This is a genomic window from Glaciimonas sp. GNP009 (genome assembly GCF_054343755.1).
In genome coordinates this window covers 4149254-4206924 of the sequence record NZ_JBTGUV010000004.1, presented here as the reverse complement: position 1 = coordinate 4206924, position 57671 = coordinate 4149254, and the positions used below count along the sequence as shown (strand labels likewise).

The 57671-nt window shown below is 49.4% G+C and carries 50 protein-coding genes and 3 tRNA genes (2 of these 53 running past the window's edge); 19 read left to right on the top strand and 34 right to left on the bottom strand.

Features of this window, described 5'->3' with window-relative positions:
* Positions 1–1421 carry the 5' end (the start) of a molybdopterin oxidoreductase family protein gene (locus ACXX82_RS19470; protein ID WP_458563511.1) on the bottom strand. It extends 1489 nt beyond the left edge of the window, so the window shows 1421 of its 2910 coding nt (coding positions 1–1421); its start codon is at positions 1419–1421; its stop codon lies beyond the left edge, outside the window.
* 516 nt (positions 1422–1937) lie between these two features.
* Between ACXX82_RS19470 and ACXX82_RS19465 the strand changes: the two genes are divergently transcribed.
* The 11 genes from ACXX82_RS19465 to ACXX82_RS19415 all read left to right on the top strand — a co-directional run bounded on the left by ACXX82_RS19465 (position 1938) and on the right by ACXX82_RS19415 (position 13687).
* Positions 1938–3137 (top strand): aromatic ring-hydroxylating oxygenase subunit alpha, encoded by a 1200-nt coding sequence (locus tag ACXX82_RS19465; protein WP_323506812.1) that lies wholly within the window; start codon positions 1938–1940, stop codon positions 3135–3137.
* 48 nt (positions 3138–3185) lie between these two features.
* Positions 3186–3647, top strand: a complete 462-nt coding sequence (locus ACXX82_RS19460; protein ID WP_323506813.1) for a nuclear transport factor 2 family protein — start codon at positions 3186–3188, stop codon at positions 3645–3647.
* Positions 3648–3668: 21 nt separating this feature from the next.
* Positions 3669–4706 carry a 2Fe-2S iron-sulfur cluster-binding protein gene (locus ACXX82_RS19455; protein ID WP_323506814.1) on the top strand — a complete coding sequence of 346 codons (1038 nt, stop codon included), beginning with the start codon at positions 3669–3671 and terminating at the stop codon, positions 4704–4706.
* Between the two features lie 10 nt (positions 4707–4716).
* Positions 4717–5445, top strand: coding sequence for a cyclic nucleotide-binding domain-containing protein (locus ACXX82_RS19450; RefSeq protein WP_322237566.1), 729 nt, complete (start codon positions 4717–4719; stop codon positions 5443–5445).
* Positions 5446–5703: 258 nt separating this feature from the next.
* Positions 5704–6852, top strand: a complete 1149-nt coding sequence (locus ACXX82_RS19445; protein WP_322237564.1) for an ABC transporter substrate-binding protein — start codon at positions 5704–5706, stop codon at positions 6850–6852.
* 118 nt (positions 6853–6970) lie between these two features.
* Positions 6971–8311 carry an ABC transporter permease subunit gene (locus ACXX82_RS19440; protein ID WP_323506815.1) on the top strand — a complete coding sequence of 447 codons (1341 nt, stop codon included), beginning with the start codon at positions 6971–6973 and terminating at the stop codon, positions 8309–8311.
* Positions 8312–9187 (top strand): ABC transporter ATP-binding protein, encoded by an 876-nt coding sequence (locus tag ACXX82_RS19435; protein WP_322237558.1) that lies wholly within the window; start codon positions 8312–8314, stop codon positions 9185–9187.
* Between the two features lie 7 nt (positions 9188–9194).
* Complete coding sequence (locus ACXX82_RS19430) at positions 9195–10022, top strand: ABC transporter permease (protein WP_458563510.1); 828 nt, start codon at positions 9195–9197, stop codon at positions 10020–10022.
* Positions 10023–10032: 10 nt separating this feature from the next.
* Positions 10033–10941 (top strand): ABC transporter ATP-binding protein, encoded by a 909-nt coding sequence (locus tag ACXX82_RS19425; RefSeq protein WP_322237552.1) that lies wholly within the window; start codon positions 10033–10035, stop codon positions 10939–10941.
* Between the two features lie 67 nt (positions 10942–11008).
* Positions 11009–11860: an amidohydrolase family protein gene (locus ACXX82_RS19420; RefSeq protein WP_322237549.1), complete on the top strand. Its 852-nt coding sequence runs from the start codon at positions 11009–11011 to the stop codon at positions 11858–11860.
* Between the two features lie 78 nt (positions 11861–11938).
* The gene (locus tag ACXX82_RS19415) at positions 11939–13687 is read left to right on the top strand and encodes a ClcB-like voltage-gated chloride channel protein (RefSeq protein WP_458563509.1); all 1749 of its coding nucleotides are present in this window, start codon (positions 11939–11941) and stop codon (positions 13685–13687) included.
* A gap of 341 nt (positions 13688–14028) precedes the next feature.
* On the opposite strand, the gene ACXX82_RS19410 is transcribed toward ACXX82_RS19415, so the two are convergent.
* The 7 genes from ACXX82_RS19410 to cysS form a co-directional block, all read right to left on the bottom strand.
* On the bottom strand, positions 14029–14511 hold the full coding sequence (locus ACXX82_RS19410) for a GNAT family N-acetyltransferase (protein ID WP_323506818.1): 483 nt from the start codon (positions 14509–14511) through the stop codon (positions 14029–14031).
* 421 nt (positions 14512–14932) lie between these two features.
* Positions 14933–15026: transfer RNA gene (locus tag ACXX82_RS19405), tRNA-Ser, on the bottom strand.
* Between the two features lie 117 nt (positions 15027–15143).
* The gene (locus ACXX82_RS19400; protein ID WP_322237541.1) at positions 15144–16394 is read right to left on the bottom strand and encodes an aspartate kinase; all 1251 of its coding nucleotides are present in this window, start codon (positions 16392–16394) and stop codon (positions 15144–15146) included.
* 289 nt (positions 16395–16683) lie between these two features.
* On the bottom strand, positions 16684–18174 hold the full coding sequence (gene tilS, locus ACXX82_RS19395) for a tRNA lysidine(34) synthetase TilS (RefSeq protein WP_458563508.1): 1491 nt from the start codon (positions 18172–18174) through the stop codon (positions 16684–16686).
* Complete coding sequence (locus tag ACXX82_RS19390; protein ID WP_205323106.1) at positions 18174–19148, bottom strand: acetyl-CoA carboxylase carboxyltransferase subunit alpha; 975 nt, start codon at positions 19146–19148, stop codon at positions 18174–18176. The genes tilS and ACXX82_RS19390 overlap by 1 nt, the downstream gene beginning before the upstream one ends.
* A 190-nt stretch (positions 19149–19338) precedes the next feature.
* Positions 19339–19992, bottom strand: a complete 654-nt coding sequence (locus tag ACXX82_RS19385) for a DNA-3-methyladenine glycosylase family protein (protein WP_322237535.1) — start codon at positions 19990–19992, stop codon at positions 19339–19341.
* Positions 19993–19997: 5 nt separating this feature from the next.
* Positions 19998–21407, bottom strand: a complete 1410-nt coding sequence (gene cysS, locus ACXX82_RS19380; RefSeq protein WP_458563507.1) for a cysteine--tRNA ligase — start codon at positions 21405–21407, stop codon at positions 19998–20000.
* Positions 21408–21747: 340 nt separating this feature from the next.
* On the opposite strand from cysS, the gene ACXX82_RS19375 reads away from it, so the two are divergent.
* From ACXX82_RS19375 to ACXX82_RS19360, 4 genes are all read left to right on the top strand, one after another.
* Positions 21748–22362, top strand: a complete 615-nt coding sequence (locus tag ACXX82_RS19375; RefSeq protein ID WP_322237530.1) for a peptidylprolyl isomerase — start codon at positions 21748–21750, stop codon at positions 22360–22362.
* 254 nt (positions 22363–22616) lie between these two features.
* Positions 22617–23108 (top strand): peptidylprolyl isomerase, encoded by a 492-nt coding sequence (locus tag ACXX82_RS19370; RefSeq protein WP_458563506.1) that lies wholly within the window; start codon positions 22617–22619, stop codon positions 23106–23108.
* A 207-nt stretch (positions 23109–23315) separates the two neighbouring features.
* A complete protein-coding gene (locus ACXX82_RS19365; protein ID WP_323506820.1) occupies positions 23316–24116 on the top strand; it encodes a UDP-2,3-diacylglucosamine diphosphatase in 801 nt (266 codons plus the stop codon).
* 266 nt (positions 24117–24382) lie between these two features.
* Positions 24383–24967, top strand: a complete 585-nt coding sequence (locus ACXX82_RS19360) for a BPSL1445 family SYLF domain-containing lipoprotein (RefSeq protein WP_323506821.1) — start codon at positions 24383–24385, stop codon at positions 24965–24967.
* A 194-nt stretch (positions 24968–25161) separates the two neighbouring features.
* Here the strand turns inward: ACXX82_RS19360 and ACXX82_RS19355 are convergent, their stop codons facing one another.
* From ACXX82_RS19355 to rnr, 5 genes are all read right to left on the bottom strand, one after another.
* Positions 25162–25365, bottom strand: a complete 204-nt coding sequence (locus ACXX82_RS19355; RefSeq protein ID WP_168052175.1) for a cold-shock protein — start codon at positions 25363–25365, stop codon at positions 25162–25164.
* Positions 25366–25875: 510 nt separating this feature from the next.
* Positions 25876–26574 carry a YceH family protein gene (locus tag ACXX82_RS19350; protein WP_322237520.1) on the bottom strand — a complete coding sequence of 233 codons (699 nt, stop codon included), beginning with the start codon at positions 26572–26574 and terminating at the stop codon, positions 25876–25878.
* Positions 26575–26674: 100 nt separating this feature from the next.
* A complete protein-coding gene (cysE, locus tag ACXX82_RS19345) occupies positions 26675–27424 on the bottom strand; it encodes a serine O-acetyltransferase (protein ID WP_458563505.1) in 750 nt (249 codons plus the stop codon).
* A gap of 459 nt (positions 27425–27883) precedes the next feature.
* Complete coding sequence (gene rlmB / locus ACXX82_RS19340; RefSeq protein WP_458563504.1) at positions 27884–28627, bottom strand: 23S rRNA (guanosine(2251)-2'-O)-methyltransferase RlmB; 744 nt, start codon at positions 28625–28627, stop codon at positions 27884–27886.
* Positions 28628–28630: 3 nt separating this feature from the next.
* Positions 28631–31117, bottom strand: a complete 2487-nt coding sequence (gene rnr / locus ACXX82_RS19335) for a ribonuclease R (RefSeq protein WP_458563503.1) — start codon at positions 31115–31117, stop codon at positions 28631–28633.
* A gap of 251 nt (positions 31118–31368) precedes the next feature.
* On the opposite strand from rnr, the gene ACXX82_RS19330 reads away from it, so the two are divergent.
* Positions 31369–31453: transfer RNA gene (locus ACXX82_RS19330), tRNA-Leu, on the top strand.
* A gap of 172 nt (positions 31454–31625) precedes the next feature.
* On the opposite strand, the gene ACXX82_RS19325 is transcribed toward ACXX82_RS19330, so the two are convergent.
* Together ACXX82_RS19325 and ACXX82_RS19320 are read right to left on the bottom strand one after the other, a co-directional pair.
* Entirely contained in the window at positions 31626–32582 is a 957-nt protein-coding gene (locus ACXX82_RS19325; protein ID WP_458564029.1) for a CapA family protein, read from the bottom strand.
* Between the two features lie 38 nt (positions 32583–32620).
* Positions 32621–33073, bottom strand: coding sequence for a hypothetical protein (locus ACXX82_RS19320; RefSeq protein ID WP_458563502.1), 453 nt, complete (start codon positions 33071–33073; stop codon positions 32621–32623).
* A gap of 217 nt (positions 33074–33290) precedes the next feature.
* Here ACXX82_RS19320 and ACXX82_RS19315 point away from each other — a divergent pair.
* Positions 33291–33375, top strand: a tRNA-Leu gene (locus ACXX82_RS19315).
* A 233-nt stretch (positions 33376–33608) separates the two neighbouring features.
* Here the strand turns inward: ACXX82_RS19315 and ACXX82_RS19310 are convergent.
* From ACXX82_RS19310 to ACXX82_RS19275, 8 genes are all read right to left on the bottom strand, one after another.
* The gene (locus ACXX82_RS19310) at positions 33609–35111 is read right to left on the bottom strand and encodes a CoA-acylating methylmalonate-semialdehyde dehydrogenase (RefSeq protein WP_322237506.1); all 1503 of its coding nucleotides are present in this window, start codon (positions 35109–35111) and stop codon (positions 33609–33611) included.
* Between the two features lie 205 nt (positions 35112–35316).
* On the bottom strand, positions 35317–36111 hold the full coding sequence (gene iolB / locus ACXX82_RS19305) for a 5-deoxy-glucuronate isomerase (RefSeq protein WP_323507086.1): 795 nt from the start codon (positions 36109–36111) through the stop codon (positions 35317–35319).
* Positions 36108–37037, bottom strand: a complete 930-nt coding sequence (gene iolE, locus ACXX82_RS19300; protein WP_322237501.1) for a myo-inosose-2 dehydratase — start codon at positions 37035–37037, stop codon at positions 36108–36110. Before iolE ends, iolB begins: the two co-directional genes overlap by 4 nt.
* Before the next feature lie 12 nt (positions 37038–37049).
* Positions 37050–38939 carry a 3D-(3,5/4)-trihydroxycyclohexane-1,2-dione acylhydrolase (decyclizing) gene (iolD, locus tag ACXX82_RS19295; protein WP_322237498.1) on the bottom strand — a complete coding sequence of 630 codons (1890 nt, stop codon included), beginning with the start codon at positions 38937–38939 and terminating at the stop codon, positions 37050–37052.
* Complete coding sequence (locus ACXX82_RS19290) at positions 38936–40930, bottom strand: bifunctional 5-dehydro-2-deoxygluconokinase/5-dehydro-2-deoxyphosphogluconate aldolase (RefSeq protein WP_322237496.1); 1995 nt, start codon at positions 40928–40930, stop codon at positions 38936–38938. Before ACXX82_RS19290 ends, iolD begins: the two co-directional genes overlap by 4 nt.
* Before the next feature lie 12 nt (positions 40931–40942).
* Positions 40943–41725: an ATP-binding cassette domain-containing protein gene (locus tag ACXX82_RS19285; protein ID WP_322237493.1), complete on the bottom strand. Its 783-nt coding sequence runs from the start codon at positions 41723–41725 to the stop codon at positions 40943–40945.
* 2 nt (positions 41726–41727) lie between these two features.
* Entirely contained in the window at positions 41728–42825 is a 1098-nt protein-coding gene (locus ACXX82_RS19280) for an ABC transporter permease (protein ID WP_322240577.1), read from the bottom strand.
* Between the two features lie 260 nt (positions 42826–43085).
* Positions 43086–44090: a sugar ABC transporter substrate-binding protein gene (locus ACXX82_RS19275; RefSeq protein ID WP_416186875.1), complete on the bottom strand. Its 1005-nt coding sequence runs from the start codon at positions 44088–44090 to the stop codon at positions 43086–43088.
* A 328-nt stretch (positions 44091–44418) separates the two neighbouring features.
* Between ACXX82_RS19275 and ACXX82_RS19270 the strand changes: the two genes are divergently transcribed.
* Positions 44419–45285 (top strand): MurR/RpiR family transcriptional regulator, encoded by an 867-nt coding sequence (locus ACXX82_RS19270; RefSeq protein ID WP_322237490.1) that lies wholly within the window; start codon positions 44419–44421, stop codon positions 45283–45285.
* A 146-nt stretch (positions 45286–45431) separates the two neighbouring features.
* Here the strand turns inward: ACXX82_RS19270 and ACXX82_RS19265 are convergent, their stop codons facing one another.
* Both ACXX82_RS19265 and iolG read right to left on the bottom strand, forming a co-directional pair.
* The gene (locus tag ACXX82_RS19265; protein ID WP_458563501.1) at positions 45432–46457 is read right to left on the bottom strand and encodes a Gfo/Idh/MocA family oxidoreductase; all 1026 of its coding nucleotides are present in this window, start codon (positions 46455–46457) and stop codon (positions 45432–45434) included.
* Positions 46458–46465: 8 nt separating this feature from the next.
* Positions 46466–47458 (bottom strand): inositol 2-dehydrogenase, encoded by a 993-nt coding sequence (gene iolG, locus ACXX82_RS19260; RefSeq protein WP_458563500.1) that lies wholly within the window; start codon positions 47456–47458, stop codon positions 46466–46468.
* Between the two features lie 419 nt (positions 47459–47877).
* On the opposite strand from iolG, the gene ACXX82_RS19255 reads away from it, so the two are divergent.
* Positions 47878–48279 (top strand): hypothetical protein, encoded by a 402-nt coding sequence (locus ACXX82_RS19255; protein ID WP_323507094.1) that lies wholly within the window; start codon positions 47878–47880, stop codon positions 48277–48279.
* A gap of 109 nt (positions 48280–48388) precedes the next feature.
* On the opposite strand, the gene ACXX82_RS19250 is transcribed toward ACXX82_RS19255, so the two are convergent.
* The 9 genes from ACXX82_RS19250 to bamB form a co-directional block, all read right to left on the bottom strand.
* Positions 48389–48925 (bottom strand): phosphoribosyltransferase, encoded by a 537-nt coding sequence (locus tag ACXX82_RS19250; RefSeq protein ID WP_322237478.1) that lies wholly within the window; start codon positions 48923–48925, stop codon positions 48389–48391.
* Positions 48926–48945: 20 nt separating this feature from the next.
* Entirely contained in the window at positions 48946–50259 is a 1314-nt protein-coding gene (locus ACXX82_RS19245; RefSeq protein ID WP_323507095.1) for an adenylosuccinate synthase, read from the bottom strand.
* A 3-nt stretch (positions 50260–50262) separates the two neighbouring features.
* Positions 50263–51411, bottom strand: a complete 1149-nt coding sequence (locus ACXX82_RS19240; protein ID WP_458563499.1) for an ATP phosphoribosyltransferase regulatory subunit — start codon at positions 51409–51411, stop codon at positions 50263–50265.
* Between the two features lie 317 nt (positions 51412–51728).
* The gene (gene hflC, locus ACXX82_RS19235; protein ID WP_322237470.1) at positions 51729–52610 is read right to left on the bottom strand and encodes a protease modulator HflC; all 882 of its coding nucleotides are present in this window, start codon (positions 52608–52610) and stop codon (positions 51729–51731) included.
* The gene (gene hflK, locus ACXX82_RS19230) at positions 52610–53917 is read right to left on the bottom strand and encodes an FtsH protease activity modulator HflK (RefSeq protein WP_322237467.1); all 1308 of its coding nucleotides are present in this window, start codon (positions 53915–53917) and stop codon (positions 52610–52612) included. Before hflK ends, hflC begins: the two co-directional genes overlap by 1 nt.
* Positions 53918–53956: 39 nt before the next feature.
* A complete protein-coding gene (hflX, locus tag ACXX82_RS19225; protein WP_322237464.1) occupies positions 53957–55087 on the bottom strand; it encodes a GTPase HflX in 1131 nt (376 codons plus the stop codon).
* A 39-nt stretch (positions 55088–55126) separates the two neighbouring features.
* The gene (hfq, locus tag ACXX82_RS19220; RefSeq protein WP_108439546.1) at positions 55127–55363 is read right to left on the bottom strand and encodes an RNA chaperone Hfq; all 237 of its coding nucleotides are present in this window, start codon (positions 55361–55363) and stop codon (positions 55127–55129) included.
* A 124-nt stretch (positions 55364–55487) separates the two neighbouring features.
* A complete protein-coding gene (gene der / locus ACXX82_RS19215) occupies positions 55488–56831 on the bottom strand; it encodes a ribosome biogenesis GTPase Der (protein WP_458563498.1) in 1344 nt (447 codons plus the stop codon).
* Between the two features lie 7 nt (positions 56832–56838).
* On the bottom strand, positions 56839–57671 hold the 3' portion of the coding sequence (bamB, locus tag ACXX82_RS19210; RefSeq protein ID WP_322237458.1) for an outer membrane protein assembly factor BamB. 322 nt of this gene lie beyond the right edge of the window; 833 of the gene's 1155 nt are visible here — the last part of the coding sequence; the start codon falls outside the window, past its right edge — the gene reads right to left on this strand; it ends in the stop codon at positions 56839–56841.

Sequence of the window (57671 nt, the reverse complement as noted above, 5' to 3'; positions counted from 1 at the left end):
TCTGCAGGAAAGCCCAGCGGCATCCCTTCCAGCACCGAGTTCGGTTTAACGTCCTGAGGGCCTTTAGGTGGCTTGGCAATCGGGGGGATGGCACGCGGGAACGGCGCTTTGTGCCGAAATCCGCCAGGCCGATCTATTGTTCCTAAAAGACTCATCAAAATCGCTAGCGCCCGTACCGTTTGAAAGCCATTAGAGTGTGCGGCGAGACCCCGCATGGCGTGAAATGCCACCGGATTGCCAGTGACGCTGCTGTGCTCTTTGCCCCAGGAATCCGTCCATGAAATCGGCAACTGAATCTTGTGGTCGCGCGCCGTAACGCCCATTTCATGGGCTAGCCGATAAATAGTCTCTGCCGGAATACCGGTGATTTCGGAGGCCCACTCCGGCGTGTACTGTTTGACCCGATCAATCAACAACTGAAATGCGGGCTTGACGGCGGTGCCATCTGCTAATGCGAATTCGCCACGCAAACAGGGATCCGCGCCGGGCGTGTGGGTGGGGACGATTTTATCGGATAGCCGGTCCCACCAGAATTTATTGTGCGGATAATCGGGATTGATCGGGTCCGACTCCGGGTCCATCGCAAACATGCCAAAATCGTCATCCCCGTCCTGCTGATTGACCAGCTGACCGGCGTTGCTGTATCGCGCCAGAAACTCACGGTCATACAAACCTTTTTCAATAATTTCATTGATTAATGCCAACAAAAGCGCACCATCGGTTCCGGGCTTGATGGGTATCCATTCATCGGCGACAGCGGAATAGCCGGTACGCACCGGATTGATGGAAATAAATCTGGCGCCGTTACGTTTGAATTTTGAAATCGCTATTTTTAAGGGATTCGAATGATGGTCCTCGGCGGTACCGATCATCACGAAGAGTTTGGCGTGATCTAAATCCGGGCCACCAAACTCCCAAAAAGATCCGCCTATCGTATAGATCATTCCTGCGGCCATATTGACGGAGCAAAATCCGCCGTGCGCAGCATAATTTGGCGTGCCGAATTGCTTGGCAAATAGCCCTGTGAGTGCCTGCATTTGATCGCGTCCAGTGAACAACGCGAACTTTTTCGGATCGGTCGCGCGTATCCCTGCCAAACGGGTCTCTAATAATGTATAGGCTTGTTCCCAGCTAATCTCGTCAAATTCACTTTTGCCGCGATCCGATCCGGCGCGGCGTAACAGTGGAACCGTCAGTCTTGCCGGAGATTGCTGCTTCATGATGCCAGATGCACCCTTGGCACAAATCACCCCTTTATTCAGAGGATGCTCCGGGTTGCCATCAATATATCGAATATTTCCATCACGCAAATGGACCCGAATACCGCAGCGACAAGCGCACATATAACATGTCGTGGTTTTGATTTCGAGGCCGGCGATATTTTCCGACAAGATATTTGATACAGGGGATGACTCCGACATTGATGGCTCCGATTTGAGTGTCAAAAACTAATCAACTGCTGCCATCGCATAAAGAAACGCTACGTAGCCACGAAGTCCCTATGCAAATGTAATGCCACGTCAATCCAATCGAATCTTTAAGCCAATACAAGACGGTGCACTTTTGTAGGCTAAGTGCTTCGCGAATGACATTTCCATGACGTAACGACATTGGTGATCCCGCATCGGGCTATCTCCTCGAAGGTGGAATGATTCAAATTGCTTACGGGTTTCGGAATGACACGTTGTGAGGTTTCAGAACGAAACAGCATGCAGGTTTCAAAATGACACGCAGGGAGGTTTCAGATCGAAACATCTTGATAAAAATAAAACCCGATCGAAGCAGACCGTCGTAGAGGAGAAGTATCAAAAATTCGCAGGAAAGTAACGCTTGACCGGAAGATAAAACGAGCAGGCACGAACTATGCTGAGGTTGGTGCAGTGATGTTGAACGCAACCCTACGATCATCGATACTCCAACTTTGAAAGATAGCTGCCATGGCACGTAACGCATTCGAATGGACCGAAACCCCGCAGTTTCCCCCAACGCATTATGTGGACACTGCCATCTATACCAGCGACCAGCTGTTCCGCGAAGAGCAACAAAAGATTTTTAACAAATGCTGGATTATTGCTTGTCATGAGTCTGAGTTACCGAATGCCTTTGACTACCGTACCTTCAACCATCCGGGCGGAGCGCCACTGATCGTAGTGCGCGGTGAAGACATGCAAATACGCAGTTTTTATAACATCTGCCCGCACCGGGGAAACACCTTGTTGTATGACCCGGTTGGCAACGCCAAACGTATCACGTGTATTTTTCACGCATGGTCGTTTAATACTACTGGCGATTGCGTCGATATCTCTCGCGGCAAGCAAGGATATCAGGAACGCTTTGGGTGCGAGAAAGCCGGACTACGTGAAGTAAAAACCGGTGTCGCATGCGGTGGCTTTGTTTGGGTCAATACGGATGATGATTGCTGTTCGCTAAAAGAGTATATCGGTGATTCCATGGAGCTTCTCGACGGGCATCTCGATGCGCCACTAGAGGTGTTTCATTATCACAAAGCGATTGTCAATACCAACTACAAGCTTTGGCATGATACCAACAGCGAGTTTTATCACGACTACATGCATTACTTCAATCGGATAACGGGCATGATTCAACCCGGCTATTTCGATCGCAAATACACCGGATATCCTAACGGTCACGCATCGGTCGGATCAATGGCAATCAAATATGATGCATACGAAGGCAGCAAACAGCGCGGCGTCGGCTGGCCGGGTCTGGCTCCGGGCGGATGGGTGCTGATCGACATGTTTCCTGGCATGACATACAACCTGAGAACTTCGGTGCTACGAATGGACACCGCGATTCCACTTGGACCTAACAAACTGCTTATCGAATTTCGTGGTCTGGGATTAAAGAGCGATACACCGGAAGAACGGGCTGAGCGCGTACGCGACCACAACCAGATTTGGGGGCCGTTTGGCCGCAATCTACATGAGGATCTTCTTGGCGTTCACGGACAAGGGCTGGCCATGCGAGAAGGCACCGACAGCAAATGGGTCATCCATGGGCGGGAAGAAAATATGACCATTCACGATGAAGGTGGGATGCGTCATTTTTACGCAGAGTGGAGCAAGCGCATGGGTCGCCTGGCAAGTGCCCCCTTTGACGAAACTACCTCGGTGTAATTTCAGCAAGGTCAATCCAGATCAACCTTTTAGCGAGCGAGAACCCCTGTGGATTCCAGAACAGAAATTACGGAGCTAATTTATAAGACGTGCCTGCGCATGGATGCGAAGGATTTTGACGGCTATCTTGCCCTATGCGACACCGCATTTCACTATGCAATTACCGCCTTCAGTCCTGAGATTCGGAAGAACATGACGTGGTTAGAGCATGACCGTGCCGGGATGGCAACGTTATTCGCAAATCTGCCGAAACATAACAGTGATCATTCACTGCTAAGCAGGCATGCGACTGTCTATACCATCGAAGAACAGGCCAATGGAGAAACGGCGAAGGTAACCAGCGCCCTACAAGTTTTTCGAACCACGCTTGATGGAGGCGCGACGGAGTTGTTTGCGGTGGGAAAAATGACGGATCTGGTTCAGTTGTCTGCGGCTGGCGCCTTGTTACTGGATCGCAACATTCACCTCGAAACCCGCATGATTGGCTTCGGGTTTCATATTCCATTTTAATTACACGCTTTCGGCGGCCATATGAAAATTCAGGTGAATGCTAGGAATCATGCGCACTATTTTGCGACCGATCCGGGAGAAAATATTCTCTACGGTGGCTTGAGTAAATCCATCGATTTACCTTACGAGTGCGGAAGTGGCACGTGCGGGACGTGTAAGGCCCGATTGATCTCTGGCGAATTGGTCGATCATTGGCCGGAAGCGCCCGGTCGTAAATATATCAAGTCCAGTGACGAATTTTTGATGTGCCAATGCAGCGCTGTTACTGATGCTGTTCTCGAAGTACCGGCCTTTGTACATCCTATTGAAGTCGGTGCTTGTACGCCAGATTTTTTAGGGGGGCGTATTCAGACGGTGAGTGCGTTGACGCATGACGTCATGGCAATTTCAATTGAATTATGGGAGCCTGTTGACTTCGACGCCGGTCAGTTTTATCTGGTGCAAGTACCTGGAGTAGAAGGCTTTCGCGCCTGGTCGATGGTTAACTATCAGCGTCACGCCACAACACTCGATTTTGTGATTAAGAAAAAACCTGGTGGTGCGCTGAGTGATTGGCTTTTTAGTGCGTCCCGAGAAGGGATTGAAGTTGAGGTATTTGGACCACTGGGGAAAGCCACCTTCCACCCTGATCTCGGGCAAAATCTGCTTTGCATTGCGGGCGGCAGCGGGATTGCCGGGATGATGTCGATCCTGTCACGAGCAGCACAGTGTCTTTATTTTACACGCTATGCCGGCGATGTTTTCTTTGGTGTGCGTAGCGCCAAAGATGCATTTTATCTGGATGAGTTTGCATACCTGTGTAGTCAGTTCCCCCAGACTTTACACATCACCGTTGCCATGTCCGAGGAGGAAGCTCCGGCCTCAGTCGTTGCCGACTATCCGCAACTTCGTTTTGAAAAAGGCTTTGTGCATGAAGTCGCCGGTCGCAGCATGCAAGGTCGGTACGCAGATGTACGCGCCTATCTGGCTGGACCGCCTCCCGCCGTCGATGCATCGATCCGCATGCTGCTCCAGGCCCGTGTCGCGACCAACAACATCCGCTACGATAAATTTAGCTAGGAGCCATGATATGCGCAAAGTCCATGTTTGTAGCGCACGCGACATCCCGTCCAACGGGATGAAGACATTTGACCTGAGCGATGGGATCAAGGTATTGGTGGCGAATGCTGATACCCAATATTACGCCTATCAGGGGATTTGCCCGCATCAGGAAGTCTGTCTGGATGAAGGATTTTATGATGGATCAGTTCTGACCTGCCATCAACACCTGTGGCAATGGGACATTACGACTGGGGCGGCAGTTGGACTGGCTGAGGCGCCTCTGGAAGCTTATGAAGTTGCGATCGAGGATGGCGAAGTGTTTGTGATCCGGACCAGTGCACTCCAGACGGCGTCATTATTCGGCGGCGTTTCTGCCGACACCATGGAACGACTTAACCAGATTGCGCGCCAAGAGCACCATCCTGCGCGTAGCACACTATACGGTATTGGCGACGCTACCGACGATGTCTATATTCTTGAATCAGGGAAAGTCGATTTTTTGATCGGGCGCGATGATCACACTAGTGCTGCAGGTTTTGTATTGCACAAGGGCGAAGTCTTTGGCTGGGCTGCGCTACTTGATCGCCATCCACGCCGCATCGCTAAAGCGGAGTGTCTGGAGGATTCGGTTGTAATCCGGATTAACGGGTCGCAAGTGCTGGATATTTTGGCGCAAGATCCCGCGTCCGGCTATCTGGTCATGCGACAACTTGCCAATATGATTACGCGCCATCTAACCCTCTCAAAGGCAAAGTAATTAGCGAAAAAATGTTCGTATTAAATCTGTAATTTGTATGTAGCAAACAGTTGAATAGTTAGACGACAACGATATAAAAATGCTGCGCTAACGTCACCTTTCGCCTGAAGGGTGAAAAACAGAATTAGGACTAACGCAAAATCGCCCCAGCAAAGGGTTTGGCGAGTTTGTCGACGAACACAGTACGCCATACGGCTAAAAGAGTACTACGCCGCTAGGGCGATTTTGCGTGAGTCCTAAAAAAAGATGGAGACAAACATGAAGAGCAAGAAGAATTGCTGGGTCCGTGCCGTGCGCTGTTCGGTGATGATGGCGCTCTTTGGCCTTCAGGGGGCGCCCGTCACAGTGAGCGCAGGTGAGCTGGAATACGGCAAGATTGGTGAACCAGTCCACCTGGTGATCGGCTATCAGCCCTATTACACCGAAAGCTGGTCCGGTGTAATCATGCGTGGCAAAAAAATGTATGAAAAATACCTGCCAAAAGGCTCCACAGTCGAATTTTCCGTCGGCCTTCAGGGCGCCGTGATTGTCAATGCCATGCTGGCTGGCAAGCAGCATATCGGCTACCTCGGCGATATGCCTGCCATCATCACTGTGACCAAACAAGAAGTTGCCGATATCCGCATCGTGGCGACTCTGGGGCAAGGTACTGATCAATGTAATATTTTTCTGGCACGTGTAGACGCCCCGAATTTTGGCACCCAAAAAGAAGCCATCAAATGGTTAGGTGGCAAACAGGTCGCCGTGGCAAAAGGTAGCTGCGCAGATCGTTTTGGTCAGGCCGTTTTTAAACAAGAGAATATCGAACCGGCGGCATATCTGAACCAGAACATTGAGGTCATCACCAGCGGCTTTCGGGCTGGGAAGCTCAATGCCGCAGTAATCTGGGAGCCTACTGCATCACGCCTGGTGCAGGAAGGATTAGCTAAACGTATCGCTTCAGGCAACGCTATCGATGAAAAAGACAGTGCGTATTTAACCATGCGTTATGACCTTATCAAGCAGCGGCCGGATGTGGTCAATGGCTGGCTAAACGCTGAGTTTGATGCTCAGATGTTTTTGGCTGATCCGAAAAATGCGCAGGAAGTAGCGCAGATGGCAAAGGAGCAGACCACTGGATTTTCGGAAAAAATGCTGTGGTCATCCATGTACGGCAGGTATCCCGATGCCGTTGGTGGAAGCCCTGTTCGCTTGACCTTGCCGTACGCCATTACGCCATCAATCATGACCATGATTAATAGTTCGGCGACATTTCTGTATTCGGCCAAGAGTATCAATGTCGCCACACTTCGTCCCGAGGCGGTCATGCCGCAATTCGCTGATGCGGTGATGAAAGAACGCGGACTCACCGCACCTATTGGCATCGTCAATGCGTTGCCAGAATCGGCCTATAAAGGCAAACCCTGACCTGTTGAAGTGAATGTAAAAGACCCTCCCATGAGCGTGTTCTGACATAAAGTCAGAGTTGCTCAGGGGTGGCGAGTGCCTCGTTATGGGGTTCCACATCTACCTTCCTGGAAAATACATGGAACAAATCAGCACCTTATTGAGACGCACGATGCCGTTTCAAATGGTTACGCCCGGTTTATTATCCGCCATCGCGCGATTTTCAAAATGGCAGTTATTTGCGCGAGGAGATGTGATCTATCAAGTAGGCGACCGGCCCGACGATATCTATGTCATTTCTGCGGGTAAGGTGCAGCACACTTTGCCAGCCAGTGACGGCACATCGCAACCTTTGGAGAAGACCATGCTCTCCGGCGACGTGTTCGGATGGGCGGCAGTACTCGACAATCAGTCCGGTCGATTGGCTGAAACGGTGTGTACCGAGCGCACGGAGGTCTTAAGAATTGACGGGAAAAAATTACTTGACCTGTTTGCCGGTACACCGGATACCGGCGACGTGGTGATGAGCCGCTTTGCTACCATGATCACCAAAGAGTTCAACGCCTCTTCGACCGTGGCAGCGCAGGTTCATCATTACCCTTTAAGTGGCCCCGGCGCTTTGACCGCGGCGCCAAAGATGCCGACTGGTCTCACCTTAACCATGTTTCGCGCATCACAATGGCTAAAAAGTCCTAAACCCTACTTGATGCTTTTAGGATTCACGATCTTTCTAGGCCTCTGGTATCTCACGGTGGAGGTTTGGAAATTACCTCGTTTCCGAGATATGCCCGGATTGACAGTCGTCGTTAAGGAGTTATTTAGCAAAGATCCAATCTATGGCCTTTCACTTTATACGCCAGAATATTACGAACACATTTGGGTCAGCGTGCGTCGCGTTGCGATTGCGTTTTTGTTGGCCACTGTGCTGGGCGTTCCGCTCGGATTGTTTTTAGGATGGTCACGAAGTTTCAGAGAATATATATTCCCTTTGTTTGAGACCTTACGTCCTATTCCGATTCTGGCCTGGGTTCCGCTCGCGATCCTGATGTTCAGTGGATCCGAAACACCAGTTATTTTCCTGACCTTTCTTGCGTCTTTTTTTGCCACTGGACTCAATACCATGCTGGGGGTCGAGTCGATAGACGAGTCCTATAGTCGGGCCGCTATGTGTCTGGGGGCCTCCAAGTGGCAGGTATTCAAAGAAGTCGTCATACCCGGCGCGATGCCATTCATTTTTACCGGGCTACAAATTTCGGTCGGGGTCGCCTGGTTCTCGCTGGTCGCTGGCGAGATGGTATCGGGACAATTCGGGCTCGGTTACGTGATCAATACCTCCTACACCATGGTCCGGTATCCAACGATTGTGATTGGCATGATTACCCTAGGTGCAGTGGGTTACACCACCAGCGCTTTCGTTCGATTGATAGGCGACTACATGATGCAGTGGCGAGTCCGCGAGCTTGCATTGGGAGGAAGATAAATGAGTACGATATTAATGCCGCCACCAGCGCCGACCCAAACGCAGATACAAACCGCTTCCCGAGGCGCAATCCGAATCGAAGACGTAGTGAAGATCTACGATCCAGACGGTGCATCCGTGATGGCGGTCGACCATTGCTCCCTCGATATACCCGCCGGTGAAATATGTATGATCGTTGGTCCGTCTGGCTGCGGCAAAACTACCCTGTTAAATGCGATTGCTGGGTTCCACAGTATCTCGTCAGGCAAGATTTTTCTCGATGGCGAGATGCTGTGCGGGCCTGGAAAACCGCAGGCAGAGCCTGGCTCGGACCGCATCGTTGTCTTTCAGAACGGCGCACTTTTTCCTTGGAAATCGAATCTGGAAAACGTCGCCTTCGGTCCCTTGATGCAAGGGAAAATGGGTAAGAAAGAAATTTACGAAAAAGCCCGCAGCATGATGGCTGATGCAGGTCTTAGTGGTACCGAGCACAATTTTCCAGGTGAAGTTTCATCTGGTTTGCGCCGCCGCGTTGAGATCGTCAGGGCGCTGATGAATGACCCTAAAGTCCTGCTATTTGACGAACCTTACCGCGCCCTCGATTCCCTTACCAAATCGGTCATGCATGAAGCGCTGCTAGAGATATATTACAAGAACAAGGTGACTATATTTTTTATCACACACGATCTCGAAGAGGCAATTTTTCTGGGACATCGCCTGGTAATCATGACCTCGCGCCCTTGCCGCCCCAAAAAAATCCTTAATGTCGATATCCCGCATCCCCGTGATTACGGTGTGCTGACAAGTTTGCGCTTCCGCCAATTGATGGAAGAAACCATTGAGGTGGTCCACGAAGAAGCTAAGAAATCCTTTGCCGCTGGCGAGAAAGAAGGGTGAGTAAATCATGACCATTGCATCGCGCTTGAAGAAAAAGATTCCTGGTCGCGCTGGACTGCGCGCCACTATCTCGCTGGTCGTATTTCTGATCCTTTGGGAGGCAGGCGCACGATCAAAACAATGGCTGGGGGTTTCGTTACCCTGGATCGGAATGATTCCGGCCCCAACAGCCGTGCTCAGAGTGTGGGCGGGCCTTCTCAATGACAGGGGTTACTGGCAAAGCTGGTATCTCAGCTTATTTCGGGTGCTGGCGGGTTTTATTGCAGCGATGGTGGTGGGAATTCCGCTTGGGCTGCTAATGGCAGTGAGCAAAAACTTTAATAGTATTAGCTTTCCTACGTTTGAAATCCTGCGTCCTATTCCTCCCTTGGCTTGGGTTCCGGTCGCCATCATCTTTTGGCCGACACAGGAGCTATCGATTGCCTTCGTTACTTTTCTAGGTGCGTTTTTCACCGTCGTTATCAATGTGGTAGGTGGAGCGCGCGCCATCGACATCCGCTACTTTCAGTCGGCGCAAGCGATGGGATCGTCGCAGTGGGACATCTTTCGGCGCATCGTCCTCCCAGCCACACTGCCGTCAATCGTGGTTGGTTCATCGGTCGGTATGGGTATTACCTGGAACGTCGTGGTGGCGGCAGAAATGATTTCAGGCGGCGGCAGCCAAACTGGTGGATCCGGTGGCGGACTTGGATTTTTTATTTGGAATTCTTACGTTGGTGGCTCGTACGAACAAATTGTGGTTGGTATGTTGAGTATCGGTATCGCCGGATATGCGTGTAGCGAGTTGTTACGCTCACTTGGCGGTTATCTGACACCGTGGTTGAAAAAACGTTAAAGGAAAACAAATGATCAACGATGTCAATCCCGCTATTACGGGTATTAGCTTTCCGAAAGAACTCCGCAGCTCGGGGGAAATCTGCGTCGACAATGTCAGCAAATCATATGGTGCAGGGCAATTCACCAAAGAGGTGGTGCAAGACTGCTCCTTCACCATTGAGCGCAATAAATTGACAGTGATGATCGGTCCATCCGGCTGTGGAAAAAGTACCCTTATCCGACTGTTGGCTGGTTTCGAAGCGCCCACAACGGGGACGATGACACTCAACGGCAAATCGATCACCAAACCAGGGCGTGATCGACTGGTCGTATTTCAGGAGTCGGCATTATTCCCGTGGATGACAACCTATGACAACATCATGTTCGGACCGCGGGCACGTGGGGAAGATACCCAGCAAGCCCGTGATTTGGCTGAATTTTTGCTGCACAAAGTGGGTTTAACAGCCTTTCGTAAAAAATATCCGCCCCAGCTTTCAGGTGGTATGCAGCGCCGCGCCGAACTGGCTCGGGCGATGATCAACAATCCTGAAGTGATGATTCTGGACGAGCCGTTTCGCGGTCTCGACGCCATGTCAAAGGAGCTGATGTGGGAGTACTACGCCGGGTTGTTCGACGAGTCCCGCAGGACCAGTTTTTTTGTCACCACCGATATCGACGAAGCGATCTTCCTGGCAGACCGCCTGCTGATCATGACCAATATCCCCGCCCGGGTGCGTGCCACGCTTGAGATCGATGTCCCCCGCCCGCGCCGTCTGGTCGACATGGTCAATTGCGAGCGCGCCAATGAAGTCAAGATGGAAGCACTGGCGCTTTTACATGAAGAAGCAATGAAATCTTTTACGGGCGGCAGCAAGGCCGCGGCCGACTTTGTTGAGGCTTATGCAAAACGTGCACATAAGTCAGAGGTAGCGCAATAACTTTTTAAAATTTATGCAGGAACGCTTTTCCATAAAAAATGTTAGACCACCACAGGAGACTTAAACAATGGCAACCGAAATTATCGACATGCGCAGCCGTCCGTCTTTCTTGCATGATTTTTACGGCGCGACGCCCGGCACCAAAGAATACGATGTCGTGAAATGGCTAAACCGCCGCGTAGGCGCTAAGAATGATGAGCACTTTACCCGCTCGAAAACGATCAAGGGCTTCGTCGATGACGTACGCGGAAGCGGCATCCAGACGGCGGTTGTCGTCGGACGTGATATTCCCGGCATTCGTCATAGCAACGATGAGATTTACAAGATCACGAATAAATACAAAGAATTGGTCGGCATCGGATCGGTCGATCCTTACGCGTTGGGTAGCCAGGGCGCCGCCAAAGAAGTCGAGCGCGCCATCAATGAGTTGGGCCTCAAGGGGATTAATCTGGAGCCAGGATTTGGTGCGGTTCCAACCCATGCTGACGATCCGATTTTCTTTCCCATCTACGAAGTATGTGCCCAGCTCAATGTACCTGTGTGCGTGATGTCGGGCCCCACCACACCTAACTTCGATCACAATGATCCTGCCGCAATAGGACGCCTGGCGCGCGCCTTTCCGAATTTATCCATCGTCTGTTATCACGGATTTTATCCCCGTGTGAACGAAATAATCGGCGTCGCCTTCCGCTACGAGAACGTCTTTATCGTGCCTGACATGTATATCTTTTTGCCTGGTAGTAGCTTGTATGTCGAAGCTGCTAACGGCTTCATGAAAGATCAGCTTCTGTTTGGTAGTTCTTACCCGTTCCGGCCAATGGGACAGTCCGTCGAGGATTATCAGAAGCTTGGCTTCCGTGGCGACGTGCTGGATGCTGTATTTTCAGGTAATGCCAAGCGTGTATTGAAACTCACTTGATATGCCGCCAGGCACTTAGCGATTAACGTGCGGTGCCTGCATTGATGTCAAGTATCTTTGTCGAAAAAATCTACAGTTATGCTCAGCGCGATCCTGAAATATAGATTTCTGTTCCGTCGCCGCTTCCGCTTCTCGGACGAACATACCATGCTGTTGTGGGCTGCGTTCAGTGGTCTTCTAGGCGCGTGCGCCACGATCGCGTTTCGCGACGGCATCCTTGGTCTTCAGGTACTGCTCACGGGACGGACCGGCTCTTTGGTTGAAATCGCTAAGAGCTTGCCGTGGTATGCGCGCATGCTGCTTCCCGCAGGCGGCGGTGTGGTTGCTGGTATTTTTCTGGTGCTGGCGAAGCGGGTCACGGTCAGCGCATCGTCTGACTATATGGAGGCTATCTCCATCGGCGACGGCAACATCCCGGTGCGGCAAAGTCTGTTGCGCAGTATTTCCTCATTGAGCTCCATCGCCACCGGTGGATCAATTGGTCGAGAAGGATCCATGGTCCACTTGGCAGCAATGGCAGCCTCCTTCGTGGGCCGCATAGTGCACTTTAGTCCACAACAACTTCGGCTACTAGTCGCTTGCGGTGCCGCCGCTGGTCTCACTTCTGCCTACAATGCACCGATTGCGGGTGCGTTTTTCATTTCTGAAATCGTGTTGGGATCAATCGCCATGAGCAGTTTTGGCCCGATTTTGGTCGCCTCGGTCGTCGCCAATATTACTATGCGTGAATTACCCGGTTACAAGCCGACCTATGAAATGCCAATCTTTCCGGTTATCTTCGGTGCAGAAGTCATTTTTTTCGTCGCGCTCGGTATTCTGTGCGGCATCGCCGCGCCGCAGTTCCTGCGCCTGCTACAGCTTAGCAAACGTACATTTCAGCGAACCAACTTGTCGATGCCTCTGCGGCTCGGTATAGGTGGTTTGATGGTGGGCATTATATCGATTTGGGTTCCTCAAGTATGGGGAAACGGTTATAGCGTGGTTAATTCGTTATTGCATTCACCTCTGCAGGCTCCGTGGGCCTGGAACGCAGTGCTAGTCATACTCGTGTTTAAGATCATCGCCACCGCCCTGACGACTGGCTCCGGCGCGGTGGGTGGCGTGTTCACTCCCGCTCTTTTTGTTGGTGCCGCCATCGGGTATCTGGTTGGGCTTGGCGTGGACCAGTTATTACCGGGTGGCACGTCAGAGCCCTTCGCCTACGCCATCGTGGGGATGGGCGCATTTCTCGCCGCTGCAACCGGCGCGCCGTTGATGGCGATCCTCATGATCTTCGAGATGACCTTAAGTTACCAAGTGGTGCTGCCGTTGATGTTGTCTTGCGTAGTGGCGTATTTTGTTGCACGTTCCATCGACGATACCGCAATGTACGAAATCACGATCAAACGCAACCGCGATGCAAAAGCACGTCTACTGTTACGCAATACGCACATGCGAGATTTGATTAAGCCAGCGAATACCGTGCTTCCCATCACCGCCAGCTTTCAGGAAATTTCGCGCATGTTCCTGCAATATCCTGTGAAGTATATTTATATCGTGGATGACCGCAACCACTATCGCGGCGTGGTCGCCTTGCAAGACGTGACATCTGCACTCCTCGATAAAGATGACATATCAATGAAATCTGCACTGGACTTCCTCCAACAGGATTGCTTACACGTAATCACCCCAGAAATGACACTGAGTCAAGCACTGGAACATTTTCTGGCTCATCAGGGCGAACGACTCCCAACGGTCGAATATGGCATCCGTTCAAAGCTGTTAGGAGTTGTGTACAAGTCGTCATTGTTAGACGCGTACGTCAAATTGCATCGGTCCGAAGATTGAGGGCAGGAATGGAAGATCGGGTGCCAGTGCGACTATGATTTTTATGATGCAATACCGCAGAAGGAAACAGTAAGCCGCGTTAAACCCGAACCTGCCCAGGAGCAAAATAAGTTATCAACAGAAATTGTGAATAACCCTGTTAAGAACTATTCAATATAGCAACTAACACTTTGATTTATATAACTTTTTTGGCTACGCACAGAATAAAGCAAGAGCTGCTAAATGAGTAAGTGCAACTTTATGAAAACATAGAAAGTCTGGCGGATCAGCTAGACGCGAGCTAGCGCGAATTCAGAGTCCCTGTAATTTGTACTTCAACAGATGCCGACGCACACACCTTCTTATATTTCGGTACCGATTGGACGTCGATAGGAGATGTCCCATTCGTCTTGCTCGATCTCTTCGAACCCATGATGTTGGTAAAAACCATTGGAACGACTCTCCTTCAACGCCTTAACCATGATCGGCAAACCCAGCGCATTCGCTTGGGCAATGATGCTTTGCATCACTATTGCACCGATCCCGCGGCCTTGGTAATCGGGATGTATATATAAATGCTCAAGCAGTAGCATCTGATCGGTCGGCTTAACGACGAAGAAACCTGCGTGCACACCATCCGCCAGGATATGACGCGCGTATTCGGCTTTAAAACCGTTTTTTAACCGATCCCTTGCCCGAACTGGGTCAAAGCGTCCAACGCGCTCCAGACTCTCTCGCATGGCTGCAATTCGCAGCGCTACCAAACTTTCAAAATCTTGCTTCGTAACAATAGCAAAAACAATATTCACGTTATCTTCAGACTGGCTGCTATAGATAGTATTCATATACTGATTGAAATCCCCAACGGGGAATAATATTGATTAAAACGAAAGGCTCTAGTTAGCGACGCGATATCCCGGCTCACGCTATTTACGCGAGGCACAAAAAAGCCAACGATAATGCGTTGGCTTTAGGGTTTTTTCGAAAAACTAACACTGCGCTATCATTTAACGAAATCATACAACCCACGATTTAGCGCGCAAGAATAGCATAAACAATAAGGTTTGCACACATCACCAATAAATACTCTGGGATTGCATAGTTCCGGTAGTATCTTGCGCGATGGTGACCGCAGCGATGCTTTAGCCAATCTATCCGGCCATCCCAAGGCCTGAGATCGCGGGAAACACTTTGCCGTTATGTAGCTTAGCTAAAATCAATTTCAGAAATGAAAAAGCCCCTGACGAATCAGGGGCTTATCATTCTTGGAGGAGGCGGTGGGAGTCGAACCCACGATACAGGTTTAAGCCCATATGCTTCCTTAGCAGGGAAGTGCCTTCGACCACTCGGCCACGCCTCCAAACTCGCTGCCACATTATAATATCGCTGCAGCAAGGCTACGCATAATAGCTTTTCATACGAAGTTGGTCAATGAAAAGTCTGTCTTTTTAGCCATAAAAGGCTAAATTTATTTCATTTAGACTTTTTCCAGCTCAAACGCTTTATGTAGGGCCCGTACGGCTAGCTCCATGTACTTTTCGTTGATCAATACTGATATCTTGATTTCTGAAGTTGAGATCATTTGAATATTGATACCCTCCTCCGATAAGGTACGAAACATCTGGGATGCAATACCGACGTGGCTACGCATGCCCACACCCACCACTGATACTTTCGATACTTTGTTGTCCCCAATAATATTGCCGGAACCAACGTGCGCTTTGACTTTATCGTCCAGTACACCCATCGTTTTATCGTAATCGCCGCGTGACACAGTAAAGGTGAAGTCCGTCTTGCCGTCCATCGATTGATTCTGGATGATCATGTCGACTTCGATGTTGGCTTCCGCAACTGCACCAAGTATCTGATAAGCAATACCTGGACGATCAGGTACGCCGATTACGGTGATTTTTGCTTCATCGCGGCTAAAGGCGATACCGGTAATGGTAGCTTGTTCCATCTTTGTGTCTTCCTCAAACGAAATCAGTGTGCCGGAAACCATTTCTTGTTCCAGCGGCATTAGGGGGTCAGTCAACGAGGACAGTACCCGTGTTGGCATCTTGTAATTCCCCGCAAATTCGACTGAGCGAATTTGCAAGATTTTTGACCCAAGCGACGCCATTTCAAGCATTTCTTCAAAAGTCACAGTATTGAGGCGGCGCGCATCTGATACGACACGTGGATCGGTGGTGTAGACACCATCCACATCGGTATAAATCAGACATTCAACTGCGCCCAAGGCTGCTGCGACCGCCACCGCTGAGGTATCCGAGCCGCCACGTCCTAGCGTGGTAATGTTGCCATTATCGTCAACGCCCTGAAAGCCGGTAATAATGACCACTTTACCCTCGTCCAGATCACGCCGCACTTTAGCGTCGTCGATCGAGCGTATGCGTGCTTTTGTATGCGCCGAGTCAGTCTTAATCACGACCTGCCATCCGGCATAGGATACCGCTGGTTGACCGATTGCTTGCAATGCCATTGCTAGCAGGGCAACCGACGTTTGCTCGCCAGTGGACGCCAGCATATCAAGTTCACGCGGATCAGGATTGGCGTTGACTTCCTTTGCCAAACCCAGCAGACGATTGGTCTCACCAGACATGGCCGAAGGAACGACGACGACTTGGTGGCCCGCGTTATGCCATTTGGCAACGCGCTTAGCGACATTCTTGATACGCTCTGGTGAGCCCATCGACGTGCCGCCGTATTTGTGAACGATTAAAGCCATAAGGTTAAGGAGGTGGGCTTGTAGATAAAAGGCTTAAAGATAAGTGCTTGATGCTAAAAATTAGCCGCTAACTTTACATCTTAAGAGGCTAAAAAACAAGCTAAAACGGCTGGAAAGTGGCTCCAACTAGCCATATATGACTAGTTCTGCCACCTTAAATCGATATCAAAGCGATAAAACGTGTGTTGTTGGTTGGACCTATCCGGGCATTGTCGCTGCTCAACGGTTAGCTATCACTGGTAAGTCATAGCCTTTCTACGCAAAACATGCTTGAAGCGGCCGGTCTGAACTAACTCTCATCCTGCACAGACAACCTCAATTCCGGAAACACTTTACGCAACGCTAAATTATCCGGCTCCCAACGCAAACTCACATTGCCACTTCCTTCGGGTGCAAGCAAATGGCAATCAAATCCCAAATTAGCAGCAAACATTAGCTTCCCTGCCGCCAGTACCATTGGCAAACACTCTCGCTCCCAGGCTGGAATATCCGCAGCCTGATAAAGATACTTCAACGCTTTCGTGGGCCGATTGAAGGCAAGTTTGAGTCGCTCGCCGCCGCTACGGTACTGTAGTTGCAACGGTTGTTGACGCAACCATTCGGCAGCTACGCCATGCTCCGACGTTTCAAAATGCAAGCTTCCGCCATAGATGGGGAAAGCGAGCGCGGCTTCGCCAGTCCAGCGGAAGGGAATGGGATCAATCTCTTCACGATCCAGATCATCACGAGGCGTCAAAAAAACCCGATCACGATGACGCCGAATATGACATTCCGGATGGGTCACACAAAGTTGGGCATCGGCTTTTGCTGACAGCAATTGGTCTCGCATCTCGCTCAGCCAAGCGCTCGAAGGCATCCGCAAATCATGTAAACCAAACCAATACCGTAGCAAGTTGTCGATCCGTGCCGCACTCAATTTGCGGACCTTGTCCAACTCGAGACAGTTATTACCCGCACACGCTGCCATATCCTGCGCGGCGAGTTCGATTAATAATTTTTGGCTGGACTGCATGTGACCTGCCGTGCGCGTCAAGCGTTCTTGAAAGCCGACAAAATACTGACTAAGTACCGGCATCAATTGATGACGTAGCGCATTTCTGGCATAGCGTGAATCATGATTAGATTCATCTTCGACAAAGGGTATGCTGTGGTTAGTAGCGTAACTTTCAAGTTGCGCTCGCGATACCGCCAGCAATGGCCGCGCCATCAGCAACGTTGCATCGCCCAACAGTGCGGGTGCAGCGTTCACTGTATCCATGCCAGATAACCCCGCCACGCCAGACCCGCGCAGCAATTGCAGTAATACGGTTTCTGCCTGATCGTCAATATGATGCGCGGCTAACAATAGTGGCACTTGATGCTGACGGCACATATCGCCCAAAGCAGCATAACGACTGTTACGCGCGGCCTCTTCCACGCCAGTTTTATCGGCATTGCGCAAGGCAATATGGCGTGCATCAAAGATCACATCCAGACGCTGGCACTCAGCAGCGCAATGCGCCAGCCATTGATCAGCCTGCGGGCTAATACCGTGATGAACATGAAAAGCACGTAGTTTTATCTGATGTTCTGCGGCATATTGTGCCGCTAATGCGAGTAACACTGACGAGTCAAGACCGCCGCTATAAGCGATTGCTATAGTTGATGGGAACTGAACATCGGCCAGCGTCTCGACGGGTGATTCGCGGCCGTTGGAAGAAATAGAAAAAGCGCGCTGAATAATATCTTTCAGCGCGCCCTCAAACTGTTCGGTGATGGTGACCGTGTGCGGATTTGCCACTATTCTGTCGCCGAAATTTCCTTGAATTTGCCGTAGCTCATCAATTTCTCGTGACGAGCCGCCAACAAATCCTTGGTTTTAACACCTTGGAACTGACGCAATGTATCTGCCAATGCGCGCTTTAACAATCCAGCCATTTGCTTGGGATCGCGGTGTGCACCACCAAGCGGTTCATTGACGATCTTGTCAATCAAACCCATTGCTTTTAAACGATGTGCGGTCAAGCCCAAGGCATCTGCCGCATCCGCTGCCCGCTCGGCGCTCTTCCACAAAATCGAAGCGCAGCCTTCTGGTGAGATCACCGCATAAGTCGAATATTGCAACATCAATACCGCATCGCCCACAGCGATCGCCAGCGCGCCGCCGGAGCCGCCTTCGCCGATGATCGTGGCAATCAATGGCACTTTGAGTTCAGCCATGCAGTAAAGATTATGTCCAATCGCTTCGGACTGACCGCGTTCTTCAGCATCAATACCGGGGAACGCACCCGGCGTATCAACAAAGGTAAAGATCGGCAGACCAAATTTTTCTGCGACTTTCATCAACCGCAGCGCTTTGCGATAGCCTTCCGGCTTTGGCATACCAAAGTTACGCAAAGCACGCTCTTTGGTATCGCGACCTTTTTGATGACCAATCACCATACAAGCCTGACCGTTAAAGCGCGCCAGACCGCCGACGATAGACTGATCGTCAGCATAGGTGCGATCCCCATGCAATTCATGGAAATCAGTAAACATTTCATTCACATAATCCATCGTATAAGGACGTTGTGGATGACGTGCGATCTGTGAAACCTGCCACGGTGTTAGCTTGGCGTAGATATCTTTGGTCAGTTGCTGGCTTTTTTTCGATAAACGATCAATCTCTTCCGAAATATCGACTGCCGAATCATCCTGTACAAAGCGCAGCTCTTCTATTTTGCCATCCAGCTCGGCAATCGACTGTTCGAAGCCAAGAAATGTGGTCTTACTCATGGTATTCCTTTGTTTTTGCGCATCGCCAAGAAGGCATGAGGCTGCGCCAAATCTGTAACTACTATGTATTTGCGCAAACTGTTGCTGAAACGCTTATCAGAAAATGCCTAAAATAATGTAATTTTAACCATTACCGAACAACTTCCACCGTTTGCTACATTTCTTTCACTACGTTTTCGTTTGCTACTTTTCAGTATGCAACCGGTATTGGCTCAAGACTGCGCCATAAATACCATGTGGCAACGGTACGCCATGGCTCCCAGTTAGCCGACACCTCACGCGCATCGCTACGTGACACCGGTTCACCTGAGAAGTAATTAACGCTGATGCCTTTTAATAAACCGACATCATCCAACGGCAAAATATTCGGCCGAAGCAGATTAAATATCAAAAACATCTCCGCTGTCCAGCGGCCAATGCCACGAATCTGGATTAACTCAGCGATAACATCCTCATCGGGCATACTGACCCACTTATCCGCATGGACTCGTTTTGCCTTGAAATGTTCAGCTAAATCAAGGATATATTCCGCTTTACGCTTGGATAAACCGCATGCAGCTAATTGTTCGTGGCCCGCTTTTAGCACTTGGGAAGGCGAACATTTGGGGCAGATTAACAGAAATTTCTGCCAAACCGCTTCCGCTGATTTGATCGAGATTTGTTGCCCGATCACAGAGCGCGCCAATGTCGTGAATGGCTCACTACGACCAGTCAGGTGCAAATCGCCAAATTGCGGAATCAGTTTGCGCATAATACGGTCACGCTTCATCAGCTCAACCTTGGCGTCTTCCCAGTATGCGGCGACGTGAATCTTGCTATCCGCAGTTGTTATTATATTTTGCATGCGAACTAAGTCCTCCGCCATTCGGTTAGACCACTCGGCTTATCTTCGAGCAGCACGCCAGCCGCTAACAGCTCGGCACGTATGCCATCCGCAGCAGAAAAATCTTTGGCCTTCTTTGCAGCCGACCGCGCTTCGATTTTTAGCTGAATGCTTTCTTCAGACAAACCAACTACACAATCAACATTGCGCTCTCCTGCGCTGCGACCTTTCAAAAAATCGTCAGCCGCCCGCGTTAAAAATCCCAAATTCCCACCCAATGCCTTCAATTGTCGTGCCAAAGCTGCCGATTTAGTTTTATTAACCTCGTTAGCAAGATCAAACAATATGGCGATCGCCGACGGCGTATTGAAATCATCGTTCATTGCTTCAACGGTGCGCAACGCATATGTCTCGTTCGGATCAAACGGCGCATCATCCGGCGTGACTTCTTTAAGCGCCGTGTACAGGCGCGTTAGCGCGTTCTTGGCATCGTCCAGATTACTATCGGCATAATTCAACTGACTACGGTAATGCGCCCGTAGGATAAAGAAACGAATCACCTCGGCATCATACGTTTTTAACACTTCGCGTATCGTAAAAAAATTGCCCAATGATTTAGACATCTTCTCATTGTCTACACGAATAAAACCGTTATGCATCCAATAATTAACAAATTGATGTCCCGAAGCGCCTTCTGACTGCGCAATTTCATTTTCATGATGCGGGAATTGCAAATCCTGCCCACCTCCATGAATATCAAACTGTTCGCCAAGCAAGTGCTCTGCCATCGCAGAGCACTCAATATGCCAGCCGGGCCGACCACGGCCCCATGGCGATGCCCACTTCACCTCGTCTGGTTCGGTTTCCTTTGACGCTTTCCACAATACAAAATCCAGGGGATCGCGCTTGCCGGTATTAACGTCCACGCGTTCACCTGCACGGAGGTCGTCGAGCGATTTACCAGAAAGTTTGCCGTAACCGGCGAAATCCCGCACCGAATAGTTAACATCACCGTCGGTAGCTTTATAGGCCAGGCCATTGCCTTCCAGTTTGCCGATCAACGACAACATTTGCGGCACATAGTCTGTCGCGCGCGGCTCATGATCCGGTTTTTGCACACCGAGCGCCCTTGCATCCTGATCCATTGCTGCAATAAAGCGGGTTGTTAATTGCGAGATGGTTTCGCCGTTTTCGACTGCGCGGCGAATGATCTTGTCGTCAATATCGGTAATGTTGCGCACATAGGTAACGTCAAACCCAGATTGCCTCAACCAGCGCTGGACCATGTCAAACACCACCATCACGCGTGCGTGACCGAGATGGCAATAGTCGTACACGGTCATGCCGCACACGTACATGCGCACTTTGCCAGGCACAATTGGGGAAAACGGCTGCTTCTGGCGCGCCAGTGTGTTATATATTTTTAGGTTACTCATGGAATCTAGTAGTTCAGGCACAGATTTATTGCACGTTGGCCCTGGTCGTTAGCACATCACCTCCCGGAAAATATGCCACGTCAGTACAACAAGACCGCCAAAACTCTTTTGCAATGCTTAGTTTGATAAAATGCTTCTTTTCGACGCAGTATATCAAACAACCAGACAACCTAGCATTGCGGAAAAGCAAAATCGTCACTCTTGCAGTAAACTTGTTGGCAATTATACGTGGCGTGTACACAATGCACCCGTAACGTCATGGTCGTAAGACTCTGAATTTATGCTGTCGTTTTAAGCTGACGTATTAAACTTTCGTATTATTCACCAGAAGGGATTTTTCATGCAACGCATCAAGCAAAGCAAGGTATTAAGCGCACCATCAACTTCTCGCCGCACCTTTTCCCGCGTGCTGGCAACGTCAATTGCCGCGCTATCTCTGTCTTTTGCCTTTTCGAATGCCCACGCTGCCGACATGCCACATGTCCTGCTAAAAACGAACATGGGCGACATCGTCCTCGAACTGAATGCTGAGAAAGCTCCCAAAACAGTCAAAAATTTCCTAAGCTATGTGAACACGGGCCACTACAACGGCACTGTTTTTCACCGCGTAATTGATGGATTTATGATTCAGGGCGGCGGTTTTGACAAGAAGATGAACGAGAAGCCAGCACCAAATAAAGTTGAGAACGAAGGTAAGAACGGCTTGAAAAATACCGAATACAGCGTCGCCATGGCACGCACTTCGGACCCGCAATCTGCTTCTGCGCAATTCTTTATTAACGTCAAGGATAATCAATTTTTGAACTATCCAGGTCAAGACGGCTACGGCTATGCAGTTTTTGGCAAAGTGATTCAAGGCATGGAAGTCGTCGACAAGATCAAAAAAGTCAAAACAGGCGCGCAGGATGTACCAGTGCAACAAGTCATCATTGAGTCTGCGTCCATTACCAAATAAATGGGATCGATGGGACAACTGTTTTAACCACCAATTGGCCCCATTTAGCGCGATTAAACGTGCTGAAAGGCAAATAAGGTCAATTGGCGTTTAGCAGAACTGGTACTCGAAACATCTATTGTTGCAATAAAAAAATAGCCTGACGCAACACTAAGGTCAGTATTCATTTCAGCAGCATTCGTACCTAGCAACAAAACCAGTTATCCGCTATAAGAATACCCATTTTCAATCTATAACCCACAAGGCAAAAAATCATGACAGTCATCCTGACCACGAACCACGGCAACATCACCATCGAACTAGATGCAGAAAAAGCACCAAAGTCAGTTGAAAACTTTTTAGCCTATGTCAATTCAGGTCATTACAACGGCACCATTTTCCATCGCGTCATTGATGGTTTTATGGTGCAAGGCGGCGGCTTCGAGCCGGGAATGAAACAAAAACCGACTAATGCTACAGTCGAAAATGAAGCCAAGAATGGCCTGAAAAATCTGCCGTACACCTTAGCAATGGCGCGTACTTCGGACCCACATTCGGCTTCAGCCCAGTTCTTCATCAATATTAAGAACAATAGCTTCCTTGATTATCCGGGACAAGATGGTTGGGGTTATTGCGTTTTTGGAACAGTCACTGAAGGCATGGATGTCGTCGATAAAATCAAGGCCGTTAAAACTAGCCGTACCGGTATGTTCGCAGACGTACCTGTAAAAGATGTCATCATCGAAAAAGCAGAAGTCGTTCAATAATCTAAGGCAATAATCTAAAAACCTGCTTACGATCTGTAGCCTAACTAAATGGCTAAGCTGGCTTAGGAGCGATTAGGATAAATAGCGCGAAGAAACCTGAAAGGTCTTTAGACTACGAAGGTTTTGAGCCTAATTTAGTGCCAGATACCTCAAGTCAGCCAGATCGTAAAAGGCCAACAGCAATCGTCACACACACAGCTGCCCTCTATGACCGAAGCCACTTCATACACGCCGGTACAAACATCTGCGGTTGCATTATTCATTTCTGATCTGCACTTACAGGAAGCGCATCCTCGTACTACGCAAGCGTTCTACGATTTTTTGGATACGCATGCACGCCAGGCAAAGCAACTGTATCTGTTGGGTGATTTATTTGAATATTGGGCTGGTGACGACGATCTGGAAACACCTTATAACCAACAAATCGCCAATGCGCTCCGTCAGGTTAGCGACGCTAATGTTGAGGTATTCTGGATCGCAGGAAATCGAGACTTTTTGGTAGGCCAAGCCTTTGCTGAAGCGGCAGGACTTACATTATTGTCCGACCCATTTGTCGCCACAATTGCAGGTCGGCGCGTAACACTGGCACATGGCGATGCGCAATGCACCGATGATCTTGGTTACATGGCATTTCGCGCACAAGTTCGCAATCCGCAATGGCAACAACAATTTCTCGCATTACCATTGACGCAACGCAAAACGATCATCGCGGGTGCACGTGATGAGAGTCGTAAAGAACAACAAAACAAATCGATGGACATCATGGATGTCAATCAACAGGCGATCGCCGCGCTGTTTGCTGAAACCGGTACCGATACGCTAATTCATGGACACACACATCGTCCGGCCGTACATACCAATAAGGCCGCTGGCGTAACACTGAATCGCTATGTGTTATCGGATTGGGATTATGACCTCAAAAAACCACGCGGCGGCTGGATATCGATTGATTCAGACGGTGCAATTCGGCGTTTCGACCATTCCGGTAGCGCGCTTCAGAGTGTATAAATAGTAATTGATATAACTTACTTTTTATCTCAACATCTTGCAAATCAATTTATTTCAACTAAAATTAACAAATAGATGTAATTTTAATAATAAAAATGATGATTTGATCTAATCAATACCATTTATAGCTCTATTCAGAGAAGTAACCTGGCAGTCATTCCATTGATCCACCAAATGCATCTGAAAAAATCGTATTAAGCGCAGACACACAAAAAGTGTGGGGCACGTTTGAAACCTGTTTTTTTGATCAACTCGATGGAGGCATCATGTATAGGCGAGACTTCATACTAAAAACCGCTGGAGCGCTGGGAATGACCAGTCTGGTCCTTGCTGGCTGCACGACTACCTCGCCATCAGACGCTAATGCCGATCCGGGCAAACGTCGTCGGCAAATTGATACAAGCATCGATACAACAATGGCACGCTTATATACGGCTGCTCCACATGCGCGTGAACTGGTATCCAAGGCAAATGGCGTGTTGGTATTTCCATCTGTTATTGCAGCAGGATTTGGCATCGGCGGTCAATATGGGGAAGGAGCGCTACGTGTCGGAAATAAAACCGACGGTTACTACAGTACCGCTTCCGCTTCAATTGGGTTACAAATCGGCGCCCAGTCTAAAGCGCTGATTTTTCTGTTCATGACTCAGGACTCGCTAAACAAATTTCGTAGTAGCAACGGTTGGGCAGTGGGTGCCGATGCATCGGTCGCTGTCCTTAAGATCGGAGCGAACGGCGAAATAGATACAACGTCCATGACATCCTCAGTTCTGGCATTTGTATTAACCAACAGTGGTCTTATGGCAAATCTAACGCTCGAAGGTACTAAGGTATCGCGACTCAACATGTAAGTGATGTGTCACGCGCCCTGATTGCACCTAATAACGCCATAAATAATGCGCGTAAATTCAATCATTCAATCGCTGAGGGAGTATTGACGTGACGTGTCATTAAAAAAGCTCACAATCCTTTATGGATTGTGAGCTTATATAATTTGGCCGTATTTACGCTTTTGTAAGCGCTGCAGACGATGATTCCATCGAAATTACGGGTTTTGAATGTTCGCCGCTTGCTTGCCTTTTGGGCCTTGCATGATATCGAACTGGACTTTTTGACCTTCTTTTAATGTCTTGAAACCGCCCATCTGAATCGCGGAAAAATGCGCGAACAAGTCTTCACTGCCGTCATCGGGCGTAATGAAGCCGAAGCCCTTAGAGTCGTTAAACCACTTGACGATACCTGTTGTCATAATACTTCTTTCAAAAATGTCACACCACACGGGCTGGAAGGCAGGACCTCGGTCGACCGAATACATCACTTTGTTCCTACCTGCATTACCCACTTTGTATTAAAAAATATCAACCGTAAAACGCATTATTTTCAATATCTTTAAAAAGTGATTTAACACGTTTATTATCAGAAATAATGTGGCTAGAAATACTTAGTCATTCTAACCATAACGCTTAGATGATTAAATCCAGGCGTAACCATTTCATAGTTTGATGCTGATAATGTGTTGCGCTATGAAAGCGAAACCCATACAACATCATCCACAGAATGGGAAAACAATACTATCGGGTTTTGGCGATTTTTTAGTAGGGGAATACCTGATTGGGGATGTCAGATATTGAGTGATCGGCGGAAGACAAATCTAACAAACACCAGGGATTATGCTAAATTATTACTACGCTTGTGCGAGCATATAATACAACGAAGGTGAACCATCCTTGATCTCACAACGCCTTTACGTTAACACTTTTTATTCAAACTGTCGTTTGAATTCCGCAAACTGGTTACTCAACGCATCCACCTGTTGACGCAGCATAACGACTTCTTCCTCAAGCGCAGCAATACGATCCTGACGATCTGATCTATGAATCGCGGCACTATTAGAAAACGTTTCAGCAACCACTTGTTGCGCCAAAATTTCCTCACCAGTTAACAGTTGCGCGTAGCGCGATTCTTTTGTGCCCGGCCCTTTTACCAGACGCGCTACCAGTGGCGGATATTTATCGATAAGAAATTGCAGCGCAATCTCGACATCGTTGACGGAGGCAAACTCATATTGACGACTGCAACGCATACGGACCTCACCGGCGGTCTGAATACCTCGCAACATCAAGGTCGCCAATACAGCCAACTTATCCGGCTCAAGCGTCCATTTAAGACGCATACGATGCTCGTATTTGGCAACACGCGCGCCCGCCTGATTGACCTCCACGACCAACTTGCGCTGCATAAGTCGTTGCAACACATCCAGCACGGTTGACTCTGAAATTGACATTACAGGATCACGACTCGATAACTGGTTACAGCCATTCACCAGCGTATTGAGTGAGAGAGGATAGTTATCGGGCGTTAGTGCTTCTTTTTCTGCCAATACGGCAAGTACACGAATTTCAAATGAATCAAGGATGGCGTCATCGCCATTGGATGGGGAGATTGCTTCCAGTGTCATCATCTAACCTTTTGTATGTTACCTTGGTCTGGATCCGCGCAGGATCAACGTAAATGCAACGCCATACCGACATTTTTTTGAAATCGAACTCAGCTCATCGTTACTCGACTAACTTGTTAAGCTGATCAGGATCAAACTTGTCCAAAGGTGGCAAGCTATCGCAAGCGATCCCGGCAGACTTTAACAAAGCGACGATGCGGGCGATCTGATGCTCTTGAGCAGCCGCATTATCGATCAAACCGTGCAACGCCTTTGATAGTGGATCGTCACCGTTAGGTGTCACGCCATATGCTGCAAACATGCGCGCAGCGGCGTCTTCCTGAGCGTTATGGACTTCCGTCTGAATAATGCGCGCAGGATTACCGACTGCGGTTGCTCCGGCGGGTACCGCTTTCACCACTACCGCATTAGAGCCGACCTTTGCGCCCTCACCCACAGTAAAGCTACCCAGTATCTTTGCACCAGCACCGATGATCACACCACGCGCCAGGGTCGGATGTCGCTTGATGCCTTTACCAAGCGACGTGCCACCTAACGTGACACCCTGATAAATAGTGCAGTCATCGCCAACGTCAGCGGTCTCACCAATAACCACGCCAAATCCGTGATCAATAAAAACGCGGCGGCCGATCGTTGCTGCCGGATGAATTTCGATACCGGTAAGTATCCTGGCAATATGGGCGATAAAACGCCCAATCAATTTAAATTCATGCGCCCAGCAAAATGCTGCCCAGCGATGCATAACAATCGCATGAAATCCTGGATAACAGCATGCCACCTCCAATGCAGTGCGTGCGGCGGGATCTCGAGCGATGATATTGGCGATGTCTTCACGAAGGCGACTAAACATAGAAACTAAATTGATTGAGCTACGTGAGGGGAATATTGCGAAGCAATGACGAGGCGTAATCTTATGCTAAAACTGTGCAGCCGTCTTTGGAAGTGTCAGAATCGGGTCCAATTGCAGGGCCAAACCATTATCTCGCACATTATTTTGCCTAAATTTCACAAGCTATCGATTATGGTTGGATAATGTGCGCGAAATGTTAAAGTAAAAAGCGCAATAAAAAACGCCCTCGCCATTGCCATTCCCATTGCCATTGCCAAAGAAGCCCAAGAATAATCCGAATGGTAAAGGTTGCTCGGTCAACGCCTCAGAAGAAACGTCTAGCCTCGCAACCCCTATCTCGCGCTTATCGGCGACCTTATTAGCCAGTTGATTTTGCTGCTTATTTGCATGTTGATTGCGCTATCTTATTGCACTACCTCATTGCTAACTATCGGATTACTTTATCCGATAATTAGTCAATTACACGCCTTTCGCAAGGCGCTGACGACGCGCCTCATATAAACATACCCCGGACGCAACCGATACGTTCAAACTTTCTACTGAACCGAACATCGGCACATGGACCAGAACATCACAGGTTTCGCGTGTCAAGCGACGCATGCCTTCGCCCTCAGAACCCATGATTAATGCGGCGGGGCCTGAGAAATCAGCCTCGTATAAACTTTTTTCGCCATCTTCCGTTGTGCCGATTAACAAAATGTTGCGTTCTTTTAGCTCACGTAATGTGCGCGCAAGATTGGTGACCGTGATGTATGGGATCGTTTCGGCAGCGCCGCTGGCAACCTTTGCAGCGGTGGCGTTGAGGCCCACGGCACGGTCTTTAGGTGCAATGACAGCGTGTGCACCAACGCCATCAGCGACTCGTAAACAAGCACCGAGATTATGGGGGTCAGTGATGCCATCCAAAATCAGTAGCAACGGCGGTCCGTCGATTGCATCTAGCAATTCGTCCAGATTGCGGGCTAACGAAAGTTCACCCGCTTTAGCAACCACACCCTGATGGCGGCGTGTACCGACCATATTGGACAAACGCTGATCATCAACCGGAAGCACGCGCACGTTGGCGGCTTTAGCAGCGCCGATCAAATCTTTCATACGACCATCTACACGACTGGCGTCGACATAAATTTCTTCCACTGAAGAAGCCTCGTGACGTAGACGGGAGGTGACGGCGTGAAAGCCAAAAATCATTTTACTTTTCATGTTCTATCTTTTTTTCTTGCTTGATTTGGCGAAAGTTTTTGGTTCGCGCGTTTTCTCCACACCCATGGTGACTTTAGCATTTTTGCCTTTAGTGACCTTGGTTTTGGCAGCGCTTACATTAGCCTTGCCGGTTTTGTTTGCTTTAGTAGCGGGTATTCGATTTGCAGGAGTGGTATCGACTTTCGTCTTAGCCTTTCTGCTACGCGATTTGTCGTGCTCATTATCAGCACGTCGCGCTTCATTTTTCAACACAGTTTTAATACCGGGTTCCGTAACCAGACGCAAATCAATCTTACGCGCATCTAGATCAACACGACTAACCTGGACCGTTACACGATCAGTCAACTGATAACGCATCCCTGTACGCTCACCACGTAATTCATGACGCGCTTCGTCGTATTGGAAATAATCCGCACCCAATTCGGTGACATGGACCAAGCCTTCGATATACAAGGCATCAAGCTGAACAAAAATGCCAAACGTAGCAACACCAGAAATGGTTCCTGTGAACTCTTCACCCAGTTTATCCCGGATGAAATAACATTTCAGCCACGCCTCGACATCGCGTGAAGCCTCGTCCGCACGTCTTTCATTCGCCGAGCAATGCACACCTAGTGCTTCCCAGATTGCCAGACTGCCTTCGTTTTTCTTTTTGCCAGCGGCTTTGTCTTCCGCCTGCTTACGTCGTCCCGCTGGCGACAACATCGTGTTCAATCCGCTGGTATCAAGCCCTTTAGGCTCATAACGTTTACCAAGCAAAATCGCCTTAATGGCGCGATGTGTCAGCAAATCAGGATAGCGACGAATCGGGCTGGTGAAATGCGCGTAATGATCGTACGACAACCCAAAATGGCCGATATTTTCTGGGTTATACACGGCTTGTTGCATTGAGCGCAGCAGCATCGTTTGCAGCAATAACGCATCAGGACGCGCCTTGATCGCCGGCATTAGGGCAGCGTAGTCAGAAGCAGATGGCGTATCGCCACCGGCTAATGTCAGGCCAACTTGCTTTAGAAACGTCCGTAAAACCGCCAGTTTTTCTTTAGTCGGGCTGGCATGAATACGGTAAAGACCAGGATGTTTATGTCGCTCGAGCAAATCAGCTGCGCAGACATTGGCTGCCAACATGCATTCTTCGATCAGTCTGTGTGCGTCGTTGCGTGTGCGCGGCAGAATTTTCTCAATCTTGCCAGCTGCATTGCAAACGATATAAGTTTCAGTCGTTTCGAAGTCAATGGCACCACGGGCCTGACGCGCTTGTAATAAAGCATGAAACACTTCGTACAAATGCAACAGATGCGGGACCAGCTCAGGACGCTTGGCAGCTTCAGGGCCTTTGGTGTTGCCAAGGACTGCAGCAACCTCTGTGTAAGTTAGACGTGCCGCAGAATGAATTACCGCAGGATAAAACTGATAAGCCTTAATTTCGCCTTTGGCAGTAATCACGGCATCGCACACTAACGTCAGACGATCAACATCCGGATTGAGCGAGCACAAACCGTTTGACAGTTTCTCCGGCAGCATCGGAATGACCCGGCGCGGAAAATACACCGACGTACTACGCTCTAAAGCATCGACATCCAACGCGTCATTCGGTTTGACGTAATGACTCACATCGGCGATAGCAACAATCAGGCGATAGCCGGTGGTGCGACCGATCTTGACCGGCTCGCAATACACCGCGTCATCAAAATCGCGCGCATCTTCGCCATCGATCGTGACCAAAGGAACATCACGCAAATCGACGCGTTCAGCCAAATCGCCATCCACAACCACGCTTGGCCACTTTGATGCCGCTTTTTGTGCTGCAGCAGAAAATTCATGTGGAACGCCAAATTTGCGCACGGCAATTTCGATTTCCATTCCAGGATCATCAATATCGCCCAAAATTTCCGAAATTTTACCGACGGGCTGTGTAAAGCGAGACGGTTGTACCGTCAGTTCAACGCTGACGACCTGCCCGGCTTTGGCTTTGCCCGGCGAACCGGTCAAAATAATATCCTGACTGATGCGCTTGTCTTCGGGCGCAATCACCCACGCACCGTTTTCGTTAAGCAGACGCCCGATTACATGTGTGTTAGCCCGACTGATGACTTCGACAATCGTGCCTTCAGGGCGACCGCGGCGGTCGGTGCCAATGATGCGCGCCTGAACGCGATCACCATTAAGCACTTTCTGCATCTCTTTTTCGGGCAGAAAAACATCACCGCCGCCGTCATCGGGAATCAGGAAACCAAAACCGTCGCGATGACTACTGACCCGACCGACGATAAAATCCGGTGAATTAGTGAGCTTATAAATGCCCGCGCGATCTGGCTTAATTTGACCGTCTCGGTCCATCGCATTGAGCCGTCGCGTCAAACCTTCCATTTCGTCGGGTTTAACGCCGAGTGCCGCGGCAAGCGCGTCGATATTTTGCGGTTCGGAAGAAGTCCGCAGAAGGCCGAGAATTTCCTCTCGGCTAGGGATGGTGTAGGAGTATTGGCTCAAGAGGCGTGGGAATAGTTGTTATAGATAAAATCGGGAAATTGGTTAAAGCGGAGCATAAAAGACTTGCAATCAGTGCCTAGTGTAACGGAGGAAAGGGTCATTCTCCTAGTTAGCAACTTTTTATCACACCAAATCATGCCACACAGCACCGCAAGTTGACTTATTTTCACTTTCATCTATAATCTTTGTCTTCGCAGGATTTAGTCAAGACTTAATTCTTCGAAGATAGCTTGAATAGTTTCAATTTTCAAGCCCACGTGGCGGAATTGGTAGACGCGCATGGTTCAGGTCCATGTGCCTTCGGGTGTGGGGGTTCGAGTCCCTCCGTGGGCACCAAGTAATTGGTGCAATAAACATGACAAGTACAAAAATAAAGTTACAAGATAAAGTAAGAATAAGAAGAGAAACCGCCTACACATCGATGTTTATGCGGTTTTTTCTTTTTTATTATGCAAACAATCATGACCCGCTACGCCATCATACCAAGCCACCGCCCCAATGATGAGCATCAGTTGGGCGCAGCAGCGCAGTCCCTGGCTTTTTCTTCCCCCCTCTTCCAGCACAATTCGTTTCCGATCATTGCAGGATGGGGAATACCCTCGTGATCGATATGGGCGGTCACTGTCCGCCAGGAACGTGCGCCCTCGCGATCCAGTTCGAGACGTAAAAGCCAGCCCGTAATATTGGCCTGCTCCGTAAATCCATTAAACAAAAAGTTACCCAAGCTGTAAATAATCGGCTTCCCACGATACTGCTCAACGTTCTGAGTGACGTGTGGGTGACCACCAACTACGGCATCCGCACCGGCATCAATCATCGTCCGGGCTAGCTGCCGCTGACGATCGCTAGCGTTAGGCTCGTCTTCCCAGCCCCAATGCATAACTGGAATAACCAGATCAGCGTGAAAAACTGTTCGCGCTCGACCAATATCCAACCGGACCTGCTCGTCCTCACTCCATGCAATTCCAGGCTTATCGACATCTGCTTCAAAACTTCTGGGCATAAATTCGTCATAACCTAACAATGCAACCCGCAAACCATTACGCTCGATAATCAAGGGTTGGTGAGCCTGGTGAAGATTACGACCACCACCAAAGTAACCGATGCCATTACCATCCAACAGATCAAGCATTTCAGCAAAGGCAATGGGACCGTAGTCGCCAGAATGATTATTTGCCAAACCCACGGCGTCAAAATGACGCTTGAGAACGCGTAAAGTACGCGGGTTAGCTCGAAAGGTGAATGGCTTGTCGGGTTGAGGTGTACCCTTAGTAGCCACCACGCACTCGAGGTTCCCTACTCGAATATCCGCCGCATTCAAGGTCGCTGCAAATGGTGCAAAAGGGTCTCGTCCGCTCCTTACAACCTTCCCAGGTGTCTCAGCGAGCATGATGTCGCCAACGAAAGCAATGGATACCGACGGCTCGGGAATTTGTGCCGAGGCCAACGTCACCCCGCTCACCATGATTAGCCACACTATCGCTCCCAACCAATCAATACGCTTCATGGTGCAATTTCCAGTAAAGCGCATCCGTATTGCAAATTTCGCTGCATTGGCAGTGAATAAACGTCAATTACGCCGGTAAGCGCGGCAGGGGAGTCGTCCGATGATGGCACTGGCGCCAGATATTTTGCTTCATGCAGCAGCATCGGTTGCGGCAAAGCGTGATCATAAATGTACAGTTTGATATAGGTAATCTTACGCGCGTCGCCAATGACAACGGCCTTAAAATGGAACCGGCCACTAATATCAATTGCCTTCACGCTATACGGATCACTTCCCGGCAGAAAATCCACTATTTGCGACTCCCCACTTTGTGTTATCTGACAACGCAAGAGCGGCGCAGCGATTACCGTGCGAGGGACAAAACCAGTAATCAGCAGACCGACGTAAAAAACAAACTGAAGCCTTATGGAAAGCTGATTAGCGAGATGACGCAAAAGCCTAGGCCGCATATATGTCATTTGTATGTCTAAATAACAAGAAAGTAGTGAGATTAAAGCAAGTCCTTAATCTTTGTCAAAAATGAATTTTTTATCCACGTCATTTCATCAGAATAACGATTACATTCAAAGACAATCACGCCCTCACTCTTTCGTTGACCAAACCATATAAATACACGTATTATTCGTGCTTCGCAATTGCTACGCACCTTAAGTGGTGAGTACAAATGCCCACGTGGCGGAATTGGTAGACGCGCATGGTTCAGGTCCATGTGCCTTCGGGTGTGGGGGTTCGAGTCCCTCCGTGGGCACCAAGTAATTGGTGTAAAAATAGAAAAACCGCATAAGCATCGATGTTTATGCGGTTTTTTTGTATCTGAAATAAACTAACAGATAGGTTTATTTCATTATTGTCACTCATTTAGCTTTGCAAAACATCAGGTTAAATCCTGAAAAATGCATCCTGAACTTGCAACAGAAAATCGCCAGCAAGGCAGATTTTCCGTCACATTCTCGCCCCATCCAACAACAAATATCTCCAGCAAATCTATTTCATTGTCGGCATGGCAAATTCTGCGCCAGCTGCAATCGTTGCTGGCCAACGTTGTGTCACCGCTTTTTGCTTAGTATAGAAGCGCACTGATTCCGGGCCGTGTGCGTGATGATCTCCAAACAGACTCCGCTTCCAACCGCCAAAGCTATGGAATGCCATCGGCACCGGAATAGGGACATTGACGCCGACCATTCCGACCTGCACTCTTGATGTGTATTCGCGTGCGGTATTGCCATCGCGTGTAAAGATGGCGGTGCCGTTACCAAATTCATGCGCATTGACGAGTTCCAAAGCCGCTGCAAAATCAGGTACCCGCACAATACATAACACTGGTCCGAAAATTTCTTCCTGATAAATTTTCATCTCGGCGGTGACATGATCAAACAACGTGCCGCCAAGAAAGAACCCTTTTTCATGACCGGGCAAAGTAAAGCTACGCCCGTCAACAGCGAGCGTTGCACCAGCAGCGATACCGTCGTTGATGTAACCAAGGATTTTATCCTTGTGAATTTGTGTCACGACCGGACCCATTTCAGCCTCTAAGTCCATGCCCTGATTGATGCGCAGTTCGCGCACACGCGGGGCCAGCGCTGCAACCAGCTTATCGGCAACATCACCAACGGCGACTGCGACGGAAATCGCCATGCAACGCTCGCCCGCAGAACCATAGCCAGCACCAATGAGCGCGTCTACGGTTTGATGCAAGTCAGCATCCGGCATCACGACCATGTGATTTTTTGCACCGCCCAATGCCTGCACGCGCTTGCCCTTGGCGCAGCCGGTGGCATAGATGTATTCAGCAATAGGTGTTGATCCGACGAAACTGACTGCCTTCACGTCCGGATGATCCAGGATTGCGTCAACCGCTACTTTATCGCCTTGCACCACGTTAAAGACGCCATCCGGCAGACCTGCTTCTGTCAACAGTTCAGCCAGTAGCAAACTAGCTGAGGGATCGCGCTCGGATGGTTTCAATACGAACGTGTTGCCGCAGGCAATCGCCATAGGAAACATCCACATCGGCACCATGACAGGAAAATTGAACGGCGTAATCCCAGCACAAACACCCAATGGCTGGCGCATAGTCCATGCATCAATGCCATTGCTAATTTGCTCTGTGTATTCACCCTTCAACAATTGCGGTATGCCAGTGGAAAATTCGGCAACCTCGATACCGCGCGTAACTTCACCTTTAGCGTCGGTAAACACTTTGCCGTGCTCACTGGTGATCATTGCCGCGAGGCGATCATGGTTTTTATCGAGTAATTCTTTGAATTTAAACATAATGCGGGCGCGACGCAACGGCGGCAATGCCGACCATGCAGGGAACGCGGCCTTTGCGGCAGCAACCGCTGCATCGACTTCGGCGGTCGACGCAAGACCGACTTTGGCGCTGATAGCGCCGGTGGCAGGATTAAATACGTCGCTGGAGCGTTCGGCTTTTGACGCGACATGCTGACCGTTGATGAAGTGACCAATAACTGTGGGTGATGACATAGTAGTTGCCTCGAAAGTGATGTATACGAAATGCGTAATATTGCCTGGTGTTGTCCGGTAGTCTGGAAAGCGATGATGCGCCAACCACGTCAACAATTTCTCGCATGAAACTAAAATGGGCACGCTAAAAAACTGTCGCCGCATCGGATGACGGATCGCGCTATGTTCCTCCGTCCTACTTGCACCATCCTTACAACAGACGCTACTAACGCGGCATTAACCAATCATGGGCAGGGTCATTTTTAAAATGCCAGGTGCGCTTCGGCCCCGCCATTACGTTGAGGTAATAGCAGTCGTAACCGTGCGGTGCTACGACTGGATGATAACCCTTTGGCACCATCACAACATCATGATTTTCCACCGCCATCGATTCATCCAGAGAGCGATCATCTGTATAGACCCGTTGAAAAGCAAATCCCTGAGCAGGATTTATTCGGTGGTAATACGTCTCTTCCAAAGCGCTCTCAGTCGGGATGTCATCGGTATCGTGTTTGTGCGGCGGATAACTTGATGAATGCCCACCCGGCGTAATGACCTCGACAACCAATAAGTGATCGGCAGGTGCGCTTTGCGGCAAAATATCGCACACATAGCGCGTATTGCTTCCCTGCCCTCGTACCGAGCGTTTTGCAGTCACCGGTTCAATCAATCGGGCTGCAACATCACCATGACCCGGTGCGCTACAGATGGCGACTTCAACGTCATCATGCGCAGTAATGTTGATCTTTTGGCCGTGCGGCACGTAGACCGAATACGGTGAAGCATCATCAAACACGCTTTGACGCTCGCCAATCTCAGCCCAATGCGCATCACCGGCGCGAACGCTGACTACGCCACGTAAAATGACGATACACATTTCGCGGGAACCGGTATCAAAATCAAGATGCTCGTTTTTACTTAATCGATAGGCCGCAAATCCAACATAATGCCATCCGGCCGATTCCGGCGTAACACGCACGATCTCCCGACCTTGCTGCCGTCCTTTAACTAACAAGTTCATGCGGCTTCCTCCAATCCAAAAATACTACCGCTCTCAATTCCCTGCACCAATCCGGCGAGATGTTGATAGCCCATTTCGGCATATTGATAACTCGGTGCAACGGCTGGGTCCTGTTCCGCTTCCACCACCAACCAGCCTTGATAATCGTGATGATAGAGCATCAATAGCAATGCCGAAAAATCAATCGCGCCATCGCCCGGGACAGTGAAAGCCCCATTAATAACTGCTTGCAGGAAACTCCAATTGCCATTGCGGGCCAATTTCATCACGGACGGACGCACATCCTTGCAATGCACGTGTGACACGCGTGCTATATGTTTCGTTAATACCGCCAATGCATCGCCCCCAGCGAACGTAATATGGCCGCTGTCAAACAATAACCCAACCGACTCGCCGGTGAGCGCCATCAATCGATCAATATCCGCTGCCGTCTCGACGTATGCACCCATGTGATGGTGGTAAGACAGCCGCACACCATGTGACAACGTGTAGGTCGCAAACGCGGTCAACTTGTCTGCATATTCCTGCCATTGCTGCGGAGTAGTAAATTGGGGGCGCTTATAAAGCGGTTCCGGTCTTCCCTGTATTGCATTAGCGACTTCGCCATATACCATTACCTTGGCACCATTTTCTGCCAGAAGACGCAAGTGTGGTCCGACTCCAATAATCTCATCCTCAACCGTGCCAGTCGCCAATCGACCGGAGTACCAACCCGATACACATTCCAGCGAATACTTGCCCAGTACAGCAGCGAGTGCGGCTGCCTCCTTGGGAAACTTATTACCCAATTCAAACCCGCGATAGCCGATCTGCGCCCCTTCTGATAGCGCGACGTCAAGCGGGGTTTCACCACCTAATGAGGGCAAATCATCGTTCATCCAGGAGATTGGATTGATCCCAATTTTTACGTTGAATTGTTTAGCCACGATATTTTCCAATTAGAGTTTTTGGTTCAGTTGCGCATGCTCATATTGCTCACGGGCCATTTGAACCGAGGTCCGTGCCGACACTTCCGGCACTGCGACTTCCCACCAACAGCCGCCGTCTTCCGTCGTGCGCTTCGGATCGGTGTCGATACACACCAAATAAGTACGGTCAGCGGCACGGGCGCGTTGCATTGCCGCTTCTAACTCGGGAATGGTTTTGACATTTTCGGCCAACGCACCCAACGATCTGGCATGCATCGCAAAATCAATCTGGGGCACACCCAGCGCGCCTTGCAAACAATCTTCCAGCATATTGTTAAACGGCGCACCGCCACAGGCTTGCTGCAAGCGATTGATGCAACCATAACCGCGATTGTCGAGGACGACGATGATCAACTTTTTATCCAGCATGACCGATGTGGCGATCTCAGAATTCATCATCAGATAACTGCCATCACCGATCATTACAATGACATCGCGATCTGGCTTGGCTAACTTGACGCCCAGCGCACCCGCAATCTCATAACCCATGCAGGAATAGCCATATTCGACATGATAGCCACCGGGTGTTGCCGTCCTCCAGAGTTTGTGGAGTTCTGCAGGTAACGTTCCCGCGGCACACACGACAATGTCGCTCAACGGTGAAGTATTACTTGAACGTTGCACCGCGCCGATAACCTCGCCATCGTAAGGCAGCACCGGTAAGGGTATTTCACGCCGATTGGTAATGCCGGTCACCGTTGCGCGCCATGCTTGGGCTTGCTCGTTCGCCTCAACAGTCCAGGCCTCGCTAGCGCGCCAATCTTTAAGTCTGTCGGATAAAGCAGTCAATCCCAAGCCTGCATCCGACAGCATTCCGGAAGCGTGCCATTTCATGGCGTCGCATGGATTGACGTTAATACTGACCAACTTGGCCTGTGCAAACAATGAATGCGATCCGGTGGTGAAATCCTGCAACCGGCTACCAATCGCAATCACGACATCGGCATGATCTGCCAATGTATTCGCGGCAGGTGAACCCGTTACCCCAAGCGCGCCCAACTGCAATGGATGATCCCAAGGCAATGCGCCCTTACCGGCTTGTGTTTCTGCAACCGGCACACCATGCTTTTCGGCGAATGCGCGCAACGCTGCTGTTGCCTGCCCGTACAAGACACCGCCGCCCGCGACGATCAGTGGTTGTCGCGCATTTTTCAGCAATGCTAAGGCCTCTTGCAATGCGTCCTCTGATGGCGGTTGGGCGCGAAAGGTCACCAGTTTCGGCTTAAAAAAAGCCAATGGATAATCGTATGCCATGGTTTGCACATCTTGCGGCAACGCCAGAGTTACTGGTCCGCATTGCGCCGCATCGGTCAGCACCTGAATTGCGCGGGGTAACGCGGTCAATAATTGCTCGGGATAATAAATACGATCAAAATAACGTGACAATGACTTAAACGCATCGTTCACGGATACCGTACCATCCTGAAAGTTTTCAAGTTGTTGCAATACCGGATCGGGTCGACGCGAGACAAAAATATCACCCGGCAACAACAATACTGGCAATCGATTGACGTGCGCCAATGCCGCCGCAGTTAGCAGATTGGTCGCACCGGGACCGATAGAACTGGTCACCGCCATCATGCGCCGCCGCATATGCGTTTTAGCATAAGCAATGGCGGCGTGCGCCATCGCCTGCTCGTTATGCGCCCGGTAAGTTGGCAATTCTTCGCGATGCTGATATAGGGCTTCGCCTAATCCAGCCACGTTGCCATGACCGAAAATGGCAAAAACACCGCCAAATAATGCTTCTTCACCCGATACGGTGCCACGGTCGTCCACATGGTCCACTCGCAATGCCGCCAGATAGCGCACCAATGCTTGCGCCATCGTCAGTCTAATTGTTCCGCTCCCGTTACTCATGCTGCGTGCTCCACGTTTTTTGCTGATGCATCGGCAGACTGATCTCTGCGCCCACGGCTATCTCGCCACACACCAATGAGTTGTTCAAAGGTTGCCCTCACCTCAGAAATTAAAGCAGCATCGTCAATTTCGCCTTGCAACCAACGACGTGAAGGCGCGTGAAAAATAGTCCTTCCAACCATAAATCCGCGGCATGTTTTGCTGTCTTTTGATGCGAGAAAACCTGCGGTCAGTTGCGCCACGGATGCGTTCAATCCTAACAAAACTACGCCACGACAATAAGGGTCACGCTCAGCGATCAAACCATCAATCGCCGTCCACTGTGGCGCCGACATTGACTCCAGTTTCCACCACTCAGGATAGATACCAAGGTTATATAATCGCTTGATCGCCCGCAGTACTGTGTTGTCCGCGATTGCCAGCGTTTTAGGGGGAATAATCTCTAGCAGCAACTCGTGACCGCTAACCTGCACGGCGTCATACAAGGCCCGTATTTGCGCCTCTTGTTCCAAACGATTTTCCACAGCGTCATCTGGATGCAATTGCACCAGACACTTGACCACGTGCTCTTTTGGCCAACTGATCAAATGGGAACCAATCGAGCGCCCGTAATCAAACTGAAGCGGATTCGACATCGGTAATTCAACCGTTCGCCCGACCCACCAACCACGACCGGTGGACGCATTCAATGCATCCTGACCGTAACGATCATCAATCAACACGCCAATCTTGCCTTGTAGTTGTAAAGCTTGCTCGGTCTCCGCCACGGCCTTTACCAGCAAGCACTTCAACGCAGCTATCCGTGATTCTGGAACACCGCTTTCACGGGTTAGCTCAAAAAATTGATTGCGATGATCAAACGCAAATACATTTACTTCATCCCACGCCAGACGCGGAGTCGACACACGATGCAAGCGTGTCAGATGCGCATCCAGATCCGGACGTTGCAAGCGATCACTATTTGCTAAAAAATAATCCAGCTCAACGGGCGTCGGCATTGCTGGCGCGCAAGCATGGCGTGAGACGACTAATGCGCCACAAGCATTGGCGAAGCGACAGCAGGTTTCATCGTCAGCACCCGTCAACCAACCTTTAAGAAAGCCCGACAAAAAGGCATCACCCGCTCCTAGTACATTTAATACCTCAACGCGCACGCCGTAATAATTAAAGGCGGCATCAAGACTATTCGGAATATCGCTGTGTATGACAGCGCAACCAAGCGGTCCACGCTTGACGACCAATTGGGCCTTGCTGACAGCGCGCACAGCGCGTAGCGAAGCCATAATATCGTTACCGCCACCGGCGATCATAAACTCTTCTTCGGTACCAACGACCAAATCAAACTTCGGCAAAATACTTTGCAAATGCGCCGTCACGCTGTGGTCAGCAATGAAGCGGGTTTCGCCATCGCCTTTGGCGGTCAAGCCCCACAATACTGGACGATAATCGATATCCAGCACCGTGCGCACGTTGTGGCGATGCGCGTATTCCAAAGCCCGATTACTGGTGCGATTAACTTTTTCGGTAGAAAAATGGGTTCCCGTAATCAATAATGCTTTACTCGAAGCAATGAAAGCCTCATCGATATCCTCTTCAGAAATCGCCATGTCAGCGCAATTCTCGCGATAAAAAATGAGTGGAAATGTGTCTTTATCCTTCAACCCCAACATGACCAACGCCGTCAATCTCTCTGGGTCGATTTTAATCTGACTGACATCACAACCCTCTGCGGCGAGGGCGTTGATCAAAAATTGGCCGTTATGCTCATTCCCAACCCTCGCCAGCATGGCTGACTTCAACCCCAAACGTGCGCAACCAAAAGCAATATTGGACGACGAACCGCCCAGATATTTGGCAAAGCTGGTGACGTCCTCAAGACGGGCGCCAATTTGTTGTGCATACAAATCTACGCCAAGACGGCCCAGACAAACGATATCGCGTGGCCGATCTGGCGCAAATACGGTCACCGCTGATGTTAATGATGTAGTCATGAATACTTCCTCTTAAATCCTGATGCCATCAAGTTGATTCATCAGCGTCTGCATTTCAGCACCGCCCGCCATCATGTCCAGGACAGCATCCTTGGACACATTATTTTTGGTAAAAGTACCCATCGATTTGCCGCGATTGAGTAAAGTGAATGAATCACCGATCGGATAAGCGTGATGCACATTATGGGTAATAAAAATCACTGAAATACCACGCTCACGCGCTGTATGAATAAGTTTCAGGACATTAAACGATTGCTTGACGCCAAGCGCTGCCGTTGGCTCATCAAGGATCAACACCCGCGCACCAAAGTGAATTGCCCGTGCGATAGCAAGGCATTGCTTTTCGCCGCCTGACATAGTGCCAATGGCATGGTGAGGATCGCGCACCATGATGCCCATTTCAGCCAATTTGTCACTTGCAGTTTTGGCGGCGTACTTCATATCCATCACTGTGATACCAAACACTTTTTTAGTCGGTTCACGTCCCATGAAAAAATTTCTCGCGACCGATAAAAGCGGAACCAAAGCCAGATCCTGATACACCGTGGCGACACCGACATCCAGCGCCTCCTTGGGCGAATTAAAGCAAACCGGCTTGCCATCCACCAGATAGGCGCCTTCCGATGGTTTGTGCACACCGGCAAGTGTTTTGATAAGGGTCGATTTTCCGGCGCCGTTATCGCCCAGCAAGCAATGAACTTCACCTTTTTTGAGTCGAAGCGTAACGTTTTGCAACGCGATTACCGAACCAAAAAATTTACTGACGTTTTCTAAAGCAAGAATAGTGTCGCTCATGATTACCTCGCCTCCGTCACACGACGACGGACATAATTATTGAACAAAACAGCGACCAGTAACATGACGCCCAAGAAGACCCGGAACCAGTCGGAGTTGAGATTGGTGTACGAAATACCAATCTGAACTACGCCAAAGATCAATGCGCCAAAGCACGCACCAATGACGGACCCGTAACCGCCGGTAAGCAAAGCTCCGCCGATGACGGCTGCAATGATCGCCTCGAATTCTTTTTGAAGGCCGCGGTCAGCTGCAGCAGAACCAACATCGGCAACCTGGAGTACGGCGAAAAGGCAGGCGCAGAAAGCAGTGAACACGAATAGCGTGATTTTGACCCTGCGGACCGGTACGCCGACATTTTTTGCCGCATTGGCATCACCGCCGACGGCAAAAATCCAATTGCCGAAACGGGTTCTTGCCAACACAAAGCTGGCAACGATTGCCAGTACGACCCACCATATAATCACTTTGGGGATACCGGCGACCAACGGCGCGCCACCACCACTCGTGGCAATCCAACCTTGACCGGCCATCCAACGGAACAAACCATTGCCGACGGTTCCAGTGAACAGTAGCCCGCCAAGCCAATCTTTCGCGGCATACTCACCCACTCCGCTGACGATGGTGCGGTTAGCAAACATAATGGAAAGGGCCAACGTCAAACCCCGCAAAATAAATAGAAACGCCAAGGTAACGATAAAGGAAGGCAAGCGCGTCTTAATCACCAGATAGCCATTGAGCCACCCGAGTGCCATTGATCCGGCAAAAGCAAAGACAACCGCCAGCCAGAAAGGCCAGTGAAAATAGACAGTAGGAATAGCCACCATCATTCCAGAAAAACCGATCATCGAGCCTATCGATAAATCGAATTCTCCGGCGATCATCAGCATGCAAGCACCGATAGCAATCAAACCAAGATAAGCAGCAACCTGCATCCAGTTGACCACGCCATCAAGATTGAACATGCCAGAATCACCGGCAGTCAACGCAAAGATAATAAACACCAATACCACGCCTGCGAGTGAAGCAAACTCCGGACGGCCCAAAAACCTTTTCAAGCCGGCTTCTGAACGCACTCGTTCATCCTGATCAACCATCATTTTGGGAGCTGATTCGCCGATGACAGACGTGACTTTTTCAGCATGTACGCTATGTGAACTCATGAGATATCTCCTGCTTATTTTGCTTTTCTGACTAATAGTGGTGAGTGCCCGGCGCGGAAAGTATCAAATACTGGCCGTCACTTTTTGATGCGACTTCAAACTGTCATCCAGACGCCCGCATGCGTTTTACATTTATACGCCATACGTTCTGATGCGGGCGGTCTCTACATCTAGTCTATCGCTATAAAGAAGAATGCTTAACGATATTGTCCAGCGTACTTGAGTACTTTAGCGATATTGTCTTTGGTGATATAGCCTGGACCGGAACTGATATCACGTGGACCGTAGATCGGTGTCAGGCCATACTCTGCCAGACGTGCCTGAAACTTTGGATTTGCCTTCAACTTGGCTTGAATCGTCGGGATATCGGTGGTTTTGGTTTGTGTCACGATTGCCAATACTGCAACCGGAATATAGCCTTGAAGGTAGGGTTGTTGATCTATCGCAAATTGCACCGACCCGTCTTGAATACCTTTTGCAATCTCGTCAGACAGATCAAAAGTGGCAAACCACATCTTCCCTTTAAGGCCCATTTTTTGCAATGCGCGCAGGGTTGGACCGGCGGAGTCAGGACCAAGCGCTAATACACCTTGCGTACCGGGATTGTTGCGTAAATACGCAGACACTTTACTTTCTATGCCGGTTGGGTCTTGACCCGCGTCAAGCGTGGATTTTTTATAATCTACGCCAATCGCCTCGGCAAAACCACGACAACGTTCGAACGAAGAGGGATTGGTTGCGTAATGATTGACGCACAAGAAAGATTTAATACCAGCCGCTTTCGCTTTTTCACCTGCACCCTTACCGGCTTCATATTCGGGTTGACCAACGTGCATGATCGCCCCCAGCTCTTGGCTTTGTTTCTGCGTTCCTGAATTGATGGTGACCAGCGGAATTTTCTTGGCGGTCACATTTTCCATAGATTTTTTTAGTACGCTGAAATCAGCAATACTGACAATGACACCGTCATAATGGCGCGCAGCCGCTTGCTCAACCAAACGCGCCATATCCGCTAGGTCACCATTTGGAGGATTACGATAATCGACGGTAACATTAAAATCCTCACCGGCTTGCTTGATAGCATTTTTAATGGTATTCCACCAAGAGTCAGAATCTGGTGCATGACTGATGAGAACAAATTTTTCACTCGCTGCATGGGCGATATTGCCAGATACCGCTGACATCGCCAATGTGGCGATCATCAAGGCTTTAAGAAGCTGCTTTGATCTGCTTGATCTACTAGGTAGCATTTTTATCTCCGATTTTATTTTGTCCGAACTATAGGGTGCGGTACGTGGCGCGATCAACCTACTGAGAACTGACCGGCACTAAACAATAGATCATGCGGAATAACAATGCAACTTTTTTTTCAATTAATTTTTAATTTAGAATTTAATTTTCAAATGATGCATACTCTTTATAATGACGTTGCTAACAAATAACTATCAAGTAAATAGCAACTAAATTGCAACTGTGCCGTAACTGAGTTGTAACTGCACAGAAACTAAAAAAGAAACACGAGGAAACACCATGGCGGAAACTGCCCCAGTTGATCAATTGATGCTGCAAATTGCGGATAAATATGCCGCACTTTCAAAGCAATTAAAAATTATTGCGAAGTACGTTGAGCAGCACCGTACCAGTTTGATGTTAGAGCGCATTAGTGACATCGCCGAGCATTGCGATGTTCAGCCATCGGCGATCGTCCGCTTTGCCAAACAATTTGGATTCAGTGGATTCAGCGAAATGCAAGCCGTGTTCCGTGACGCTTATACCGCCCAAACCGGCCCGTCGCCGAACTATCAACAACGTATTCGCAAATTGATAGAGACCAAAGCATCGCCACTTCCTAGCGGCGCCATGGCACGTGAATTCATCGATGCAAGTCGAAGCGGCCTGGATGAACTGTTGAGCGGCTTCGACGAAGCCCGGTTCGAAGAGGCGGTTAAACTTTTGCTTAAGGCCGAGAATATTTACGTTATCGGCGTGCGTCGCTCCTTTCCTATCGCCGCCTATATCGTGTACGCACTTCAGCACACCAACAAACGCGTGCATATGTTGTCCGGCCTTGGCGGCATGTTCCGAGAGCAAATTCGCAGTATTGGCAAAAATGACGTCATGATCGCCATTAGCTTTACGCCTTATGGAAAGGAGACGCAGGCCTGCGTGCGCCTAGCGCATCACCACCAGGCAAAGACGTTGATCATTACGGACAGCCAGCTCAGTCCATTGGCTAAACATGCTACGGTTTCATTGACGGTAAAAGAAGGCAGCGCCTTTGCTTTTCGATCGCTGACCAATGCGATGTGTTTGTGTCAGGCGCTATTTATTGCACTGGCGTATCGACTGGAACTCAATGTAGAGGAAACCAATGTTATCGAGGGTTACGATGAATAATCACTGCGAGATGGCGAACCGGATATTCGACCCATTTTCGTCGCCTATTTAAATGATTAGATGGTCGAGTTGTGTGAATGATTTGCACCCACTGGCGACCAATAAAGGCGGCTAAAGCCGCCTTTATTGGTCGCCAGTTGCGTCTTTTAAAGAGTAACGGGCAACTTCGATAGCAACGATTCCCTCAAGGCAATACCAATCCGCGTGGCCTCGGTCGCATCATCGAGCGTCAGACTTAATCGCCTATTTTGCTGAATAGCATCAACAAAATACATTGCCTCAGTCAAAAAAGCATCCTGAAATCTATCGAAAAAAGTTGGCGTGCATTCGTTACGGATTCCCGTCGCGTCTGCAATCTCGACCCGATTTTGGCGAGGATTTCGCCCGACCGTTAAGCGCCCTCCCGTACCGGTCACTTCAGTAACGGTCTCATGCCCATGCGGCATCGTGCGCGAGGCGTATAAGGTCGCAATACGACCATTCTCAAACTCACAGATTGCGACGCCATTATCGACATCTCCGCACGCGCTTAAGTCCTGATGCACTGCAATCGTGCCGCTGGCGAAGACACGTACTGGCTTTGGATTGCCCAGCATCCATCGCGCCAAATCAATATCGTGAACGCTGCAATCGAGAAAAATCCCGCCGCTAGTCGGTGCAAACTTGACAAAGAAACCCTCTGGATCAAGTTGATCGCACGTCTGTGAATACACCATAAACGGCTGACCGATGCTGCCAGATTGGATTTTTTGGTAAGCATCCTGATAGCTCGCATCGAAACGTCTTACAAAGCCAATCATTACCTTCAGATGTGGATGTAACGCAGCCTCCGCTCTCACGCGTACACAGTCGTCAAGATCCAGCGATAGCGGTTTCTCACAAAACACATGCTTTCCAGATCGCAGCGCCTCAATGATCTGTTGCGGGTGCATTGAGGTTGGCGTCACCAGAAACACCACATCGAGTCCCTCGTGCGCCAACAAAGCCTCGTAATTGCTGTATAGGCTCTTGATTCCCAACGCTTCTTTTGCCCAGCTTAATTCGCTTTCAAGAGGACTACATGCGGCGACTAATTCCGCACCTGGAACATGTCGCATCAGGTTCTCGGCGTGTCGCCTTCCAAGCCGGCCAAGTCCTACGATTCCCACTTTTAAAGATTGATGTGTGCGCATGATCTGACTCATTTGGACAAATCTATCGTACGACTTTCACGCCACGATAACGTTGCCGCTTCAGCCAAGGCTAAAGCCTTCACGCCATCGTCAATAGTTGTGCGCACGTTACCGCCATTCACCAGCACATCAAAGAAATGGGCAATTTCGCGTGCATAAGCAGCACGGTAACGCTCCAGGAAAAAATGCTCTGGCCTATCTTGGCTGACATGATGCGCAGTTGATGAGATCACTTCAGTTGGCTTGTGATTTCCTGCTTGCAACATTCCTTTGCTGCCCAGCACTTCGAAGCGCTGATCGTAACCGTACGCAGCGCGTCTACTGGTGTTGATCTGGCACAAACGGCCACGGCGAGTACGTATCGTTACCACGGCAGAATCAATGTCACCGGCTTCGGCAATGGCCGGATCGCTTAAGCAACTGCCAGTGGCTGAAATACTGACCGCCTCATCATCCAGTATCCATCTAAAAATATCAAAGTCATGAATCAACATATCCTTGAAAATGCCGCCCGAACTTTTTAAGTAAGAAACTGGTGGTGCGCCTGGGTCGCGGCTGGTGACCACCAGCATTTCGGGATCGCCGATTTCACCGGCCGCCAAGCGTGTCTTCAAAGCCTCAAAAGTAGGATCGAAACGCCGCTGAAAGCCGATCATACAAGTCACTTTCGCTTCGGCAACTGCCAACGCGCAAGCCTTGGCGCGGGCCAATGTCAGGTCTACCGGTTTCTCGCAAAAAATGGCTTTTCCGGCCGCTACTGCCCGCAAAATAAGATCGGCATGCGTGTCGGTACTGGAAGCAATGAGTACCGCCCCAACGGACCGATCAGCCAGAGCAGCGTCGATATCAGCCACTTGCGCCCCATTTTGGGCCGCGAGCGCGTGCGCAGCCTGAGAGTTCACATCACAAACATACTTGAGTCTTACGCCAGGTTGCTGCACAAGATTGGCCGCGTGAATTTTGCCAATTCGGCCCGCTCCAAAGACTGCGACATCGATCATTTTGGTTCTCCGTGATTATTTTTGTGAACTCTATTGTAAGCAACAATGCGCCATCACAGAAATATTTTTCTATTATTTTTTTTAATCGAATTTATATTTCGAAATAATCAAGATCAAAAAACATCACTTACGAATTAGCTGGAAAGTTGTCTTGTCTTCACTGTCGCGGCGACACAACAGCAAATCATTCGTATTTAGGCCTATATAAGCGTTCTTTTCTGCTATATAAATCGTGCTGAGTTAAATCAGTCCGCCTCATCAAGCCTATGGAAGTAGTACTTATTTTTTTGTGGAGATAACGAAATCAATTGCGGTAACATCTACTTGTTCGGTACTGAGATGAAATTAGCTGGTTCGACGTAAATCGCTCGACTATTGATCTGAATGTCAGCCACATCGACCTATTTTGGAAAACCAAAATGACACCTCGACCATTTGCATTGTTATTGAGCGTTACCATTTTGTTACCTGTGTTTGGATGCGTAACGCGAGTAGATAAACTCGCGGCTAAACCGCAACCGATCACGCCATTGACGCTGGCCGATAGAAATCAGATGAGAACGATGTTGAATCGCGTGATCGTGAGGCTTGATGACGGCTATTCGATCATGTTAATGGAGGGAAGCCATTGGATGTATCGTGGAACCGTGCCAGGAGGAAGCGTCTATGAGCCCAAAAATGGGGCTTTGGAGACTGATGATAAACACCCCAAAGAATTCGATATTGTGACATCGGGTAAACAAATGATTGGTTTATACTTTCCCAACGAACGTCGATATACCCCTCTAAGACACACGCTATACCTAGTGTTTCAAGATTAAATTGGTACCAAAGAAACATATACCGTGCCTCAAGAACGACATCTCAACAAAAAAAACCTAGCGCACCGCTAGGTTTTTTGGTCGTACGAGCGAGGCCCGCTGGGCAGAATTAACGTGCCATGCCTCGCTTTGACCATGCATCGAGCTGATGTGGACGCAAACTATCATAGTCTTCGAACGGCTGATGTATCCACGGATTCGTAGGCAGGTGATCCACATAAAAATCTGGTTTAATTGTCGAGCAATCTTTCCACCAAATTACTGCTGATTTAACCTCTGTGACCGGCGAGTAATTTTCCTGAAGATGACGTTGCACTCTATCAAGCGTCACGCCTGAATCGACCAAATCGTCGACCAGCAAAATGCGACCAGCCAGCGATCCGCGACTCATCGTAATGTGCGCAGCAATGTCCAGTTCGCTTTGCACAGTTCCGGCCGCTTCACGATAGGAACTGGTCGACAAAATGGCTAATGGAACGTCAAAGATACGTGAGCAGACGTCGCCAGGGCGCAACCCGCCACGCGCCAAGCAAAGAACCTGATCAAATTTCCAACCAGACTCGTGCACGGTGAGTGCAAGTTTTTCGATGGCACGGTTGTACTCATCCCATGAAACCCATAGGTGTTGATCGTTGGAGACGTTCATCTTACTTATCTTCTTTTTAGTTATTTGAAAGGATGACGCAAGACAATAGTTTCTTCACGATCAGGACCGGTAGAGACCATATCAATCGGTACGCCGACCAGTTCTTCGATGCGCTTCACGTAAGCTTGTGCATTTGCTGGCAACGCATCCATCGTTTTCGCACCCACTGTGACTTCCGTCCAGCCCGGCATTTCTTCGTAGATTGGCACGCAACGTGCAGCTTCTTCAGCACCAACCGGGAAAATATCGACTACTTTGCCATCGATCGTATAACCGGTGCATAGCTTCAATGATTCCAGTCCATCAAGCACGTCTAACTTTGTTAAACACATACCGGAGACACCGTTGATCTGTACTGATCGCTTCAACAGTGCAGCATCAAACCAACCGCAGCGACGCGCACGACCGGTGACGGTACCAAATTCATGACCAATGCTTGATAGATGCAAACCGATGCCTTGATCGGTAGGCAGTTCAGATGGGAATGGTCCTGATCCAACGCGCGTTGTATAAGCCTTGGTAATACCCAGGATATAATGCAACATGTTTGGACCGACGCCCGAACCCGCAGCAGCGTTACCAGCGACGCAATTACTTGATGTTACGAATGGATAAGTACCATGATCAACGTCAAGCAAACTACCTTGCGCGCCTTCAAACAGTATCTTGGCGCCATTATTGTAGGCCGCATATAACTCACTCGACACATCGGCGACCATAGGCGCCAATCGTGACACGTTGGCTAATGCATCGTCGTAGGTCTTCTGAAAGTCAACTGCATCTGCCTTCAAATAATTGGTCAGCACGAAGTTGTGATAATCGAGGTTTTCTCTCAACTTTTCAGCGAAGCGTGTTTCATTCAGCAAATCGGCAACGCGAATTGCCCGACGCGCTACTTTATCTTCATATGCTGGACCAATACCTTTGCCGGTCGTACCTATCTTCGCCGCGCCACGCGCTACTTCGCGTGCCGCATCAAGTGCGGTGTGGTAAGGCAGAATAATAGGGCAAGCTTCGGATACTCTCAAACGGGATGCTACTTCAACACCCGCAGCTTGCAGCTTATCGATTTCACGCAACAAGTCAGGAACCGACAAGACCACGCCGTTACCGATATAGCATGCGACGCCCGGTCGCATGATGCCCGACGGAATGAGTTGCAATGCCGTTTTTTTACCGCCGATGACCAGCGTATGCCCAGCATTGTGGCCACCTTGAAAACGCACAACACCTTGCGCATGATCAGTCAACCAATCAACAATCTTGCCTTTACCTTCATCGCCCCATTGGGTACCGATGACGACAACGTTTTTCTGCGTACTTTTCTGTAACATCACTTAGTCCAAATTTTTGATAATCCAGTGGCCATTTTCGAGCACGACCACACGGTCGCAATCGAACTCATCTTGATCGTTTTCGTGGCCTGGCAAACTTTGAATTACTATCTCACCAGCCTGACGCAACGTCACAATCTTTTCCTTCAAACCTGCTTCTGTACTCCATGGCGCGCGAATTGCCGCCTTACGCTCTGCACTCGGCATCAGACGCGCTAACTCACGTAAATCCATCGAGAAACCTGTCGCCGGACGGGACCGACCAAACGTTTCACCGACATGATCATAACGACCGCCGCGAACTAAAGCGTTCGGAAGACCAGCAACGTAAGCGCCGAATATTGCCCCGCTTTCGTAATGATAACCCCGTAAATCCGCCAAATCCACGGTTACGCAGTCTTCGCCCGCTGCATGCGCAAGTGCTTGTAGTTCATCCAGCGCTTTGGTAATTTCTGGTAATTTTGGCAATATGTCACGTGCTCGCTGAATCACAGTGCTATCGCCATACAAATTCGGTAAAGCTAGTATAGCGGCACGCGTCACAGGACCATAGGATGCACTTATTTCCAATAAACCCGGAGTGTCTTTTGCTTCTAATAACTTAACTAGCGCAATTTCGTCTTTTTTAGCGGGGTCTTCAGCAATAATCGCTCGTAAAATACCGACGTGGCACAAATCCAAACGAACCTTGGTGATACCAGCAAGCGCAAGCGAAGCTAGTGCAAGATGTTGAATTTCTGCATCCGCTTCAAGTCCTGCATGTCCATAAATCTCTGCACCAATCTGAAATGGCTCGCGAGTCGCATGCAAACCGGACGGACGGGTGCGTAAAACACTACCCGCATAGCAAAGTCGCGTAAGCGACGAACGATTGAGCAAATGCGCATCAATTCGCGCCACTTGCGTTGTCATATCAGTTCGGATTCCAAGTGTACGACCAGATAATTGATCGACCAGTTTAAAGGTCATCGATTCGGTATCTTGCCCCGCGCCTGCCAATAACGATTCGACGTACTCCAACATCGGCGGCATCACAAGTTCGTAACCATACACGCGAAAGTTATCAAGAATTAAACGTCTTAAGTCCTCAATCTTACGCGCCTCGGACGGTAAAACATCGGCAATGTTTTCAGGAAGAAGCCAATTAGGCATATAAAAAATAAACCAAAAAATTCAGCACCGGAACTTACCAGTGCAGGAAACCATCATTATCAAACGCGACGGAGTATGCAACCCAACAATCCGTGCATACAATCCACTCCGCGTGCGTGCCGCAAACCAGACAGTGCCGAATGTATCAGAAATTATCCTCGCCACCAAAAAAAGAAATGGCGTCTCGATAAATGACGCCATTAAATTACGACCTGGATCAGTGTTGTTAACGACTTTAGTGACTGTCGCGGTATGCGACAAGCCACTAAATATTAACCTCAGACAATCTTTTTTGGGTCAGATCTTTACTTATTCGCTCATTTAGCCGAACCAACTCCCGGACTCTTGAAATACTTAAAGAACTCGGAGTTCGGATCAATCACCATCAAATCATGGCGACTCTTAAAGCTTGCCCGGTACGCTTCAAGACTACGGTAAAACTTGTAGAACTCTGGACTTTTGCTAAACGCTTGCGCATAAGTCTGTGAAGCTTTGGCATCGCCCTCGCCTCGCATATTTTCTGCATCACGATAAGCTTCAGCCAAAATCACAGTCCGTTGTTTATCTGCATCAGCCCGAATTTTTTCAGACTCAGCAAAACCAGTAGATCGTAATTCATTGGCAACACGAGCACGCTCGGACTTCATCCGGTCATACACAGAAGCATTAATCTGATCAACATAATCGACGCGCTTTAACCGCACGTCAACAATATCAACTCCAATCTGCCTGGCCTCTTCCGCCACCTTCTTACGCAACGCATCCATCACCTTGCCGCGCTCGCCTGAAATTACCTCACGCACTGTGCGTTTAGTTATTTCTTCGTTCAACGCCGCTTTGACAATTTGAGACATGCGATCTTGAGCACGTTGTTCGTCCACACCAAAACTGACGAAAAACAACTTAGGATCGGTGATACGCCACTTTACGAAAGCATCAATGAGGATATTTTTCTTTTCGGCAGTGATAAACCGGTCTGCTTCTGGCGGATCAATCGTCAAAATCCGCTTATCCAAAAATACGACATTTTGAAACGGAGCCGGCAATTTAAAATGCAAACCAGGTTCATTAATTACCTGCTTCACTTCACCGAAGGCAAACAGGATGCCGTATTGACGCTGATCAACTACAAATACCGTCGAAAGCAATATTCCTATTACGATAAACAGACCTACAGCGAGAGATATTAAGCGATTCATTAGCGGCTCTCCCGATCACGTGTGTCACGGGAACGCGAGTCAATAACTGCCTGCGCATCGCTCTCTTTAACCGTTGCTACCGGCGCAGTAGCTGGACTGACACCTGTAGCTCCTGTATTCGGCATTGCGTTGCCAGCCGAACCTGATGCTACGGATTGGGCAATCAACTTATCTAATGGCAAATACAATAGATTATTTCCGCTCTTGGCATCAATCATGACTTTAGTCGTATTCGCAAAAATCTGTTGCATAGTATCCAAATACATACGGTCACGGGTGACGGCTGGCGCTTTCTGATACTCAGTCAGCACTTGCTTGAAACGTGATGCATCACCTTCGGCATTCGCAGTAACACGGGCACTATACGCCTCGGCTTCCTGGAGCAAACGAGAAGCTGCGCCACGCGCTTTAGGAATCACGTCATTAGCGTAAGCCTGGCCCTCATTCTTTTGCCGTTCGCGATCCTGACCTGCTTTAACCGCATCATCGAAAGCGGCCTGGACCTGTTCAGGTGGTTGTACACCTTGCATCGTCACATTCGTGATTTGTACTCCACTCTGATAATGATCGAGAATTTGCTGCATTAACTGACTAACATCTAACGCAACTTTTTCGCGCCCCTCGTACAGCACAAAGTCCATTTGGCTTTTACCAACGATTTCACGAATTGAAGCTTCGGCGACCTGACGTACCGTTTCTTCCGGATTTCGAATTTTAAAGAGCCAGTCGGCAGCATTTTTAAGTTTATACTGAACTGCAAACTGAATATCGATGATGTTTTCATCTTCAGTCAGCATGAGCGCTTCTTTAGGTTGCTTATTTTTAGCATTGGCGCGATAACCAACTTCAATTGTCCGAACGCCTGAAACGTTGACAATCTCATGACTTTGAATCGGATACGGCCAGCGCCAGTTAAAACCGGCCATAGTGGAGTGGCTATATTTTCCAAATGTCATTACGACACCAGTTTGGCCTTCCTGAACGGTAAAAAAACCGCTAGCCAACCAAAGGAAAGCAACGATGACGGCGATAACGCCCGCGCCAACACCAGCGCTTTTCCCTGTAGGAAAACCACTGCCTCCGCCATTAGAATCACCGCCACCGCTGCCACCGCCATTTTTTTTGTTACCAAAAAAGCGATTTATACGTTGGTTAAAATCGCGCCATAGCTGGTCGAGATCTGGAGGGCCATTGTTCGGCTTTTTGCCGTCGTTGTTTTGTTGGTTGTCATTTTGCGAATTACGACCCCACTGCGGGTCGTTTAGCGAAAATTTGACACCAAGTTTTTTTAATATAGAACCAAGCATTCGATCGTGATCCGGTATAGAAATAGGTTGGAATGCTCGTTAGAGGCGTTTTAACTGCAAATCTTGGGTATTCTCACCTTGGTGTTGCTCGACCCTCGCCGCGTTGCTATCTGTTACAAATTCAGTAATAGCCTGACGCATTAAATTAAGACCGGCGCCAGTTTGAGCACTTACAAAAACACGCTGGATTTTATCATACTCGTTACGCTCTATCCCCGGCTCCAACTCAGCGGCATCAATCTTGTTCCACACCAAAATCTGCGGAATATGATCAGCACCGATCTCTTTCAAGACTAAATTAACTTGCTCGATCTGTTCCAATCTGGTCGGACTGGCAGCATCTACAACATGCAACAACAAATCTGCATGGATTGTTTCTTCAAGCGTTGCCCTGAACGCGGCGACCAATTGATGCGGTAACTCACGAATAAAACCTACGGTATCCGAAATCACTGCATTGGCACCTTCCCCAAGGTAAATTTTTCGTGAAGTCGTATCCAACGTCGCGAATAATTGATCTGCCGCGTACACGCCGGCTTTGGACAAGGCATTGAACAACGTCGATTTTCCCGCATTAGTATAACCAACCAGAGAAATTGAAGGAACGTTACTGCGCCCACGTGCGCGCCGTTGCGTAGCATGTTGTCGATGTAGTTTCTCTAACCGACCACGCAATGCCTTAACACGGTCCCCGATCAGACGACGATCAGTTTCAAGTTGCGTTTCGCCGGGGCCACGTAGACCAATCCCCCCTTTTTGACGCTCCAGATGGGTCCAGCCTCGAATAAGGCGCGTCGCCAAATGTTGAAGTTGCGCTAACTCAACCTGCACTTTACCCTCGTGACTCTTAGCACGTTGGGCAAAAATGTCCAAAATCAAGCTCGTCCGATCAAGTACACGCACTTTTAATACGCGCTCAAGATTGCGTTGCTGTGCAGGGGACAGTGCATGATTAAAAATAACGATCTCTAGCTCATCATCATGCACAGCATCGGCAACTTCCTGCGCCTTGCCTGAACCGACGAATAACGCGGCATCCGGCGCCCCTCGCCTTCCGGTGATGGTGATGATTGGCATCGCCCCCGCCGATTTTGCGAGCAAGGATAGTTCTTCCAGACTTGCGGCAAAGTCACCTTTGCCGAAGTCCACGCCGACTAGTGCGGCGCGCATGGGAGGAGTCGAATAGCTGCCCAAACTGACAGCGATTGATTATTCTGCGTCTGCTTCAAGATTAAGCGTCACAGCCCGTGCAGGAACAACAGTCGAAATCGCGTGCTTGTATACCATTTGCGTGACGGTATTGCGTAAGAGCACAACGTATTGATCAAACGATTCAATATGACCTTGCAGCTTAATACCGTTTACTAAATATATCGAAACCGGAACGTGCTCTTTACGTAAGGCGTTCAGAAACGGGTCTTGTAACAATTGCCCTTTATTACTCATGGCTACTCCACTATGTTGTTGTGATTAGAAGTCAAACAGACCCCGCCTTATTTGACGGAGCTTCTATGTATGACTCGGTGGTGTATGACGAATGTAAACGATTTCTCACATTACTGCCAACGAACTATTTTACCGGACGTGCAAACGGGTTTTTCCCCGACTTGAACTCGATACGTAATGGAGTCCCAATTAGTGAAAAAGTTTCACGAAAGTATTTTTCAAGATAACGCCTGTAGTTGGCATCAATCGCTTCGAGTGAATTGCCGTGTATCACGACGATCGGCGGGTTCATACCACCCTGATGCGCATAGCGCAGTTTAGGACGGATTGAGCCCTTACGTCGCGGCTGCTGATGCTCGACGGCTTCCAGCAATGCCCTTGTTAGTTTCGGCGTTGTCAAATTCGACATCGCGGCAGCGTACGCAGCATCGACAGACTTCATCAACGGTGCAATACCGGTAGACTTCAAAGCTGATATGTAATGAAATTTTGCAAAAGAGAGAAAATTCAGTTTGCGATCAAGATCAATTTTAATTTCATCGCGGCGCTCGCTGGTTAAGCCATCCCATTTGTTAATGCCGACCACCAACGCACGACCTGTTTCCAAAATGAAACCCGCGATATGCGCATCTTGTTCAGATATGTCTTGTTGCGCATCAAGTAGTAACAACACCACATTCGCTTCGGATATCGACTGAAGCGTTTTCACGACCGAAAATTTCTCAATTGCTTCGAAAACCTTACCACGCCGACGAATTCCCGCGGTATCGATTAACGTATATTGGGTGCCATCACGCTCAAAAGGAATTTCAATAGAGTCGCGAGTTGTTCCCGGCATGTCGAACGCAATTACGCGCTCTTCTCCCAGCAAGGTGTTAACAAACGTTGACTTACCGACGTTAGGACGACCTACAATCGCAATTTTGATACTTCTCTCATTACTGACCGGTTCTTCAACTTCTGGAGGACGCTGCGCAAAAGCAAGATCAAGCGACTCTTCCACCAGATCCGCAACACCATCACCATGGGCAGCAGAAATGACATACGGATCGCCCAAGCCTAACTCATAAAACTCTGCCGTGACGGAGGTGTACTTCATTCCCTCAGATTTATTCACGACCAGCATGACTGACCGGCCCGACTTGCGTAGAAAATCGGTGATGGTCTTATCGTGTGGCGTCAATCCTTGGCGGCCATCTACGATAAAAATGACAACGTCAGCCTCGGCCACCGCTTGTTTGGTCTGCTTTGCCATTTCATGCATGATGCCATCTTTGGCGACCGGTTCGAAACCGCCGGTATCGATGACCAAAAACGGCCGCTCGCCCATGCGACCCTCACCATAGTGGCGGTCACGGGTCAGGCCGGGCATATCGGCAACCAACGCATCGCGCGAGCGCGTCATGCGATTGAATAAAGTCGATTTCCCGACGTTTGGGCGTCCTACAAGTGCGATTACTGGCTTCATTAAGTTGTTACTCTGTCGCGAATGCGATCAATGTCCCTGATTTAGTTTGAAAAATTACATTCGAGCCCACAACAACAGCATTGGGCAGAATCGCGCTTTTATCGGCACGAACACGACCGATCAATGTCCCATTCGCACGTGACAAGAAATGAATATAGCCTTCGAAATCGCCGACTACTACCGTGTCACCTAATACAACAGGACTCGTTAGGCGACGATTCGCCAATTCCGTATTACTCCACTCTGCGGTCCCGCTATCGACCGCAAATGCGCTTACTCCGCCATGCTCGTCGGCAGCGTAAAGACGCTGATCATCTCCTCCCACGCCCACATCACTGGAGAAATTTTTAACCCAGTGGGCAGCGCCGGAGCCTGCATCAAAACATCCAACGCGACCTTGGTAAGCGACTGCGCAGATGTCACGCCCGACCAAAAGCGGCATACCGGAAGCATCTGCAACCCGTTCCAGCTCTGTCGTACCGCGAGGATCGCCAATTGCCATTTCCCACCATGGTCCGCCGTTGGTCAAATTCAATGCAGACAAACGACCACCTGGCAATGCCACGAAAGCAGCTTGCGGGACAATCAATATTCCAGGCGCAGACCGCAAAGTAAGCGATGGAACGCTGCGTTGCGCTGTCCAGCGACGCTCACCTGTCTCTGCGTCAAAAGCCGAAATTCGATTATCCAGACTGCGCACAATCACCAAACCCTGCCCGACCGCTGGTGACGACAATATTTCACTTGATGCTTGCGCTTTCCAGCGTAGTTTTCCTTCAGCATCATAGACTAATAACGCGCCTTTTTCGCCAGCTACTGCGACAAAGAATCCATCAGTAC

Excerpts from the sequence above, each read along its gene's own strand:
- ACXX82_RS19465 (WP_323506812.1), top strand. The coding sequence starts at position 1,938 with ATGGCACGTAACGCATTCGAATGGACCGAAACCCCGCAGTTTCCCCCA.
- ACXX82_RS19455 (WP_323506814.1), top strand. The coding sequence starts at position 3,669 with ATGAAAATTCAGGTGAATGCTAGGAATCATGCGCACTATTTTGCGACC.
- ACXX82_RS19450 (WP_322237566.1), top strand. The coding sequence starts at position 4,717 with ATGCGCAAAGTCCATGTTTGTAGCGCACGCGACATCCCGTCCAACGGG.
- ACXX82_RS19445 (WP_322237564.1), top strand. The coding sequence starts at position 5,704 with ATGAAGAGCAAGAAGAATTGCTGGGTCCGTGCCGTGCGCTGTTCGGTG.
- ACXX82_RS19440 (WP_323506815.1), top strand. The coding sequence starts at position 6,971 with ATGGAACAAATCAGCACCTTATTGAGACGCACGATGCCGTTTCAAATG.
- ACXX82_RS19435 (WP_322237558.1), top strand. The coding sequence starts at position 8,312 with ATGAGTACGATATTAATGCCGCCACCAGCGCCGACCCAAACGCAGATA.
- ACXX82_RS19430 (WP_458563510.1), top strand. The coding sequence starts at position 9,195 with ATGACCATTGCATCGCGCTTGAAGAAAAAGATTCCTGGTCGCGCTGGA.
- ACXX82_RS19425 (WP_322237552.1), top strand. The coding sequence starts at position 10,033 with ATGATCAACGATGTCAATCCCGCTATTACGGGTATTAGCTTTCCGAAA.
- ACXX82_RS19420 (WP_322237549.1), top strand. The coding sequence starts at position 11,009 with ATGGCAACCGAAATTATCGACATGCGCAGCCGTCCGTCTTTCTTGCAT.
- ACXX82_RS19415 (WP_458563509.1), top strand. The coding sequence starts at position 11,939 with ATGCTCAGCGCGATCCTGAAATATAGATTTCTGTTCCGTCGCCGCTTC.
- ACXX82_RS19410 (WP_323506818.1), bottom strand. The coding sequence starts at position 14,511 with ATGAATACTATCTATAGCAGCCAGTCTGAAGATAACGTGAATATTGTT.
- ACXX82_RS19400 (WP_322237541.1), bottom strand. The coding sequence starts at position 16,394 with ATGGCTTTAATCGTTCACAAATACGGCGGCACGTCGATGGGCTCACCA.
- ACXX82_RS19390 (WP_205323106.1), bottom strand. The coding sequence starts at position 19,148 with ATGAGTAAGACCACATTTCTTGGCTTCGAACAGTCGATTGCCGAGCTG.
- ACXX82_RS19385 (WP_322237535.1), bottom strand. The coding sequence starts at position 19,992 with ATGCAAAATATAATAACAACTGCGGATAGCAAGATTCACGTCGCCGCA.
- cysS (WP_458563507.1), bottom strand. The coding sequence starts at position 21,407 with ATGAGTAACCTAAAAATATATAACACACTGGCGCGCCAGAAGCAGCCG.
- ACXX82_RS19375 (WP_322237530.1), top strand. The coding sequence starts at position 21,748 with ATGCAACGCATCAAGCAAAGCAAGGTATTAAGCGCACCATCAACTTCT.
- ACXX82_RS19370 (WP_458563506.1), top strand. The coding sequence starts at position 22,617 with ATGACAGTCATCCTGACCACGAACCACGGCAACATCACCATCGAACTA.
- ACXX82_RS19365 (WP_323506820.1), top strand. The coding sequence starts at position 23,316 with ATGACCGAAGCCACTTCATACACGCCGGTACAAACATCTGCGGTTGCA.
- ACXX82_RS19360 (WP_323506821.1), top strand. The coding sequence starts at position 24,383 with ATGTATAGGCGAGACTTCATACTAAAAACCGCTGGAGCGCTGGGAATG.
- ACXX82_RS19355 (WP_168052175.1), bottom strand. The coding sequence starts at position 25,365 with ATGACAACAGGTATCGTCAAGTGGTTTAACGACTCTAAGGGCTTCGGC.
- ACXX82_RS19350 (WP_322237520.1), bottom strand. The coding sequence starts at position 26,574 with ATGACACTGGAAGCAATCTCCCCATCCAATGGCGATGACGCCATCCTT.
- cysE (WP_458563505.1), bottom strand. The coding sequence starts at position 27,424 with ATGTTTAGTCGCCTTCGTGAAGACATCGCCAATATCATCGCTCGAGAT.
- rlmB (WP_458563504.1), bottom strand. The coding sequence starts at position 28,627 with ATGAAAAGTAAAATGATTTTTGGCTTTCACGCCGTCACCTCCCGTCTA.
- ACXX82_RS19325 (WP_458564029.1), bottom strand. The coding sequence starts at position 32,582 with ATGGTGAGCGGGGTGACGTTGGCCTCGGCACAAATTCCCGAGCCGTCG.
- ACXX82_RS19320 (WP_458563502.1), bottom strand. The coding sequence starts at position 33,073 with ATGCGGCCTAGGCTTTTGCGTCATCTCGCTAATCAGCTTTCCATAAGG.
- ACXX82_RS19310 (WP_322237506.1), bottom strand. The coding sequence starts at position 35,111 with ATGTCATCACCCACAGTTATTGGTCACTTCATCAACGGTCAGCATGTC.
- iolB (WP_323507086.1), bottom strand. The coding sequence starts at position 36,111 with ATGAACTTGTTAGTTAAAGGACGGCAGCAAGGTCGGGAGATCGTGCGT.
- iolD (WP_322237498.1), bottom strand. The coding sequence starts at position 38,939 with ATGAGTAACGGGAGCGGAACAATTAGACTGACGATGGCGCAAGCATTG.
- ACXX82_RS19290 (WP_322237496.1), bottom strand. The coding sequence starts at position 40,930 with ATGACTACATCATTAACATCAGCGGTGACCGTATTTGCGCCAGATCGG.
- ACXX82_RS19285 (WP_322237493.1), bottom strand. The coding sequence starts at position 41,725 with ATGAGCGACACTATTCTTGCTTTAGAAAACGTCAGTAAATTTTTTGGT.
- ACXX82_RS19280 (WP_322240577.1), bottom strand. The coding sequence starts at position 42,825 with ATGATGGTTGATCAGGATGAACGAGTGCGTTCAGAAGCCGGCTTGAAA.
- ACXX82_RS19275 (WP_416186875.1), bottom strand. The coding sequence starts at position 44,090 with ATGATCGCCACATTGGCGATGTCAGCGGTATCTGGCAATATCGCCCAT.
- ACXX82_RS19270 (WP_322237490.1), top strand. The coding sequence starts at position 44,419 with ATGGCGGAAACTGCCCCAGTTGATCAATTGATGCTGCAAATTGCGGAT.
- ACXX82_RS19265 (WP_458563501.1), bottom strand. The coding sequence starts at position 46,457 with ATGCGCACACATCAATCTTTAAAAGTGGGAATCGTAGGACTTGGCCGG.
- iolG (WP_458563500.1), bottom strand. The coding sequence starts at position 47,458 with ATGATCGATGTCGCAGTCTTTGGAGCGGGCCGAATTGGCAAAATTCAC.
- ACXX82_RS19255 (WP_323507094.1), top strand. The coding sequence starts at position 47,878 with ATGACACCTCGACCATTTGCATTGTTATTGAGCGTTACCATTTTGTTA.
- ACXX82_RS19250 (WP_322237478.1), bottom strand. The coding sequence starts at position 48,925 with ATGAACGTCTCCAACGATCAACACCTATGGGTTTCATGGGATGAGTAC.
- ACXX82_RS19245 (WP_323507095.1), bottom strand. The coding sequence starts at position 50,259 with ATGTTACAGAAAAGTACGCAGAAAAACGTTGTCGTCATCGGTACCCAA.
- ACXX82_RS19240 (WP_458563499.1), bottom strand. The coding sequence starts at position 51,411 with ATGCCTAATTGGCTTCTTCCTGAAAACATTGCCGATGTTTTACCGTCC.
- hflC (WP_322237470.1), bottom strand. The coding sequence starts at position 52,610 with ATGAATCGCTTAATATCTCTCGCTGTAGGTCTGTTTATCGTAATAGGA.
- hflK (WP_322237467.1), bottom strand. The coding sequence starts at position 53,917 with ATGCTTGGTTCTATATTAAAAAAACTTGGTGTCAAATTTTCGCTAAAC.
- hflX (WP_322237464.1), bottom strand. The coding sequence starts at position 55,087 with ATGCGCGCCGCACTAGTCGGCGTGGACTTCGGCAAAGGTGACTTTGCC.
- hfq (WP_108439546.1), bottom strand. The coding sequence starts at position 55,363 with ATGAGTAATAAAGGGCAATTGTTACAAGACCCGTTTCTGAACGCCTTA.
- der (WP_458563498.1), bottom strand. The coding sequence starts at position 56,831 with ATGAAGCCAGTAATCGCACTTGTAGGACGCCCAAACGTCGGGAAATCG.